Source organism: Halobacillus sp. GSS1 (assembly GCF_017307035.1).
Taxonomy (GTDB): domain Bacteria; phylum Bacillota; class Bacilli; order Bacillales; family Halobacillaceae; genus Halobacillus; species Halobacillus litoralis.
The window spans coordinates 343,456-401,126 of sequence record NZ_JAFLHE010000002.1; the positions used below are offsets into that span (position 1 = coordinate 343,456).

Sequence of the window (57,671 nt, forward strand, 5' to 3'; positions counted from 1 at the left end):
AAGGAGGACGGGACCATGACTGAATGTCCTCATTGCCAGCATAAGATGGATGACGGTGCCCGTTTTTGTTCTCAATGTGGAAAGAACTTAATACGAACACCTGAACAGAATAGCACGGCTAAACGATCGTGGTTGCCAATCATTACGCCTATCATCATGCTTGTCGTAATGGGGGTAGCCCTTTATTTTGTTTATGACTATCAAAAAGATGTGAATTCCGAAGTGGTTGCGATGAAAAAAGAAGCCGAGCAGGAAGCTCTTGCCGGGGAATACAGGAAAGCTGAGAAACTGCTCGTCGGAGCGATTGACCGCCGGCCGGAGATCGAGGCTCTCAAGCAGGAACTCGGCTCTGTTCAGGAAGCGTTGACTTGGGATAAGGAACTGGAGACAGTCGGTCAGTGGATTGAAGAAGGTTCTTTGAAAAAGGCGAATGAGAAGCTTACGGCCATTCAAGAGGCTTTGCGTCAGGAAGACAGCCGTCTGCTTGTCACTCTTGTTCCCAAAATGAATGAAATGGATTCCAGGCTGACGTTAAAAGAAATCAATCAGGAACTATCAAAGTTGACAAACGTGGATGAACTGGCAGGGAAATTGAATACATTATCCGGCCTTAACCTGGAGGAAGCCTCCAAAGTCCGGGATAAAATTTTTGAAAAAATCGTGAACCAGTCAACGAAAAAAGCGGAAGCAGCAGCGGGTGAAAAACGCTATGCAGAAGCGATTGCCACCATCGATCAAGGGTTGCAATATGTGTCCAATGATAAAAAGCTGATTCAGTTGAAGGAACGGATCCAGCAGGAGAAGTCAGCCTTTGAACAAGCGGAACAGCAGAGGCTTGAAAGTGCCATGCAACAGGCAGCGCAGGATGAATTGCGCAACCAGACACAGGCACTGGAAGTTGCCGATCTCTCGATAACGAAAGATGAGTTCGGTGATTATAAAGTGAAGGGATCACTGAAAAGTGTGGCTACCCAGATCATCAGCACGGTGACCGTAAAATATGACATCCTCGATAAAGATGGAAAGGTCGTCCGTTCAGAATCTGTGAAAGTGTTCCCGAACTATATGAACCCTGGCGATCAGGGGACTTTTGAAAAAGTACATTATGAATTAGAAGAAGGAGAATACTCCGTTGAAATGACAGAAATGGAGTGGCTCGTAGAATAGGGGGATGGAAGATGAAACGCTCTTGGATCATCAGCCTTCTCGCCACTCTTTTGATTCTTGGTGGCGGGATTGCGGGCGTTTTCTACGTGATGGATACCATTCAAAAAGACGTCACGGTTTCGGCTGTTTTAAATGAACCACCCGCTGAGGATGACGAAGAGGGAGAAGTACCTAAGGAAACACAGGAGATCATTTTTGAATCGCAGAAGCTTGTCGTGCAGTTAGAGCTCGAAGATGGTTCGGTCGGTTCCGGCTTTTTATACAATGATCAGGGAGATATCATAACGAATGCACACGTGGTTGCAAATACAGAGAAGGTTAACATCATTACATCGGATGGGAAAAAAATGCCCGGTGATGTGATCGGCGTCAGCCGTGACATTGATGTAGCTGTCGTTCGGGTACCAGGTTTGAAAGGAAAAGACCCGCTGCCGATTAGAGAAGAGAATGCAGCAGAACTTCTTGATGAAGTCCTGGCGCTGGGAAGTCCACTTGGGCTGCAAAACACCGTTACGCGCGGGGAAATCAGCGGCCTTGAGCGGACGCTGGATATCGAGCCTTTCCATTACAAAAACTTATACCAGATTTCCGCACCCATTTCTCCGGGGAATAGCGGTGGACCCCTTCTTGACAGGGAAACCGGTGAAGTCATCGGGATCAACACCGCCAAAATGAATGACGAAACGATCGGCTTCAGCATTCCGGTTTCCGATGTGCTTCCTATGGTGAAGCGCTGGAGTGAATCGCCGATGCGTTCTCTTCCGGAATTTCCTGAGCTGACGGGTGAAGTGTATTCTCCCGTGACAGGAACAGATGCTGAACAGGCGAGTTATATGGTGCAGTATTTTTATGACAGCATCAATCAAGGAGATTTCGTCACCGCGTATTCTTTACTCAGTGCCAGCTGGCAGGAAGACATTTCTTTTGAAGACTTCCGTTCCGGCTACAACAACACCCTCAGTGTGAAAGTGGATAACCTCGTTGTCGATCCGAATGGTGACCACATGGAGGTGACTGCTTTCCTTACAGCTGAAGAAACGGTGGATGGGGAAGTGCAGATGAAGAAATACAAAGTCGTGTATCCGGTCAAAAAAGAGAACCAGTCCGTTAAAATTTGGAGCGGCTCCGGCGAAGAGCTGAGTGCCGAACAAAAAGAAGCTTCCTAAGAATGAAAACCCCTTTCCATTATTGAGTAATGGAAAGGGGTTTTTTTGGTTTTTTTATGTGAAATGGTGTGGTGCACAGTAAGTCTGGCACCTGGGAGGCAATTTGTGGTGCCAGGCACCCCATCAGACAGTAACGGTGCCAGGAACATCACAACCAGCCCCACACATTCACCGTTCATTCATTTCTTTCGCAGCACGGATGCCGGATTCGATGGCGCCTTCAATCCAGCCATGGTAGGAGGACGTTTGTTCACCAGCAAAGTGGATCCGGCCTTCGGGGAGCGGCATCACTTCTTCCAAATCACGGCTCTGTCCAGGGGTGAACAAGGTGAAGCATCCGGCGGAGAATGGATTTCGGCTCCAATTGTAAACGACACTCTGCATGTACTCTTCATACACGACGTTTCCGTAGATACGAGCAAGATTTTCAAGTACTTCTTTGGTCGCTTCTTCCTGACTGAGACTGTTGAAGAGAAGGGCGTTCTGTCCCCACGTGTAACTGGCTAGTAGCATCCCGGGTCCTGACATGCCCTGGTGGTGACTGGGTTGGTATGCAAAACGGATCGGTAAGTCAGAAATGAGATTTCCGATCGGATACCTTTCCCAGAAACGGGTCTTGAATTCGATACCGATCTTAACGGCAGGTACGTTAATGACCTCTCGAATCGCCTGCCACTTCTTCTGAGATAAGCAGCCGAAGGGGAGAACATCTATGAACTGAAAAGCGCTGAAAGGAATAGTCGTCAGTAATAGGTCACCCTTCCAGCATGATGGTTTGGCAAAACGCTGGTCTTCTGTATGGACAGAGACATGGTCATGGTTGTGGATGATTTTCGTCACTTTTTGTTCAAAATAGATATTATCAATCAATTCGGGTAAAAAAGCATGGGGGAGACGGTCATTCCCACCCTGAATTTCAACGAATTCCGTTTGACCATTGAATATGGGAAACGTAATGTCGATTAAGATATCAAGAAAGGAAAACTCAGGAAACCCTTCAATCCCAAGCACCACTTTGATCATACGTACAGCATTCCTGGACATCGAGGGACCATAAGGGTTGTTTCTCAAATATTCCCCCATGGAAAAATTAGAAAATTGATCTTCCAATTTCTTTTTCTCCTCATCAGAACTATTCTGATATAGGTCTAGAAACGGCTGGACAGCGTCCAGAAACAATTGCCGGGCTGTCTTACCTCGTTCTTGCGGGAGGAGATGGAACTGTAAGAGGTCAGGGTTTTCTTCATATTGCGAACGGTACACCCTTTGACCATTGATCATAAAAAGGTCGTTGGGTTTAGAGTTTATGAAGGAGTTGGTCGAGAGGCCGAACTGATCGATATAGGTTTGGACGTATTGGTGATTCTTTGGGATTCTCATGGCGCCGGCATCGATGTAGTTTCCATTTGAAAAAGGTTCGCGAATGGTATGGACCCTTCCACCGACCCGGTCATTTCCTTCTAAAATAACGACATCATGTCCGGCTCTTTTCAAAAGGGATCCGGCAACAAGACCAGACATACCCGCCCCTAAAATAAGAATCCGCTTCCTTCGTCCGTACATGGGTAAACCCTCGAGAATATAAGATTTAAATTCTTCCACGCTTTCTTCATATACACGATGCATCGACACCACCCCCTTTTACTATGTATTCAAAAAATGGAAATAAAAGTATGGGGAAAAATCCTTATCTCGAGAAAGGACATAATCCTTCGTTCTTCTTCATTAAATGTAAAAGGGGGAGATGCGAGATGTATTATCCTGGTATGAGGCAGATAGGAAGAGAAGGAGAGGGAAGACTTCTCAAGGTCAATGGGGTCGGAAAAGTGCAGGTGCGTCCGGATGTGGCGAATGTAAATATTGGCGTCGTGACACAGGATGAAAACTTGGAAAAAGCACAGCAGGATAATGCCCGGGTGATGGAAAGTGTACGCACGCAATTGGTTGCTGCCGGCATACCGGAAGAAAACATTCAAACCGCGGACTACTTTATTTTTCCTGAGTATGATTATGTCGATGGCAAGCAGGAGTTCCGTGGCTATCAGGTGACCCACACGCTGAAAGTCACCATCAACGATGTGAGTCAGACCGGTTACGTCATTGATACAGCGGTAACGGCCGGGGCGAACCGGATATCCAGTATTGCGTTTACAGTGAGTGACCCCTATCAGAATTATCAAGAGGCGTTAAGAATCGCTCTCGGAAATGCACTTGCCAATGCGCAGACCATCGCAAATACGATGGGGTTGAACTTGGATCAGACCCCTGTCAAGATCATGGAATTAGGAACGGCGCCTGTTGCACCTGTCCAAAGTTTTCAAAAAGCAGAAGCTCTTGGAGCAGCCACCACTCCGATCGAACCGGGTACACTTGAAACGGTCGCTAGGGTGGAAGCACATTTTCAATATTTCCCGTAATCCGCCACTTTCCAATCCGGAAGGTGGTTTTTTTATGGGCAAAAAAGGATAGATTATGCACGGGAGGCTCTAAATATGAATATAAAAGTTGAGAATAATGTGTAGCACTTATTTTATGGGCTCATAAAATATAACTGAAACTAAAAAAGTTGCTCTAAGGAAAAACCTTCGTTACAATATGCTTAGAGAAAATGGTCGAATTGAAGGAGAGGTACCATGGAAAACTTGTTATTGGCTTTCGGGCTAACCTTGCTTGCGGGATTAGCCACAGGTGTAGGAAGTTTGATCGCTTTTTTCGCAAAGACGACGAACACGAAGTTCCTTTCCCTTGCGCTCGGTTTTTCGGCGGGGGTTATGATCTATGTATCGATGGTGGAAATCTTTTTTAAAGCTCAGGATTCACTCGTCGATGCGATGGGGAACGAGGCAGGGCGGTGGACGACGGTCGGCGCCTTCTTCGGAGGTATGCTTGTCATCGCACTGATCGATAAATTCATTCCTAAATCAGGGAACCCTCACGAAGTGAAAAAAGTGGAAGATATGACGAAACGGGACACAGCCGTGAAAGATCCTGATTTATTGAAGATGGGAACGTTCACAGCTTTGGCGATTGCGATTCACAACTTTCCGGAAGGAATCGCGACGTTTACTGCAGCCTTGAATGACCCGGCGCTGGGATTAGCCATTGCTGCTGCGATTGCCATTCATAACATCCCAGAGGGTATTGCTGTATCTGTGCCCGTCTACTATGCGACAGGAGATAAGAAAAAAGCATTCAAACTTTCTTTCCTGAGTGGTTTGTCTGAACCGGTCGGTGCCATTCTCGCCTATCTTCTACTGATGCCGTTCTTGAACGACATGATGTTCGGTATTTTATTCGCAGGGGTGGCAGGGATCATGGTATTCATTTCCCTTGATGAACTGCTTCCTGCATCAAGAAGGTATGGGGAAGCGCATTTATCGATTTATGGAGTCGTTGCAGGTATGGCCGTTATGGCTTTGAGTCTCCTCTTATTCATATAAAAAAATGCCCAGCAGGTCGATGGCCTGCTGGGCATTTTTTGTTAACACGTTTTTTCCTGGATGAGATCTTCGATGGTCTGCTGAATCTTTTGTTTGGATCTCTGGATCAGTCGCCAGTTAAGATGGATGTGGTCCGTTTCTTTCCTTCCAAGCTTCAAATGGTCTTCGTCCACCTTTATATCCCACTCGGAAAGTGTCGGGAATTTTTCACCTGCTTTACGGAAAAGCCAATGGTTCACTTCTGCTCGGAGTTGTTCGTTCGCTTCTTCTTCCGTCCAATTTTCAGGATAAGCGAAATGGAAGGTGCCTTTTTGAAAAGCAAAACGGGCCTCCTCCTGATGGTCGGTCCTTAGACGATAGGAGCGGCCAAGGTAAGAAATCTTAACGTTATCGGAAGCAGTTAGGGCATCGATTGCGTATAGATCGTCGTGCGTCTTCTGCCATTTTTCCAAAATCCAGTCCGCTTTCTTTTCAACAAAAGCCTGAATTTTTGCCTCTTCTTTATGAGGGGAGACGGTCACTTTTACTCCATTCAAATCATCGAGGTAGATTTTAATAAAAGAGACGTCCTGCTTTTCTACTGTATAAGCAATGGTTTGTTCTGCGTAAGTAACGATAGGCATTGATGTCTCCTTTCTGACTTACAACGTAATGTTCGTTTTCCGTTTTTGGAAGTCGACACTTTCATAATACGTGTTCTTCACCAGCACATTCGGACCGAGGCATTTCACGGCCGGACAATGGCAGTTCAAGCTCTTCGCTGTATTCGTAGAAAGCCAGTTCTCATAGGCATCGGAAAGATTGGTGTCTTGAATGTTCCCAAGCCCTGGCTCGTCACCGAAGTCTGTCACGATAATATCCCCTGAGAAAATGTTCACGTTCAAGCGGGAACGTCCGTCTGGATCGTTTCTTACCGTCACATTCTTTTCGCTGTAAAGACGCTTCAGCATATCGAGGTCGTCTTGGGAAGAACTGCATGGATAGTAGGGCAGCGTGCCGAATAACATCCACATATCGTCATTACGATGATCAAGAAGACGATTGATGCCTTCGCGCATTTGTTCAAGACTTAATGTCTCTAAACTGCTGGCGAAATCCACGGGATACATCGGGTGAATCTCGTGGCGGGCACACTTCATTTCTTTGACATGATCGTGAATGGACTCAAGATATGGGAACGTACGGCGATTCAGCATCGTTTCAGCTGAAACCATGACCCCTTCTTCAGAAAGCCGCTGCGAATTTTCCACCATCCGGTCAAAAAATTTCTTTCGGTTTTCTTCCGATGGTTTTCTTTCCATCCGGGCGAATCCGGTATGAATGAATTCTTCGATCGTTCCCCAGTTGTGGGAAATATGTAAAACGTCCAAATAAGGAATGATCGGGATGTAACGCTCATAAGGAAGCGTCAAGTTGGAATTGATTTGCGTTCGCACGCCGCGCTCATGGGCGTATTTCAAGAGGGGCACCACATAATTTTCCACCGATTTCTTCGACATCATCGGCTCTCCGCCCGTAATGCTCAGTGTACGCAGGTGAGGGATTTCATCAAGCCGCTTCCGGAGCAAGTCCATCGGCAAAGCTTCCGGATCCTTCGCACCTAACGTATATCCGACCGCGCAGTGCTCACAACGCATGTTGCAAAGCGTCGTCGTCGTAAATTCAATGTTCGATAAGGTCATTTTTCCGTGTTCTTCCACGTCCATATACGCTTCCCATGGATCGTAAGAAGGGGTAAGCGCCTGAAGCTTCATGTTCGTACTCATAAATTATGAAACTTCCTTTCTATTCAAATTTATTTCGGTCGATAACCTTTACCATTCTATCATTAATATGCCTAAAACCATACAATATGTATCGGAATTGTTACGGGATCTACTCCTATGCACCTGTGCATGTTTTATGGAAAGAGGAGAATAAGGGTGTGACATCGAATGATATGGGGTAACGACTAGCACAAGGGGGAGTCAGATCATGAAACAAACCGTACTCATTACAGGAGCATCCAGTGGATTCGGTTTCCATACAGCTGTGAAATGTGCAGAAAAAGGCTTTCGTGTCATCGCCACGATGAGAAATATAGAAAAAGCCGTAGCGTACGAAACATTGGACGAGGAGGTCCGTGACCGCATTGAAGTGTGGTCATTGGATGTGACGGATGAACAATCGATCGCGCGATTTTCAGAAAAAGTGAATACGCTGTATCGCTTGGACGTGCTTGTGAATAACGCCGGTTATGCGGTAGGTGGATTTCTTGAACAGGTGCCGCTTGAAACGTACCGTAAACAATTTGATACCAATGTTTTTGGTGTGATTGCCGTTACGAAAGCAGTTCTGCCCCTGATGCGTGCCCAGGGTAGTGGGAAGATTTTGAATGTCAGCAGTGTGAGCGGGTTGATCGGTTTTCCAGGCTTATCCGCTTATGTCTCATCCAAACACGCCTTGGAAGGCTTATCTGAAAGTCTCCGTTTCGAAGTGAAACCATTCGGAATTGATGTCGCTCTGATTGAGCCGGGCTCTTATCAGACCAATATTTGGTCGTCCGGTCTTGTTATGCCGGAAGCCGCCCAGGACCCTGAGTCTCCTTATGCCGAATACATAAAAGGATTGTGGAATGCTTTGAACAGTGAATCCCATGGCAATCCTCAGGATGTATCAGATCTGATGACGGGATTGATGGAAAAAGAAACCCTGGTGAAACTCCGCTATCCCATCGGTGCCGGTGTGAGAGCGAATGTGTGGTTCAAGCGCTTGCTGCCTTGGAAGTGGTTGGAAAATACCGTGCTACAAAAAATACTTGGAAAAGAGAAAGCCAAAGGAGTGGGATTGAATGGAAAACGTGATGCATGGAGCAGAGGAGATGCGCTTCGAGGGTAATGAAGTCGGTATCCTCATCTCTCATGGATTTACAGGAACGACCCAAAGTATGCAGCCTTTAGCTGAAGCCTATGCCAGAGCTGGTTACACCGTTTATTGTCCGAGATTAAAGGGTCATGGAACAAGTCCTGAGGATATGGAATCTACCTCACATATGGATTGGGTGCAATCCGTGGAAGAAGCTTATTCCTGGTTAAAAGACAGATGTTCAAAAATATTTGTCGTCGGTTTATCGATGGGTGGGACGCTTGCGTTGTATATGGCGAGTCAGTATCGGGACATTGAGGGAGTCATTCCAATCAATGCGGCTATCGATATCCCTGCACTGGAAAGTAGCCAGGGGACGGATGAACGCTTTTTAGATGCGATCGGTTCCGATATTAAAGATCCGGAGACGGTCGAACTTGCGTATGACCGCACGCCGGTGAAATCGATCGGAGAGCTGGTTGGATTGATGGGCATGGTCAAGGATAGACTGGATGAAATCCACTGCCCGATCATGATTTTCGTATCGGATGAGGATCACGTTGTACCTCCGCATAACTCAGAAGTCATTTTCGAATCGGTGTTTTCTGAACACAAGGAGATTATCCATCTGGAAAATAGTTATCATGTGGCGACTCTTGATCATGACAAGGATATGATCATTGAACGCACCTTGGAATTTTTCCAAATGTACACGAATACGAAGTGATTGCCCGGGAAATATAAAAGGTTTTGTAATCTAGTAAAAAGTTTATTATAATAGAGACAAATCAAGAAAAGTAAACGGTATAAAGCCTTCAAGGGGAGCCTCCGGCTGAGAGTGAACATTTCGTTCTGACCCTTCGAACCTGTCAGTTAGCACTGGCGTAGGGATGGCGGCTTTTTTGATGGTGCAATGCAGAATTGGGACTCCTCCATCAGGAAGCTTCCCTATTTGGCGTTGCTTTTTTTGTGTCTTTTTTTAGGAGGAATGTTGAAATGAGAAATCGTCGCGTTTTATTTCTCGTAGAAGTTGCGATTTTTTCAGCACTCGCATTATTGTTGGATATCATCCCGTTTTTATCATTTAAACTGTGGGCGCAGGGAGGTTCGGTTTCCTTTGCCATGGTCCCCGTATTCATCATGGCCTTCCGCTGGGGCTTGAAAGGTGGCGTCACCACCGGTCTTCTGTTAGGAATCTATCAAATCATGACCGGCGCCTATATTATGACACTACTTCAGGCGTTTTTCGACTATATCGTCGCCTTTGCAGTAATCGGAGCGGCTGGCATAGTAGCGAAACCGCTATGGAAGGCGATCCAATCGAAAGAGTCCCGTCGATTGATCGGATGGATTATTGTCGGCTGCCTGATTGGAAGCGTGCTCCGCTTTTTCGGACACTTTTTTGCAGGGATCGTTTTTTACGGCGAGTTCGCCCCTGAGGGACAGCCTGTCTGGTTGTATTCCCTCATCTATAATGGTGGGTACATGCTCCCGGCGTTTATCTTAAGCAGTATCGTCGTCAGTCTCCTATTTGTAAAACGACCAAAATTATTAAGCCATTAAACAAAATCCCCCGTGCGATGTTCTGACATCGAATGGGGGATTTTTAATAGTTCTTCCTTCTATGAATTTCCACAAACGCCGCCTTTTCTTGAGAATTCAGTTTCGAGATGTCTCCAGGGTTCGTTGCCTGGTTAAGCGTTAGGGGTGGCTGGGAAGCCACTCGCTTTCCTGTGGGGGAGCGCCGAGCTTCCTCGGACTGCGTCCTACGGGATCTTGTCTATCTCCTTCTCCCACGGGAGTCTCGCAGCTTCCAAGCCACCCCATTTCATATAAGAGGAGAAACGAACCCCTATACAGAGATGGAGTGTCTACCACTCTTCCATCTAGAGTGGGTATCAAACTTCTGTATCAAGCTTTCACTTTCTGAATGCCCACTGGGCAGAATTAATATTATCCTCTTCCCAATACCATACAAACTCATTTTAGAGTAGTGGTTTCGAGAATCTTCCAAGAGAAAGGGGCGGAGGGGAATGGCGAGACTCCTAACATAAGTGTGCAGGCGCCTTGATAAGCGGCGTATGGACTGGACTGAACTGGCGGAGATAAAGGAAACACGAAGAACGGAGTGATTCGATGTTGACTTATCGTACAGAAGCGAGGGAAGTCTCACTAGCCGCTAGGCGCCAGAACCGGATAACTAGGAGGAAAAAAGTGCAGGGTGAGACCCCGCAAGGCGTCAGCCTGAGGAGGCTCGTCGCGCTCCCGCGGAAAGCGAGCTATTCCCCGTAGCCCCTATCCACTCAAAAAACATCTCGAAACGGAGTCTTCCACAATCCTGCCATATCGTTCAATAAACTATGTTTTTTTTATTTTTTCTTCTATTGAGGTTTGAGACAGGACATTATAGTGAAAATAAAATAAGCACTCAAGTTGAGGAGGCTACATAATGGACCGTTTGAAGCGGATTGGAAAGAGTAAGTGGTTTTGGATCATTGTCGCTATTATCGCTATTTTAAGTGTCACCATTGCTTATCATACTTCATGGAAAGCTCTTCCTGAGGGGATCTCTTATGAAGGAGAGAAGCATCAGATGGAAAATATCGAGTTTTTCCGTGATTTAACATACGAAGACGAAGCAGGGAAGACGGTGCATGATCTTCAGGTTTTTGAAGAGATCAACCGGACAATAGGGGAGGCTGAAGACTTCATTGTGGCCGATATGTTTCTATTCAATGGGTACACAAATGGTAAGAACGAGTTTCCTGACATCTCCAGCAACCTGGTTGACGCCATTTTAAAACGAAAAGAGGAAGTCCCTGATTTGAAGGTGGTTTTCATAACCGATCAGATCAACACCGTGTACGGATCGTATCAGTCTGAGACGATCCAGCGCCTGGAAGATGGCGGTGTGGATGTTGTTTTGACAAACTTGAATAAATTGAGAGACTCGAATCCTTTATACTCAAGCGTCTGGCGGCTGTTGTTTTCCTGGATGGGCACCGGAGAAAATGGCTGGATCAGTAATCCGATGGCCAAAGAAGCTCCGGATGTGACCCTGAGGTCCTACATGAAATTGCTGAACATCAAGGCAAATCACAGAAAAATCCTTGTTACGGAGAAATCTGCGATCGTCTCGACAGCCAATCCTCATGATGCGAGTGGATATCATGAAAACGTGGCGTTCAAGATGACAGGTCCGATCATCAAAGATATATTAGAAGCGGAAGAGGCGGTCGTTAACTATTCTGGAGAAGCTGATTTTCCTGACTATGAAGATCGCACGTGGGAGGAGCAGGAAGGTCCTCTGACGACACAGTTTGTAACCGAAGGGAAAATTTACAGATCCATTCTTGATGAATTGTCGGCTGCTGGTGAAGGGGACACCGTCTGGCTCGGAATGTACTACTTGGCTGATAAAAAAATTACGAGCTCGCTTGATGATGCAGCCAACCGTGGGGCTACGGTGAACATTGTGATGGACCCTAACAAAAAGGCATTTGGTCACGAGAAGACAGGTATTCCTAATTTACCGGTTGCTGCTGAATTAAAACGCCTGGGGAACGAAAACATCCATCTGCGATGGTATGATGTCAATATCGAGCAGTATCATACGAAGATGCTGTATATTGACCATCCTGAGGAGGACGTCATCATTGCGGGGTCAGCGAACTACACGCGCCGTAACCTCTCAAACTTAAACTTGGAAGCCGATGTTGTCATTAAAGGAAATGGGGAAGAACAGGTATTTACGGAAGTGAATGACTACTTCACTCGGATTTGGAACAATGAAGAGGGGCACTACACGGCGGACTACAAAGAGTATCAGGATAACTTGACTTTCATTCGCTATGCCACCTATTATCTGCAAAAATGGACATGGTTCACAACCTATTGATATAAGAAAGGAGCGCACGGAATGTGCGCTCCTTTTGTATTCTTCTTTTTATAATAAGGTTTCTGCTTTGGAAGGGTTCGTAACAATCAGGAGAACTTTCCCTTCATCCAAATCTTCTTCGTATTCTTCTGCTTCCTGTTCAGAAAATCCAATCTCCTGCAGTTTTGTACGTAGTTCATCGCCCTGTTTACTGAAGAGATTGCTGATCACATGTTTGATGTCCTGCTCGGAAAGGCCGATGGTATTGGCATTGACGTTCTTGGCGATACGATCTGTTCGGTCGTCATCGTGCGACAGGATGTAAATGTCTTTGTTGTCGATGCCTTCATCCTTTAAACGCTTCACATCTTCCATCAGTCTTTCATCATTTGTGTATTCTCTTACCGTTGGTTTCATATTGGATCGCTCCTTTTTTTATAGCTGCTACGGTATGGAATATACCCGGGTGGAAGTGAATGAAACCTGTGAATGGGCAGGGGACTCTTTATCCGACCGCACAAGATATCAACTGAAAACGTAAGAATATCAATTAAAGTTTTCCTATATCAATTAAATCATCAATATATCAATTAAAATCAAGAGATATCAATTAAGCTTCTCATCGCTCAACCGCAGACCGAAATATTGCAGGATTTTGTCCAACCATCTCGAATTACATACAAGATTGGAGGGGAAAAAATGAAATCAAAAATCATTGCTACGTTTTCTATTTGTGCACACGATCCTGAAACGGGAGAGTGGGGAGTGGCTGTTCAGTCGAAGTTTTTAGGCGTCGGGTCGATTGTCCCTTGGGCGAAAGCCGGTGTAGGGGCGATTGCAACCCAGGCCTTTGGTAACCCGCAGTATGGACCGGACGGGCTGGAGCTGCTTGAACAAGGGCTCTCAGCTGAAGAAGTGATCGAGCGCCTTACTTCCGACGATCCTCAAAAGGAAGACCGCCAAGTTGGAGTGGTAGATGCGAAAGGCAACGGGGCTACATTTACAGGAAAAGAGTGCTACGAGTGGGCGGGTGGTAAAGTCGGCAGACACTATGCTGCTCAAGGGAACATCCTTATGAATGAAGAAACGGTGACAGATATGGGGGAAGCTTTTGAACAGGCGGAAGGGTCTCTTGCGGATCGTTTGATGATTGCGATCAAAGCCGCTCAGCGTGCAGGGGGAGACAGCCGTGGCAAGCAATCGGCAGCTATCCTCGTCGTCAAAGATAAAGCAGGTTATGGAGAACTCAGTGACGTTGCCGTCGATCTCCGTGTGGATGACCACCCGGAACCAATTGAAGAACTGGACCGCATTTATCAGCTTCACCAGCTCTATTTCGGAGCATCGAAGCCGGAGGAAGTGGTGGAAGTGGAAGGGGACGTGAAGAAAGAGGTCGAACATCATTTGCAGCGTCTCGATTACCTACCCAAAGAGAATGTGCCTCCTGATGGTTTTTACGAAGCGCTGACGACCTACTTGCACACGGAGAACTTTGAGAGCCGTGAGCAAAAGCGCGGGAAAATCGACTTGAAAGTTCTGGATTACATGAAAAATCAATAATGGAGATAAGCCGTACATCCCAGATGTGCGGCTTTTTGATTGAAAGATTTTCTGAAGGGGAAAGAGGCAGGATAGGAGGTTGATGATATGACACAGTTGAAAGCGATCGTTCTGAATGCATCCTTGAAAAAGACGAAGGCAGAGGAACCTTCCCATACAGAAGGCCTGAGCCGTGAAGTTCTGGATATCCTTAAAAAAGAAGGGGTCGAAACAGAAATCGTCCGTCTGGCGGATTATCATATTCCTTATGGCATCAGTGGAGATCTTGGAGGCGGGGACATGTGGCCGCAGATCTTTGAAAAAGTGAAAGAAGCCGACATCGTCCTGTTCGGAACGCCTCTGTGGCTTGGAGAGAAAAGCAGCCTGGCTACGGTAACGATGGAGCGCTTATACGGCAGCAGTGGGGAAACGAACGAAAAAGGACAGTCGGTCTTTTACAATAAAGTCGGTGGTGTCATCATTACAGGAAACGAAGATGGTGCCAAACATGCCGCATCCTCTGTGCTGTATGGAATGTCACACATCGGGTTTACCGTTCCGCCGAACGTCGATGCGTACTGGGTGGGCGAAGCGGGACCAGGTCCCTCCTATTTAGAGGGCGATGGTCAAAATAATGAATTTACTAAAAAACACGTGAAAATGCTCGCTTATAACACGCTCCATTTTGCACGCATGTTAAGAGAACATCCGATTCCTGCTGAAGGAAACCGGATGGAGTGAAATTTCCTCTGAAGCCGAAAGACCAGGCCTTAAAAAGGCCTGGTCTTTTTTTATGAAATTTATAAAAGCGATTGCAAAAACGACCTTCCAGGTATAAAATGTAATTAAAGCAGGTCATCTGATGACCTTACTTTTATACATGTTATGAAAGCGTTGACAAATTGTGTGTTGGAGGAGGATTCTTATGATTTTGCTTGTGGCTTTAAGTGCTATACTTGCTCCTTTTATTTTTCTGGTCCTTTTACGGATGCCGGCGAAGAAAGGCATGTTGTACAGCGCATTGATTGTCATTGGTTTTGCTTACTTCGTCTGGGGTGTAGGGGAAAGGGTGATTGCCGCTTCTATAATGGAGGGGGCGCATAAAACATTAACGATTCTGTTTATTTTATTCGGAGCGATTGTGCTGTTAAACACGTTAAGAAACACCGGCGCGGTGGACCGCATCAACCAAGGGTTCCGGAGTATCTCCAAGGACATGAGGGTGCAGATCGTCATTGTGGCCTTCCTGTTTGGTGCCTTGATTGAAGGGGCTGCAGGGTTCGGGACACCGGCGGCAGTGACTGGGCCGTTGATGGTGGCTTTAGGATTTTCACCGCTCGCTGCTGCATCCATTGCGTTGATAGCGGATAGTTCAGCCGTCTCTTATGGAGCAGTGGGCACACCGATTCAGGTCGGATTGAGTAATATTCCAGGTGCTGATCTCTCTTTTTACAAAGAAATCGGGGTGCAGGTCGCTTTTTTTGATCTGTTTGCAGGAAGTTTCATTCCACTGATTCTTGTGATCATTCTTACCGTCTTCTTTGGGAAGCAGCGGAAGCTCTCAGATATAAAGGTGATGATTCCCTGGACACTCTTGATTGGTTTTACCTATACCTTGTCCGCTTATCTTTATGCCAATCTGTTCGGTCACGAGTTCGTGGCGATCTTAGCTTCTTTGACCGGCCTGCTTGTGGCTACGCTGACGGCGAAGAAAGGTTTTCTACTTCCTGAAGAACCTTGGCAGGAAGCGCTTCAAGAGGAAAAAGGAGCCGATAAACCTGTTTCCATGAGTTTATGGGCAGCCTGGGCTCCTTATGTGATCATTGTCCTGCTCCTCCTTGTCACTAGGATCGTTCCAGCGGTCAAAGATTTCACATTGACCTGGGTTGATCTTTCCTGGGCGGATATTTTAGGTGTGGAAGGCATTACGTCTTCCTGGCAGGTGCTCTATTCTCCAGGATCTGTTTTAGTCTTTGCTGCCATCATGGCTGTCGTTGTGCAGAGAAAGTCTTTTGACCGGTTTACGAAAGCGGCGAAAGAATCTGTGCTCTCCATGAAGGATGCGGCTTTAGCTTTAGTCGCGACACTTGCGCTTGTCCAGGTGTTTACGAATTCAGGAATGAACGCGCAGGAACTGGTGAGCATGCCTCAATACATCGCTCAGACTCTTGCTGCGGGGTTTGGTTCTATGTGGGTCATGGTTGCGCCTTTCCTTGGGCAGCTCGGAGCGTTCATTACCGGAAGCGCCACGGTTTCCACCCTGACCTTTTCACCTGTTCAGTACAGCATTGCACAGGAAACAGCCCTCGCTAAAGATACGGTGTTGTCTTTGCAGGTCCTTGGGTCAGCGGCAGGCAATATGATTTGTGTGCATAACGTCGTAGCTGCGGGTGCGGTCGTAGGACTTGCTGGAAAAGAGGGGGATATCATAAGAAAAACGATTGGCCCCGCTTTGTTGTATGGGCTGCTTGTCGGGACCGCTGCTGTTGTTTATCTCTTCTTTACTTAAAAATCGCTTTCTCTTTTAAAGGCTATGGTTTTGGATTAGAATAGATGGAAGAGAAGAGCGAAACTTTGGAGGAAAACAGCGTGAATTATAAACCGATCCGTACAAAAAAAATATACGAACAAGTCGCCGATTCGCTTTTGGAGTCATTGAAAAAAGGGGAATTGAAGCCAGGAGACAAGCTGGACAGTGTCGAGAGTCTTGCAGGCAGTTTCAGTGTTGGAAGATCGGCGATCCGTGAGGCGTTAAGCGCACTGAGAGCTATGGGTATTCTTGAAATGAGGCAGGGAGAAGGAACGTATGTGAAAGCTTTCGATCCTTCCCGTTTTTCATTACCTGTTTCCGTCGCCTTTTTGATGAAAAAAGACGACATGAAAGATTTGATGGAAGTGAGACACATTTTGGAGGTCGGTGCCGCTGGAACAGCTGCACGGACGAGACGTGAAGAGGATCTCCGCGCGATGGAGAAGGCCTTGGCGGATATGGAAAAAGCGAAAGGGAACGGGGAGCTTGGTGAACAGGCGGATCTCGAATTTCATATCGCTCTGGTACTTGCCACGCAAAATCAGATTTTGATCAATCTGATGAACAGCGTGTCAGAAATTATGATGCAGGCCATGAGGGAAACCCGCAAACTTCTGCATACGCCTGAAGGAACGAATCGTCTGCTGAAGCAGCATAAACAAATTCTGGAGGCTGTCAAAGCTCAGGATGAAGCCTTGGCTCAAGAAGCGATGGTCCGTCACTTGCAAAGTGTGGAAGAACATTTAGCTGAATATTTATCATAAAAAGGATTCTGTTGTCAGTATCCTTTCTCAAAAATTAGGTCATCTGATGACCTTATGACCAATAGGGAGGACATAACCTTGAAAGTATCATTATTTATTACCTGTCTGTGCGACACGTTCACCCCGGACGTCGGGAAAGACACGGTCCAACTTCTTGAACGTTTCGGCTGTGAGGTGGATTTTCCAGAGAATCAGACGTGCTGCGGGCAACCGGCATTCAACAGTGGGTATAAACAGGAGTCGATGCAAGCGATGAAGCAGATGATCACAGCCTTTGAAGCATCCGAATGCGTGGTCGGTCCATCTGGTTCCTGCGTGCAGATGATCAAGGAGTATCCTCATGCATTGAAAGATGATCCTGAGTGGAGCGAACGTGCTCAGGCTGTCGCGGAAAAAACGTATGAACTGACGCAGTTTTTAGTGGAAGTGCTGCAAGTGGAGGATGTGAAGTCGACGTTCCAGGGGACAGCGACGTACCACCCGTCCTGTCATATGACTCGTCTCTTAGGAGTGAGTGATGCGCCAAGAATTTTACTGGAAAACGTGGAAGGTTTGAACTTGATCGAACTGCCTATGAAGGAAGACTGCTGTGGGTTCGGGGGAACGTTCGCGGTTAAAAATGCGGCCGTGTCAGGGCAGATGGTGGAAGAAAAAGCCCAGCATATCGAGGAGACCGGAGCGGAATATCTCATTGGTGGAGATATGGGCTGCCTGATGAACATGGGGGGCTGCATGCGACGCAACAAACAGGATGTGAAAGTGCTGCACATTGCCCAAGTGTTGAACAGCCAATAAGAAAGGAGAGGTCACATGGGAATAAGAATTGGGGACAAGCCGTACGCCGAACGGATTCAGGCCGGGATTGAGAACAGCTTCATGAGGCAGGCCGTATCTTCGGCGCAGGGGCGCTTCCGAACCGGACGCCTGAAAGCGGCGGAAGAACTCGGCGATTGGGAAGACTGGCGGACGCTTGGCGAAGAAATCCGTCACCATACGATGGAAAACCTGGACTACTACCTGCAGCAGCTCAGTGAGCAGGTGGAAAAACGGGGCGGAACGGTGTTTTTTGCTGAAACCGCTGAGGAAGCGAACGCGTATGTCCAGGAAGTCGCAAAGAAAAAGCAGGCACGCAAAGTGGTGAAATCAAAGTCGATGGTCACAGAAGAAATCGGTTTGAACGAAGCGCTGGAACAAAGCGGCTGTGAAGTGGTGGAATCAGACTTGGGGGAGTGGATCCTGCAGCTCGATGAAGATCCGCCATCCCACATCGTCACGCCTGCTCTTCACAAAAATAAAGAGCAGATCCGCGAAACGTTTGCCAATAAGAAAGGGTACACGAAAACCGATCAGCCCGAGGAATTGGCTGCTTTTGCACGCGAACAGCTCCGAAAAGATTTTCTGGAAGCGGATTTAGGTGTGACGGGCTGTAATTTTGCTGTTGCGGAATCCGGCTCGGTCACGCTTGTCACGAATGAAGGAAATGCCCGTATGGTAACATCTCTTCCTGATACCCACATTGCCGTTATGGGCATGGAACGCGTCGTTCCTACTTGGGAAGAGCTTGAAGTCGTCGTCAGCTTACTTACGAGAGCAGCCGTCGGTCAAAAACTGACGAGCTACATTACAGCACTCACGGGTACGCGTTTAGAAGACGAAATGGACGGGCCGGAGGATTTCCATTTGGTCATCGTAGATAATGGCCGTTCGAAAATTTTAGGGACGGAATTCCAGTCGGCGCTGCATTGTATCCGCTGTGCAGCCTGTATCAACGCCTGTCCGGTGTACCGGCATGTGGGCGGCCACTCTTACGGGTCGATTTATCCAGGTCCGATCGGTGCGGTCCTGACGCCGCTACTTGACGGGTACGAAGACCATAAAGACCTGCCTTATGCGTCCACGTTGTGTGCCGCCTGTACAGAGGCGTGTCCTGTTAAAATTCCACTCCATGAACATTTGATCCGCCACCGTGAAATCATCGTCGAGCGGGAACAGATGGGAGCGAAGTCAGAGGATTGGATGATGAAAGGATTCGCCAAATGGGCCTCCACGCCTGCTGCCTATAAATTAAGTACGAAAATGGCGAGGACAGCCATGAAGCCATGGACGAAAGACGAACAGATTGAAAATGGACCTGGACCGCTGAAAGGATGGACACAGAGCAGGGATTTTCCTGCACCCGCGAAGAAGAACTTCCGCGAATGGTATAAACAACGAGAAAAAAGGAGGGGGGAAGCATGACGGTTCATAACCGGACATCGTTTCTGGATCGTGTCGCCGAGAATCTTGGAAGAAAGCGGCGGACAGAAGTGAAACCTCCTGTGTATTCTGTCAAACCGCAGGACCGTGTTTTCCAGGGAGCCACCCAGGACGAACTGATCGAAAAGCTGGAAGCCCAATGCCGCGTCATTCATACTTCCTTCGACCTGACAGCACAATCAGGTCTTGCTGACTCCTTAAAGAAGGTGCTCGCTTCGTTTGAGGGTTCGAAAAAAGTCATCAGCGCAGGAGGTCCGAGGTTGGATGAATTCGGCGTGCGGGAGATTTATGAAGAGCTTACGGAAGAAGGCTTCGACCTTCGTATCTGGAATGACAAGGAAGGTGACGTTGCTTTCGCCGAACAGGCAGGCATCGGCATTGTCTTTAGTGATATCACCCTTGCCGAATCCGGAACGGTGACTCTTTTTAATGATTCGTATAATGGCAGATCGATCAGTCTGCTCCCTGAAACGTTCATCGCGATCATTCCGAAAAGTACACTCGTACCGAGAATGACGCAGGCAGCGAGAGTGATTCATGAACAGGAACAGAAAGGGAATCCCGTCTCGTCGTGTGTCAGTTTCATTACTGGACCGAGCAACAGTGCGGATATTGAAATGAACTTGATTGTCGGGGTGCACGGCCCTGTGAAAGCGACTTATATTCTGGTTGATGATTTATAAGGATGCCCCTAATGAAAAAGCACCCGGTACGGGTGCTTTTTTTAGTGTCTGCTCAATGAAAAAAGAACGGTCTTCAGCTTCGCTCCATTACCCCATGATCAGAGATATATAGTTGATGAACGTAAACCAGCCAAGTGAGGCTAAACTGAGGGATAAGACGGTCACGCTTAATAGAGCGTACTTTTGGGAGCGTAAGAGATGGATGCTGGAATAGAGAAGGCTCGTGATGAATAAAAAACCGAAAAGAACGTTCCATGCCAGGGACATCTTCAGTCCAAAATCAAAAAGGGCATGCGCGATATAAAAGACGTTCACGAATAATAGAAACAGGAAAAACAGCTTTTTCATAATATTCCCCTCTCCTGCACAGATGAACGATATCTTTATTTATGAAAAATCAAGCTTGGCTCCATTATTTCAGAACTAGAAAAATTATACAAATCATTAAGAGAGGAATCTCTCATCCCATGGCGCTGGGATCAGAAATCATGATTGACAGTTTCATCTAATTAGATTATTGTTTAATTAGATATATATTTAATTAGTGGGGTGGAAAGATGCAATTAGAGAAAATGGTCGCGTTTCATAAAGCGGTGGGAGATCCGACGAGACTGCGGATCATCGCGCTTCTCCGGAAGGGTCCGCTGCACGGGCAGGCGATTGCCGGAAAGTTAGGCCTGCGTCCCCCGACGATTACCCACCATTTGAAGAAGTTGAAAGATACAGGGGCGGTTTACTCGAGAAGGGATAAAAATACGATTTATTTTTATTTGAATGAACAGAATTTGGAATTCATGACGACCGCGATCTTAAGGATTGGAGATGATGAACGAGTGGTAGCCGAAGAATTGAAAGTCGATGCCAAAGATCAGGCGAAAATCATAAAAAATTTCGTCACAGTCGAAGGGACATTGAAACAGATGCCGAGCCAGCTGAAGAAGAAAAACGTTATTCTTTCTTACTTTGTCCAATGGTTTGACCATGGAAAAACGTATGACGAGAAAGAGGTCAATGAATATATCAAGACATTCTTCGATGATTTTGCGACTGTCAGACGGGAATGGATCATGCAGCAGTTCATGTACAGGGAAAACAATCAGTATGAGCTGAACCCCGTAGAAATGTGGCCGGTCGTCGTCCAAAGGTGACGACATGGCTTCTTTTTTTGACCACCTAATTAGATGTATATCTAACTGGTTGTGGATGATATGATCCGCCATCATTCATACCGCTATTTGTTTTATTCAGGGATTGTCAATGGAATCGGTGACCGGTTCAGCCAAGTGGCTGTCCTGACGCTCCTTTTACAACTGACCGGTTCGGGAGTGGCGGTAGGAGCGGCCCTTGGATTAAGAGTCATTCCATACTTACTGCTATCTCCGCTGGGAGGAAGGCTTGCTGATTGTTTGAACAAAAAGTGGCTACTCGTGCTGACCGACGTGTTCAGGCTTCCGTTTGCTCTCAGTTTTTTGCTTGTCGATACGAAGGAAATGGTGTGGATCGTATTTACTGCGATGTTCATCCTTGCTTGCGGAGAAGCTGTTTATCAACCTGTCCGTAAAAGTTTTATTGCTTCAATTGTTGAGAAAGAGAATTTGGTGAAGGTGAATGGATGGGAGCAGCTGCTGCAAGGAGTGGTTTTGATCGCAGGATCCATTACGGGTGGCGTAGTGGCTTATGTCTTCGGCACTTCCTTTGCCTTCTGGCTGAACGGTCTTTCCTTTATCACAGCGGCTGTACTGCTTCTTGCTTTGAAGGGGGACACATATAATAGCCCTCTTGAAAAAGAACACAGGAGAAGACGCATCGAATGGAAAGGGTGGATGATGTTTATTCTTGCCATCCAGTTGGTTGGTGCCACGATGGATGGGGCGTTTAATGTCTTGATTAGTGTTTATGGTGCTGAAACATTTCCACTTGGCGAACTTGGCGTCGGTTTCTTATATGGGGCTCTCGGCACAGGGTTGGTGGCCAGTTTCTTTTTTTCCAGCAAAATCAAAAGCTATGGAATGCCCTTATGCCTCGCTCTCCTCATCCTCGAAGGAGGGCTCCATCTGCTCGCAAGCCGCATGACCATTTTTCCGGGACTGTGGTTCACTTTTGTAACGATCGCCTTGACCGGTGGCATAATGGGGACTTTGCTTGATGCTTTTCTTATGAAACATACGAAAGCTGAAGAACAGGGGCGGGTTTTCGGCTGGATGGAATCATGGACCAACGTCCAGCTCGGACTCATGATGTTGTCCTCTGGTTGGTTTCTGGATGTTTATAGTGCCCGGACCCTTGGTTTGTGGGGAGGGGGGATTGGGATCGCTGGAGGTGTCTTGCTGCTAGGGTTCTATTTCCTATTTAAGAAAAAGGTAGAGGCAGAATCCTCATTGGACAAGGGTAGTCTGGAAACTGGACGTCACCCACAACAGAAAGATGTGAAAGAGGGTTTTTAGAAGACACACTGACGTCTATGCTATTGATCTAATGATTGAAAGGTTTGTTTCAGTTAATGCTAAAAGTTAACGCCTGAAAATAAAGGGAAACGGATAGAAAAAGAGAAGAATATAAATAGAGAACATCCTCAACGAGACACCTGTCCAACTTTCATAAGGGCAGGTGTTTGTTTTGTCGAAAGAACGGGAATAAGTTAGGGAACGATTGGTAAGGGGGTAAAAAATTGGGGACGAGGTCGTGGCAGATTCATAGATTCCGAGAGAGAGAATGGACCTCAGAAGAAGATGAAGTCGCTATCGAGTATCCGCTCACGGTGACCGTCAACGGGGAAGAATTCGCAACGATGGTCTGCACTCCGACGGACAAAGAGGAAATGGTCATCGGATTCCTTGCATCCGAGGGTTTGATTCGGAGTGTGAAGGAGATCGAGAAGATGACCATTGATGAAGACCGCGGGTTCGCTTATGTGGAAACGGTGAGTAGCCTTCCTCAGGTGCAAGGCGGGCAGAAAAGGTGGCTCGGGTCCTGCTGTGGGAAGAGCCGTGCGTTTTATTTTCAAAGCGATGCGGCGACGGCCCGGACGGCTATGGATGAGAGTACCTTTGATCCGGATGTGTGCTTTCGGTTGATGGAAGAGTTCCAGTCCCAGGCGGGTCTATTCCAGCGGACGGGCGGGGTGCACCAGGCAGCCATCGCTACGGCAGATGGGATTGTGAAAGCGTATGCGGATATCGGCCGTCATAACGCGCTGGACAAATTGTATGGGTTTTTATTAAAAGAAAAGGTAAGCAGAAAAGGGAAGATCATTTTATTTACAGGCAGGATTTCTTCCGAAGTCCTTTTGAAAATATCGAAAATGGGGTTCGGTGTCCTGCTGTCCAAATCGGCACCGACAGATTTAGCCCTTCAGCTTGCGGACGATTTGAACATAACGGCTGTCGGATTTTTACGGGGGGAGCGGATGAATGTGTACACTCATCCGAGGCGTATTGCTGCAGCCCATGGAGGAGGAGTAACGTTTGAATGAACACACAGTAGTGACGATCAATGGAAAAGAATTTCTGGCGGAACCGGGTCAGAACCTGCTGCAACTGATGAATCAGGCGGAAGAACAGGTGCCGCAAATCTGCTACAACGAGTCGCTTGGACCGATCCAGACGTGTGATACGTGTATCGTCCAAGTGGATGGTGAATTGACGCGGGCGTGTGGCACGAGTGTGACCGCGGGTATGAAGGTCCAAACGAAACTACCTCATGTACATAAGGCACAAAAGGAGTCGTTGGACCGTATTCTTGAAAAACACGAGTTGTACTGCACCGTTTGTGATTACAACAACGGCTCTTGTGAGATTCACAATACAATGGCGGAGTTCGGACTGGAGCATCAGTCGCGTCCGTTCCAGCCGACCAGTTATGATAAGGATGATTCCGGCTCATTTTACCGCTATGACCCCGATCAATGTATCCTTTGCGGGCGATGTGTGGAGGTCTGTCAGGATGTCCAGGTAAACGAGACGCTGACAATTGACTGGGACCGCATGGAACCACGTGTCATCTGGGACAATGATGTGCCGATTGATGAATCGTCCTGTGTCAACTGCGGGCAGTGTTCCACGGTTTGCCCTTGTAACGCGATGATGGAAAAAGGGATGGAAGGCGATGCCGGATTTTTGACCGACACCGAGCCCGGCCTTTTGAAGTCGATGATCAATCTAACGAAGAAAGTGGAAACAGGTTATGGTCCGCTTTTCGCTGTATCGGATACGGAAGCAGCGATGCGCGAAGAAGTCATCCAAAAGGAAAAAACGGTCTGCACCTACTGTGGTGTCGGCTGTTCCTTCGATGTATGGACAAAAGGACGGGAAATCCTCAAAGTCGAACCGAGTGCCGAATCTCCCGCGAACGGCATATCTACATGCGTAAAAGGAAAGTTCGGCTGGGATTATGTCAATAGTGAAGAGCGTCTGCAGAAGCCGCTCATCCGTCGCGGGGACCATTTTGAAGAAGTGGAATGGGATGAAGCCATCGCTCACGTTGCGGATCGTATGACGGAAATCAAGGAAGAGAAAGGGGCCGACCACCTGGCTTTCATTTCTTCTTCGAAAGCGACCAACGAAGAATCTTACGTGATGCAGAAATTGGCCCGTCAGGTCATTGGTACGAACAATGTGGACAACTGCTCCCGTTACTGCCAGGCCCCGGCCACAAAAGGTTTGTTCCGGACCGTAGGATATGGAGGCGACTCCGGATCCATCGATGATATCGCAGCAAGTAAACTGGTGTTGACGATCGGGTCGAATACGGCGGAATCCCACCCTGTACTCGCATCCCGGATCAAGCGTTCTCAAAAGCTGTTCGGGCAGAAGCTCTTCGTCTTTGATTTGAGAAAACATGAAATGGCGAAGCGCGCCGACCGCTTTTATCAGCCCAAGACAGGCACAGACCTCGTCTGGCTATCCGCTGTTGCGAAGTACATTCTTGATCAAGGCTGGGAAGATAAGAACTTCCTTGAAGAATGGGTCAATGATTTTGATGAATACCGCGAAAGTCTGGAGCCGTTCACGATGGACTATGCTTCGAACCTGACCGGGATCCCTGAGCAGGAACTGAAGGATGTCGCGAAGGAAATCGCCCATTCGGAATCCGTAGCCGTCTGTTGGGCGATGGGTGTCACACAGCATATGCTCGGAAGTGATACGAGTACAGCCATCAGTAACCTGCTTCTTATCACAGGGAACTACGGCAAGCCGGGTACAGGTGCTTATCCACTCCGCGGCCACAACAACGTGCAGGGATGCAGTGACTTCGGAAGCATGCCGAACTTCTTCCCTGGTTATGAAAAGACAGCTGACGATGAGGTGCGTGCCCGTTATGAAAAAGCGTGGGATGCCACGATACCGAAAGAACCTGGCATGGATAACCACGAAATGATCGAAGCGATTCATAATGGTGAGCTTTCCATGATGTACGTCATGGGTGAGGACACAGGAATCGTCGATGCCAACATCAACTATGTCACAGACGCATTTGAAAAATTAGACCTGTTCATCGTTCAGGACCTTTTCCTAACGAAGACGGCTGAATACGCAGATGTTGTGCTGCCGGCATCGCCAAGCCTTGAAAAAGAAGGAACGTTCACAAACACCGAACGCCGCATTCAGCGTTTGTATCAGAGCTTTGAGCCGCTTGAAGGAACGAAGCCGGACTGGCAGATCATTCAACTGATCGCCAAAGAACTCGGCCGTGACTGGAATTACCAGCACCCTTCTGAAATCATGCACGAAGCGGCAGGGCTTGCGCCGTTGTTCGCAGGCGTTCATTATGATCGCCTTGAAGGATATAACTCCCTGCAATGGCCGGTCGCAGAAGATGGATCCGATCAGCCGCTGTTATTTACGGAAGGCTTCCCTTTTGAAGATAAGAAAGCGAAGCTGTATCCACTGACATATGAGATGAAGTACGATACAAATGAAGAATACGACCTGCATGTGAATAACGGTCGTCTGCTCGAACACTTCCACGAAGGGAACATGACGTATAAGTCGGAAGGTATTCGCCGTAAAACGCCGAACGCTTTTATCGAAGTATCGAAAGAGCTTGCGAAAGAGCGCGGCATTGAAGAGGGCGCCGAAGTGAAGCTGATCTCAGAATCAGGAGAAGCAACCGGCGTGGTTACCGTTACCGACCGTGTACGCGGCAAGGAGATTTTCCTTCCCCTCAACGACAACGGAAAGTCAGCGATCAACTTCCTGACCGATAATCGTGTCGATAAAGATACGAACACGCCGGCGTACAAAGAAATCGCGGTGAAGATGAAAGTGTTGAAAAAGAAAGGTAAATCACCGATTCCGCACAACAACCATCGCCGAGGGAATCCGGTTCCGCAAAAAGGTGTCAAAGTACAGGAAAAATGGAAGCGTCAGGATTATATATTCCCAGGCAAGGGGGGACGATGATGGCCAAAGCCATTACAAAAATCAAAAGGTATGAAGTATCCCGGGAAGATCAGGTGGAGCAGGATGTCCGCGAAGTGAAAGAAGCGGTCGCTGACAATAAGGATTCCATCTTAAAAGGGATCGATTTGTTGAAGGCACTCGACAACGGGGGAACATTGGACTCTGTCACCGCATTTGTGAAAGCGAAGGATGAGGCACTCGCGAACGTTGTGAAAGAAATTGATAAGGACCAATATGAACCTTTGCTGCGCAACCTGCCTGAACTCGTCTTCCTCTTGGGAGAGATTAATGTGACAGGTATACGTGACTTGAGTTCACGACTCAACCACGGTCTTGAAGCGATGGAAGGGGAAGGGACGACAGATAAGACGTCCTTCCTCGATCTTGCCAAAGCGCTTAAAGATCCGGAAATCAATCGCAGCATCACGATGCTCCTTCACTTCTTGAAGGGCATGGGAAGGTAACAATCATAGAGGATGAAGCCATTATGGCTTCATCCTCTTTTATGTGTCCTATCCCTTCTCTTTGTTTCAGAAAAGCTCCCTTTAGTTGTAGACTCAGTTTCGAGACTTTTGTTGGGTGGATGGGGCTGCGGGGAATAGCTCGCTTTCCGCGGGAGCGCGGTGAGCCTCCTCGGACTGCGTCCTGCGGGGTCTCACCAAGCACTTTTATCCCGCAGGAGTCTCGCCATTCCCCTCCGCCCCCTTGCCAAGGAAGATTCTTGAAACCACTACCAAAAGGTCAGCTCATATAATTATGGGAAGTGGGTTATAGAACACCTCCATAACACTTAAAAGCTTAATCCACAGCGGTTTATACCTCTAACAGTTGGATAGTGAAAGACCCTCCAACTTGGTACATGGGTTCGTTTCTCCCTTACACTGAAAGGGGTGGTTGGGAAGCTGCGAGACTCCCGCGGGAATGGATTGGCTGGCGAGACCCCGCAGTGCGTAGCACGAGGAGGCTTGCCGTCATCCCCGCAGGAAAGCGAGTAGCTTCCCAGCCACCCCTGGCGCCCAATCCAGGTAACGAACCCTGGAAAGTCTCGAAACTGAGTCTTCAAGAAACCTGCCATATACTTCAATAATAAAAAGCTGCTAAAAAGCAGAAAAAGAATTGACATTTTTCTGAAAACTTATTATGATTTAGTTACAGTCAGCGAGTGAAAACTGTGCTCATAAGAGCTTATATAACTCCAAAGGGGAGTAGCTTACAGTTATGTCGTCATTACGTGGCCCATCCGGCCTCCGGCATACCTGGCAACGTAACGTTGTTCGCGAGACCTTTGCCATGATGGTAAAGGGATAGTATGAAAACTCTCAAAAACCTTTACCATCTGTTGGTAAAGGTTTTTTTATATTCATAGGAGGGATTTTCATTGTTAACCAAATGGATGAATGGATTAAGAATCGGTAAGCCGAAGGTGGATCTTGTTCTTGATCCTAAAGGAAAGGATCCTCATGTCCTGTCAGGAGTCTTTCAACTATCCGGGAGTTGGAGAAAACAGAACATCAAGCGTCTGGAATGCGATTTGGTCGTCATAGAGCGAGGGAAGAAGCCCATATTGGTCCAACCGGTCACCACTGTCCTCATGACACGGACAATGGAAGCCGGTGGATATGATGAATATCCTTTCCGTTATGAATTACCCCGAAGCCTTCCTCCATTATCTGAGGGAAGGTCTTATAAACTGCAGACACGCCTAGTCTATGAGAACAATGCTAAAAGTTTTGATCATGATGAGCTCATCGTAAACTAAAAAACTTAAAAATAGGGAGAAAAGTAAATGGACTTCGGTTTAGTTATGGAATACAGCTGGGTGTTGTTGATTTTGATCGGTCTTGAAGGGATACTTGCTGCGGATAATGCTCTTGTTATCGCGACGATGGTTAAACACCTTCCTGAGGAGAAGAGAAAGAAAGCCTTGTTTTACGGTTTGGCAGGGGCCTTTTTGTTCCGCTTCGGTTCTTTGTTCCTCATTTCCTATCTCGTCAACATTTGGCAGGTCCAGGCAATCGGCGCGATTTACCTGATCGGTATTGCTGCTTACCATTTGTTAAAAAAGCATGTGCTGAAGCCAAAAGTGAACGCGAAGATATCGCCAGTTGAAAAGGGCTCAGGTTTCTGGGCTACGGTCATAAAAGTGGAGCTTGCTGATATTGCTTTTGCTGTCGATTCTATTCTAGCTGCGGTTGCTCTAGCCGTAACCTTACCACTCACCAGTCTCCCGCAAGTCGGCGGTTTGGATGGTGGCCACTTTGCTGTCATCCTCGCAGGAGGTATCATCGGGCTAGTCATCATGAGGTTTGCTGCCAGATATTTTGTCGTCTTGCTGGATCGCCGTCCTGGTCTTGAAACAGCCGCTTACTTGATCGTCGGCTGGGTAGGAGTTAAGCTTGCCGTCTATACGATGGCTCATCCGGAGATCGCGATCTTATCCGAAGGTTTTGCAAAAAGCGCTCCTTGGAAAATCACGTTCTGGTCGATTCTATTGTTGATTGCTGTCGGCGGATGGTTTTTATCCAAAGAAAAGAACCTTGAGAAGAAGTCTGCTGTTACTGAAGGTCTTTGATTAGGTAGATAGGGAAATGAACGAATTACAAAAAAATCTCAGAGCCATAAACTCTGAGATTTTTTCTATCCTGTTTAAATGTCAAAGAAAAACCAGATGATGAGAATCGCCTGGATGATGATTTTAGCAACTGTCCCGCTGAGAAAACCGAAAAGAGAGCCGATGGCTGCTTTGAACGCCTCTTCCGATGATCGTTTCTGGATAAGTTCCACAATGATGACCAGCACAAAAGGAATGACGATGATGCCGAACGGCGGGATAATGAACGATCCGATGATGACACCGATTGCCGCAGAACGCTCGCCCCATTTGCTTCCGCCGTACTTTTTCACGAAGTAGCTGTTGGCGATGATGTCAGAGACGATGAGCAGTATGGTCAAGACGACGGCTCCGATCCAGAAGAAGACCGATAGTCCGCTGCCGTTGATGAAGAACGCATAAGCCAGGAATCCGATCCACAGCACGAGCGGCGCCGGTATGATTGGAAAAATGACGCTTGCAAAACTTGCGATGAAACAGGCGATGATGATCACCCAAATAAGTATATCCATAAACGCGTACCTCCTGAGTTTCTGATTCTTTCTTTTATACGATTGACGAGAATAAAAGTTTCTAAACTTTTATTGGTTTCTAGTGCCTGGATCGCTCAATCTTTTTCATGTTCTTTAACTGGGTTCGAATTTCCTCCTACGTAAAAAAGGACCCTCATATGAGAGGGTCCGTCCATCAGTTATTTTAATCCTAATTCCTGACGGTCAGGGGGAGCCATAAACTCCGGTCCCACTGGATCATTGACGTGTTTCAGCAGAATCTCATCAATGTCGTGACGTGTTTCTTCATCGATGGTGAAGCTGTCGACACCTTCAATCGGATTGAGTTGATCCGGGCGGCGCCCTCCCATGAGAGCGATGCCGGATCCCGGCTGGTCAAGCACCCAGCGGATGGCGAGCTGCAGGACGCTCTTGCCGAAACGGTTTTCGGCGAGCTGTTCGAGTTCGCTCACGGCATTCAAGTACTGCTTGAATCGCGGTTGTTGGAATTTGGGATCATTGTTTCTTAAGTCGTCGCCTTCAAACTCACGGTTGGAGGACATTTTTCCTGACAACAGGCCTCGGCATAACGATCCGTAAGAGATGGTCGTGATGTTATGGTCCTGAACGTAAGGCAGCGTCTTCGACTCGATGTCCCGTTCGAACATGTTGTACGGAGGCTGCAACGTGTGCAGCGGCGCTGCTTCGCGGAAGGTGTCCATTTGTTCTGGTGAAAAGTTGCTGACACCGATGGCGCGGATCTTTCCTTGTTTGTACAGGTACGATAGAGCTTCAGCCGTCTCGTGAATCGGTGTCATCGGATCCGGCCAGTGGACCTGGTAAATATCAATGTAATCAGTTTTTAAGCGTTTCAACGAATCTTCGACTTCTTTATGGATGCGCTCTTTGCTGGCATTACGGAAAACGGAGTCTTCGTTCCAATCGATGCCCGCTTTCGTAGCAAGCAGAAGGTCTTCACGCCGTCCATATTGTTCTACAGCTTTTCCGATGATTTCTTCTGAGCGTCCGAACCCATAAGCAGGTGCGGTATCGATCAAGTTGATGCCCTGATCAAGCGCGGAGTGGATGGTTTTTACGGATTGTTCTTCATCCGTGCCTCCCCACATCCAGCCGCCAATCGCCCATGTGCCAAGGCCGATGCGGCTCGCTTCCATGGATGTATCACTAATTTTGATTTTTTCCATTATTACACCTCCAAAGTCAAGCACACTCGTTCCATACCCGTTTCGGAAATTCTTTAATCTATTTTCTCGAAAATGAGATATAATGAAGGAAAGTTCAGGAGGTGGGGGAATGGAGACAGCTAGACAGATCGAACCACAGAAAAAGAAAAGACCACGCTGGAAAAAGGCGACCTGGCTGACGCTCGGAATCGTCATGATCTTGCTGGTTAGTGTTGTCGTTTTTGTAAACGCTTACACTTTGAGGAGCCTGCCGGAGACGGACGGGGAGGCATCCCTCTCTGGACTGGAAGCGTCCGTGACCGTGACGAGAGATGAACAGGGGGTGCCTCATATTCAGGCCGAAAATGAACTCGACGTCTTTCGCGCCCAGGGCTATGTCCAGGCGCAGGACCGGCTCTTTCAAATGGAGCTTGCACGCAGGCAGGCATCCGGCCGGTTGAGTGAAGTGGTCGGGGAGGCCACGGTTGATCAGGACCGTTATTTCCGGACCCTCGGTCTTAGACGGGCGGCAGAAAAGTCTCTGGCTGTTTATTCAGACGAAGCGACCGAACGGCTGGAGGCGTTTGCGGAGGGAGTTAATGCCTTCATGGAAAACGAACCGCTGCCCCCGGAGTTTGCGATGATGAACATCGATCCCGAACCGTGGACACCGCTCGATTCATTAACGATAGGAAAATACATGGCGTTCGACCTTGGCGGCCACTGGGAGCGGCAGGCGTTCAACTACTACTTGCTGCAGAATTTTTCTGAAGAGGAGGCGTACGAACTTTTCCCGGCATACCCTGAAGATGCCCCGACGGTCCTTGCCGAAGCAGACGCTGTTGATATCGAGAAAAGTTTTGCCAATGTCATCATTCCGAACGAATTTAACGGGAGCAACAACTGGGTTGTGAGTGGAGAGCGTACGGCTTCTGGATCACCGATGCTCGCTGATGATCCGCATTTAGGGATGGCGACACCGTCCATCTGGTATCAAATGCACTTGGAAGCGCCAGGTTACAACGTTTCAGGGGTTATTTTCGCAGGTATTCCCGGCATCATTCTTGGACATAACGACAACATCGCCTGGGGTGTGACGAACGTTGGACCTGATGTGCAGCAACTGTACTTAGAAAAAAGGAATCCTGAGAATCCGCACGAATTTTTATACGAAGATGAATGGGAAGAAGCGGATGTGTTCACAGAAACGATTGATGTGAAAGACGGAGAAGCTGTGGAACTTGAGGTTGTAGAGACCCGCCACGGGCCGGTGATCAGCGATTATGCAGGGGAGTCTGGGAAAGATACGCTGCTCTCGTTACGATGGACTGCCCTTGATGCGACGACGGAACTGGAAGCGGTGCTTGAGATGAACCGTGCCGATGATTGGGAGTCTTTCGAGAAAGGGTTGGAGAAGTTCCTGGCCCCGGCGCAGAATTTCGTTTTTGCAAGCAAAGACGGAACGATCGCCTACAAGGCGAATGGCCAGGTGCCGATCTACAATGAACCGGAGGATGCCTTGCTTCCGATGCGCGGATGGGAGTCTGAGGATGAGTGGCAGGGGTTCATCCCATTTGATGAATTGCCGAGAGTGGTAAACTCGGAGGAAGGATTCATTGCAACGGCGAACAATAAAATTACGACGGAGGACTATCCTTACCATATCAGTCACAATTGGGCACAGCTTTATCGTTACGCAAGGATCAGCGAAATGCTCGAGGGAGAAAACGAACTGACACCGGAGCAATTCCAAGCGATGCAGATGGATGTGAAAAACCTTCAGGCGGAAGAGTTCTTACCCCTTCTTTTGGAGCAGGTTGAGGCTGTAACGGCCCTTGAAAAAGAAACGATGGCTCTGATGGAAGAGTGGAACAGGGAGGATGATCGTACACTTGCGCAGCCGTTAATTTTCCACCGTTGGATGGCGAACATCGAGGATCAACTTTACAATGTGGATCTGTCAGGAGACATTCAACAATTTTTCAAAGGGTCCGGACAGACAACGGATGAGTTGCTGCGGATGGGCGATGAGTCCCGATGGATGCAAAAAGCTGGAGGTATGGAAGCAGTGATCTCCGAGGCATTTCAAGCGACGCTGAATGAGGTGAAGGAAGAGTTTGGAGAGGATCCTTCAGAATGGAAGTGGGGAGAAGCGCATGCGGTTGAATTCACCCATCCTCTTTCAAGTATCGGGTTTCTAGAGAGGTTCCTGAATCCAGGCGATCCTCATCCGGTCAGTGGCAGTCGAGTAACTGTCCGAGCCGCTGGTTTCAATAGTGAAGGCCTCGTCAATCACGGAGCATCGTGGCGCTTTGTCATCGACATGGAAGACCCGACCGAAGCATACCATGTCGTCGGCCCGGGACAATCCGGTCATTTCAGAAGCGACTGGTATCACGATCAACTGGAAGATTGGGTGGAAGGGGAGTATCACCTGACCTCCACGGATGAAGTGGAGGGGGAAGTGCTGACTCTTCATCCGTGATAATTTAAGACTCAGAGTTCACCTCTGAGTCTTTTTCGTTTTCCGCCATCTTCTTCAGTTCAAGGGCACGAAGTTTGATAAAGCTTTCCATATATTTCTCCAAAAAAAGACGGTCGGCCATAAGACCAAGGGGCCCGAGTGGAGATTGATAGGCGAACGTATCCACCATCATCGTGCCTCCTGCTTCTTCAAAAAACTCATGGGTGTGGGTGAAGGAATGAAAGGCTCCTTTTACCATCACATCGACGAAGCGGTGTGGCCAATCCATTTCTGTGATCCGGGCCGTCAGTCGTTGGCGGATGCCGAAGTGTGTCGCTTCCCATGTCACTTCGTCACCTTCTTCCATCCAGCCTTCCGTCACGCCAGCCACCGCTTTTTCGTCTGTCTTGCTCGTGGTTCGTGTATGGACATCTACATTTCTCGCGAGGTCAAAACAAATATGAACGGGTGCTTTTATAAATATACGATGATTAATCAAAGGCACCATTCACCACTCCTTCCCCTTAACTTGCCTATCATTATACCGCACCTCAGATCTTCTAGATAAGCTTCCTATTCTTGAAGACTCAGTTACGAGAATTTTCTTGAGTGGGTGGGGTCTGCGGGGAATAGCTCGCTTTCCGCGGGAGCGGGGTGAGCCTCCTCGGACTGCGTCCTGTGGGGTCTCACCCTGCAATTTTCCCCTCCTAGATATCCGGTTCCGGCGCCTAGCGACTGGTGACGCCTGCACATTTAAAATAGGAGTCTCGCATTTCCCTTCGCCCCTTTACCATGGAAGGTTCTCGAAACCACTACGATAAGGTCAGCTCGTTTGATTATGAGAAATGGATGATAGAACACCTCCCCCAGCACGGAAAAGCTTGATCCAGAGCGCTTTACACCCCTAACAGTTGGATAGTAGAAGACCTTCCAACTTGGCAAAGAGGTTCGTTTCACTCATACATTGAATGGGGTGGTTGGGAAGCTGTGAGACTCCCACGGGAATGGATTGGCAGGCATAACCCCACAGTGCGCAGCACGAGGAGGCTTGCCGTCATCCCCGCAGGAAAGCGAGTAGCTCCCCGTCACCCCTGAAGCTCTCTAAAGGCAACGAACCCCAGCAACATCTCGAAACGGAATCTTCCACAATCCTGCCAGATACTTGAACAGTTTATATGGAAAATGGAATACGAGAGGAGGAATCGTGCCACCCTAGAGAAAAGGAGTGTGCGCTCATGAGGGAAGAACAAATGAAAGACGTTTTTGAAACATACGGATATGGAGACGTCTACAGCCGTTTTCAAACCCCTTTGTATGTAACAGGGCTTTTGGATGAAGTGGAGGAAGAGGATCTTGAGGATTTCTTTGACAACATCGAATTGACAAAGGAAGTCTTCTTTGATGAATTCCGGTTTTGGTTTCAATATTTCTCAACAGCTCAACGATATAAGTGAGGTGACAGGTTATGAGTCAGGATGGTCGTATTGTTCCGTTAACTTCAGGAGAAATTGGGGTGTTATGGGCCGGATACATAGGGGAGACGATGCTTGATGTGGTTATGGAAAGTTTTCAGCATCATGTGGTGGACCGGGATGCCAAACAATTGTTGGAAGATAACGCAAAATTGATCAAGGAGAGGGTTTCAGCCTATCAGGAAATCTTCTCTCAGGAAGGGATGAAAGTTCCCCATGGTTTTGGGGAGACGGATGTTTTTCTTGATGCTCCAAGGATGTTCTCAGACAAGTTCTATTTGTTTTATCTGAAAGAGATGAGCCGGACGTCCATCATCAATTATTCCAATGCCCTGTTCGCTTCCCACAGGCGAGACATTCGTATGTTTCTGAAGAAGAACATGGAGGAGTATGTGAAAGTCTTCAACGATGCTGTTGAAGCGCTGCTTGAGAAAGGGATTGTCATTCGTACACCGAGCATCCCGATTCCGACAGAGGTTTCTTTTGTGGAAAATACGTCATTCTTAGGTAAGTTAAGAGGAAAAAATCGGGCAATTTCGGCGCAGGAAATTAAAGAGCTATATGTCAATTTAGATACGAACATGCTCGGAAAGTCTTTAATGATCGCTTTCAGTCAGTCAGCAAAATCGGAGGATTTGAGAGAATATCTGAATAGGGGCAAGAAGATCTCACACAAACACATTGACATTTTCATTAATCAACTCACGGATGAGGATCTGCCGGCACCACAATTGTGGGATCCCGAAGTGACGGAATCAAAAATACCGCCGTTCTCTGATCGTTTGATGCACTACCATACAGGTATGGCTTCAGCGAGCGGGTTGGCCAACTATGGATTCGCTTTATCACAATTGGCAAGAAAAGATTTGTCCCTTTCTTTTGCTCGTCTCGCTTGGGAAACCGCCAAGTTTGCATCGGACGGAGCGGTCCTTAGTATTAAAAAAGGATGGCTGGAACAACCGCCGCTTGCCCCTGACCGTAGTCAACTTTCTTAGAAGCTTTCTTTGTTGCAAAGAAGGCTTCTTTTATTTGTTCTACCTTGACGAAAAATAAAATTGCGTATACGATTAATTGAGAATGATTATTACTATCTACATTGAACGGATATCATTTTTGCAAATAAAAGGTGAGGTGCTCAACAATGGTGAGAATGTCCATGCAGGACTTAGGCATAGCCTATGGTGAAGTGAAAATTGTCGAAGATTTGAACCTGCATATCCCTGAAGGAGAAATCACGACGATCATCGGTCCGAACGGCTGTGGGAAATCGACGATTTTGAAAACGATGTCGCGCCTGCTTGAACCGAAGTCCGGTATCGTCTATTTAGATGGCAAAGCGATACATAAAGAATCGACGAAGCAAATCGCAAAGAAAATGGCTGTTCTTCCCCAGACCCCTCAGGCCCCAAGTGGATTGACGGTTTATGAGCTCGTTTCTTATGGACGTTTTCCCCATCAGCGCGGATTCGGTAAATTGACGAAGGAAGACCGGGACATCATCGAATGGGCTCTTGAGGTAACAGGCGTTCAGCAATTTTCTGAACGTGAAATCGATGCTTTGTCCGGCGGTCAGCGTCAAAAAGTGTGGATCGCGATGGCCTTAGCGCAGGGGACGGATTTGCTGCTGTTGGATGAACCGACGACTTATCTTGATCTTGCTCACCAGCTTGAAGTACTCACCCTTTTGGAAAAGTTGAACAAAGAAGAAGGTCGAACGATTGTCATGGTGCTTCACGACTTGAACCATGCAGCTCGCTTCGCAGACCATTTAGTCGCTTTGAATGGCGGGAAGATCGTCAAGGAAGGGACGACACATGAAGTGATGACTTCGGCAGTCCTGAGGCGGGTGTTCAACATAGATGCCGCCATTGTAACGGACCCTCGCACCCATCGCCCGGCATTGATCACGTATGATTTGATTGGGCAGGAAGTCGGTAATGAAACTCAAAAACCAGTCAGTATCTATGGATAAGCGTTTAGCCTGGAGGATGATTCCTCCAGGCTTTTTTCTTTAGGGAAAAGTACGGACAATCGTCCTCTCCTTCCCGTATCTATTTGCAGATAAGAAGAGGTATGTTATGTTTTTTATGGTTATTATTGCCATCATGGATGTAGGTCAGTTTGAAAAACGCTTGCATGAAGCAGCTTTATTCTTTTTCATCAAGGATGACCAGCATATAGGAGCCGTTAAAGTTAAAAAAAGTATCTTTGGCTGGAAGGCAGGACTGGTGTCCGTCAACCCCTGGGAAAGGGAGAGAACAGGTGAAAAGTTGAATCGTATGTTCGTTCATGGTGACGACCTCCTTTATGGGGTGGTCCGCAGAGCAGACGAGCGAACCGTGAAGGTGGGGAATGAAAGAGCTGCGATGCTGGATGTAACAGCCGTGCTTCCTGAAAATAAGTCGGTAGAGCACCAATGGAAGGGTTTGTACATCTGGTACATTGAAAAAAACTTGCAATCACATCATGAAATTGAACTTATACATAATGGAGATAGAGAAGTGATCGATTCGAAGGTCCTGAAAAGATAGGAGAAATAGATGAAGGTGGAAACGGATGAAAATACAAAGATTGGCTGAACGATTCATTGATTTCGCAAAGGAAGAATGTGAAGGTTCCAGTGACCTTTACAAACGGTTGTCGCTGCAAATCCCTGATGACACGTATGTATTGCAGCTGTGTCTAAAGGCAAAAGAAGGGCAGCCTGTACCTAACCTGCTCTTCGCTGCTGTCCACGATTTGCTGTTGCGAGGGACTGACCATGACCTTGGGATTTTCTACGAGAGTATAACGGACAAACCTGAAAGAGAGCGCAATCCTTTTCCTGTCTTTAAAGCCTTTTGTATAGAAAATGAAGACGCTATCATTCATCGTCTGCAGACGAAACGTGTCCAGACGAACGAGGTCCGCCGGTGTGCGTATCTTTATCCTGTATTCTGTTCCATTCATCAACAAACAGAAAAGCCTTTATCGCTTATTGAAATTGGTACAAGTGCCGGGCTGCAACTACTTTGGGATCAGTACAGCTATTCTTATGGAGACGATGGATCCTATGGAAAACCGGATTCTTTTGTTCATCTCACATCAAAGGTGAGAAAAGGTGAGCTTCCTTTACATGTTCTTAAACAGATCCCACCGGTGAAAGAACGAATAGGGATCGACTTACATGTCAGTGATTTAACTAAAGAAGAGGATGTTCATTGGCTGAAGGCGCTCATATGGCCGGAGCATGAGGAGCGGAGAAAGAATTTTGAAACAGCCGTTCAACAACTGAGACTCCACCCTCCCGTTTTAAAAGAAGGGGATGGTGTAACCATGCTTCCTGAAATTGCTGATGGAATTCCAGAGGATACGACTCTATGTATCTTCCATACCCATGTCGCCAACCAGATGCCGGAAAGCGTAAAAGATGATTTTCTTCGTCAAGTGGCGACTATTGGAAAGAAAAGAGACGTTTATCATATCTACAACAATATAAATGATCGAATGCTTCACGTGGATTCTGTTGTCAGTGGCCGTTTTAAGACGGAGACAATCGGTGATACGGATGGTCATGGGCGGTGGTTTGATTGGGAATTGGGGTCACATTGAGGTCGTGAAGTTTTAGATACGGTTGTGTTTATACAACTGAAACTTGAGAATTATACTAATAAGCCTATAAATTGTGTGAGGAGACGATCTATGCAACTGAACATTAGAAACGAAAAACCACAAGATTACAGAAGAGTGGAAGAATTAGCGCGAGAAGCCTTTTGGAATTTATATTTCCCTGGATGTCATGAACACTTCGTCATCCACAAAATGAGGGACCACGCAGACTTTATTAAGGACCTCTCCTTTGTGATCGAGGCTGATGGTGAGATCGTCGGTGGGATTTTCTATACCCATTCAAAAATAGTGGCCGAAGATCAGACAGAATATCAAACGATCAGTTTTGGTCCGGTTTTCATCTCTCCTGACTATCATAGACAAGGGCTCGGAAGAAAGTTGATCACGCATTCCATTCAAGCAGCTGAAGAAAAGGGATACCGTGCCATCCTGACTCTGGGCTTTCCTCATCATTATGAACCATATGGCTTCCTGGGCGGGAAGAAATACAACATCTCCATGCCTGATGGAAAGTTCTATAAAGGCTTGTTTGTCCTGCCGCTTTACGAAGGGGCGCTTGAGGATCTATCCGGTTATGTCGTTTTTTCTAATGCGCTGGAGGTTGATGAAGAGGAAGTCGATAAGTTTGATCAATCGTTTCCTCCAAAGGAAAAGAAGGTCCAGGAGAGCCAGCGTGAATTTGAAAAAGCTGCATCAATGCTTGATGAATAAGTGTCTGTAAAGGATTATGAGGGCTGACTGCCCACTTCCCTGATGGTATATAGTGGGAGTCAGGCATGGTCATCAAATTAGGAGAACACTCTTTTCGAAAGCATTTTTTCTAAAGGAGGATAAGCCTCTGTATGATTGGTATGAGCAGCGACTGCTTTTAAATTTCTTAAAATGTAATAACAATCTTCTTGATAGAGCGTGTACTGTTGGTACCCTTTAATCGTATGCTCGGCAAACTGCCAAATATCTTTATGGACGTTATCATCCATAGATTCTGCTAAAAGACTGAGCATTTCCATAATCGTTATGATGACGGTGGAATTTTGACCTGCATATTCCCGAATGTACCCATAACTCTTATAGAGAAAGTAATCAAAACCATCATATTTCAGCTTTAATCTTACATGATTTTCGTCATCCACCAGAATAGGCGAGAAACTTGTAGCATTGCCTATTTCTTTTAACAAGTCCGTAATCTGGTAAAGTGTGTTGTTAACAGTCAGTGGATCATTATTTCCTAATCCCTTCGCCGCAACTTCCACGAGTTTCTCCAGCCCGAACTCCAAATCTTGAATTTCGGTTTTTTTCGTATCGACACGGACGAGCCTTCTATATTTTTCTTCATCGAACGTTTTTTTACCTTGCCAGTAATCAAAGAGTGGAGTCCCTTCCAGTATAAATTGCCCTATAGATACTCTTAATTCGATGACGATTTCATCTTTCTTCGCTTCCTCAATTAATTTTTGGAAATTTGCGGACTGTAAATGCCCTGATTTACTAGCGTAGATGGTTTTTGTTTCTTTCCTGGAAGAAATTTCGTCTCTATATTCTTCTCCTGCCGTTCTGTAAGGACCAATGTCCTCCAATAAAGAACTCCTAATCGTATTTCTTGTTGTCTTTTTCATGTTTGATGTAATGTTATGAACTTGCAGCCATGTGGAGGTATGGTTGACGAAATAGATAAAGGTGATTGCAGCAATAAAAGTAACCATGACAGAAAGCACCGGAATAACAAAATAGGCTTCGTTGGAGCTATTGCTCAGGAAAAGGATATTTAATAAGACATAAATAAAGCTTCCGTTGAAAATCCCAAGAACATGTTGGGTTGGAGCTTCACTGATGAAATTCAAAACCATCCGTGAAGAAAATTGTCCGCTAAGAGTAGTCAAGGCTACCAACAAGGAGTTGATTGTAAATGCACTCAGTGTAAGAACGCCGCCTATTAGTGTTGTAATTAACAACCTGGCCGTAGGACCGTTGAATACCATAACATCAGGCAAATGCTTTGGTATGTCTAAATAAGTATCAAGGAATGCACTGATTAAGGATAGTAAAAGAGCCACCCCTATGTAACGAAGGGGCATCAACCATAACGTTTGGTTTAGTTCATTTCGTCTTTCCCGTTTGGTCATAAAAAAATAACGCTGAATATCCGGTTTTTTCATTTTTCCACTCCTGTCCTTGTAGTAGGATGACGTTCCTTTAATCATCCATCTTACAGTTCTTCCACAACCCTCTATCTTTTAACCTTTTTTGATGGAAGCCATTTATAATGAGTAGTGTTTTGGATAATAGATAAGGATATGTCGTAGTGATGTCAGAAGATGTATGATCTCGCACTATAATATAGATGGGCAGCCCATTTCCGGATTATGTAAAGGAGAGACACCGTTTAGTAGTGTCTTTCCTACATAATTCTTCCTCCTTATCTTCCGTTCAGAGTAGTAACATACCATAGGCTTTCATCATACGTTGTTGTGAACGTCGTGCTTTGTGCTTTCTGTGCACAAAGAATGGAACAATGGAGGGGAAAACAAGTTGAATGAATTTCAAAATCAAATTCAGAACTTAGATGTCGGTGAATTTCATGCTCAACAATTAGTCCCGAGTCAGCAGGGAGAAGTTTATTCAAATGATGCTCGGTTGTGTGTAGGACTTGGCTTGGGCGGGTTTGGAATCGGTGGCTGTTTCGGATGTTTCAGCTGCTTCGGCTGTGGTGGATGTGGCGGCTGCGCGCGTTGTGGCGGTTGTGGTGGTTGTGCCCGGTGTGCAGGATGCGGAGGCTGTGCTCGTTGCGCCGGCTGTGCCCGTTGCGGTGGTTGTGGGCGCTGCGGACGGTGCGGCGGCCGTTGATCCATCGATCAAGGCATACAATATGAACCAAAAAAATCCCCCCTGTTGGATATTCCGACAGGGGTCTTATATGTTGTCCACGCATAACACGGGTGTTCGAATACATAAAATCGGTTAGGAAGTCACCTTAGAGGGCAAGGAGGAATGTTATGACAAAGGTCAAACCTTCCATGTGTCTCAAAGTCAAAAAGGGTACGTTTTTTATGCCGGAAACCGATCGTGTTTATTTCAGAAACAATGCGGGATCTTTCCGAATGGAAGGTCCGATGATTCAACAATGGATTGAGAAGCTCATCCCCATGCTGAATGGAAGTCATTCACTGGAAAGCCTGACGGATGGCTTGCCGAATCCTTATCGCAAGCGGCTTTATGAAATTACTGAAACCCTTTATCAGAATGGGTTCCTTGTAGATGTCAGCCAGCAACGGCCTCATCAGTTGGACCCTCATGTAGTGGAAGCATTCTCTTCTCAAATCGAATACTTAGAAAGTTTCGTAGAATCCCCTTCCTGGCATTTCCAACAGTTTCGGACGAAAAAAGTGTTGGCGATTGGCGAGGGGACCATGTTGACCGGACTTGTATCCGCTATGTTTCAATCTGGATTGGCGAATGTTTCTGTCTTCCTAACAGATTTGAAGAAGACAAACATCCACAGGCTGTCGGAATTAGAAACAGCAGCCAGAAAAATAGACGATAACGCATCGGTGGACATTTATTTTGAAAAGGAGCCCTTTTCCTGGTCCGAGATCATCGATCCTTATGATGCGGTCCTATACGTATCCCCGGAAGAGAAGGGGGAAGAACTTCAGAGCATCATGAACGACTGCGTGGAAAAGAAAAAAGACTTCTTTCCGGGCGCTCTGATGGGAACTTATGGAATCGCAGGGCCTTATATAGATGAGGCTCCAAGTAACGATTGGGAATCGGCATGGCGCAGCCTGCCTGAGCCTATGAAAAGCGGATCGCCATCCTTCCTAGCGTCAAGCCCCGCTCAAGCGATGTTCGCAACGGTTATGACATTTGAACTGTTCAAGAAAATGACAGGAGTACCGGAGTCCCACCGGAGCAATCATGTCTATTTGATGAACTTGGAAACCCTGGAGGGAGGGTGGCATCCTTTTAAACGCCATCCCCTCGCTGCAAAGAAATTTTCAACAGAAAGGATAAACCCTGGCGGTGAACTTCCGCACGACAAAAAAGACGATAAGGATTGGCTCTATTATTTTGGTGAGTTAACGGCGAGCCCTCTCGGCATTTTTTATCAATGGGAAGAAGGTGACCTGGAACAACTGCCCCTTTCCCAATGTAGCGTACAAGTGGTTCATGTGAAGTCCCAGGAAGTGAACCCAGCGATCATTGCCGGAGGGAGAACCCATGAAGAGGCAAGACGGGAAGCGGGCTTTATGGGTGTGGAGTCGTATGTGAAGCCGCTTAAAAGTGACATCTTACAAAGTCTTGATTCTCATAAGGTGTCTGATGACGCCTTCTTCATCGGTGCCGGTGAGAGTCAAACCGAAGCCTGCTCAAGAGCTCTGCAAAAAGCGGTCGAAAACCAATGGACGATTCAGGACCATCACAAGGCAAGAAAGATCACTTTAAACAAGATCGAAGATGAATATTGCCGTTATTATTGGCAGGTTCTCAAAACAATGGATACGAATCCGGAGCTTGCTCTATCAGATGATGGGTTCGGTTTTCCTGTGGTGTGGGTGAAAACACGGAACAGCAAATGGAGGGGAGTGGTGGCGCTGCATGAAACACTGGCTGTCCGTAAGGCGTTATTTCTTCTCCTTTTGGAGCAGCAAAATAAACACCTTCCTTCCGCCTATTCATTCCTTTCTTGTTCCCGGCTTTATTTTGAAAAAGAGTCTGTGGACTCTTTTGACCTTCCTTCTCTGGAAGCAACAGACGATAAAGAGGTCCTTCTTCTTGCCATTACCCAGTTGGAAAAACGACAGCACAAAGCTTCCTTTGTCCGTATCTCCATGGATCCTTTCGATGACGACGGAGCGATCGACCTTTGCGGGGTATGGGTGGAGAGGGAGGATAATGGATGAGTATTTTCATAACAGCTGTAGGTGAGGGCGTTCTGTTTGATTGTGTGGTCAAGGAACTGAAGCCTTATTATGAAGTGACCTGCCTACGAAGTTTTGAAAAGCCGGTTCCGGAAAAGACGGATCTGCTTCTCGTGTTGGAGGACGGGTGGAATCCGGCCTCCTCGATCAGGGGAGAAAAGATCGCACGGGAATATGGGATCGGTTGGCTGAGAGGTTTTGTTGCTTTTGGTGAAGGCGTCATCGGGCCGTTCGTCACCCCGGGTGGCGTGGGATGTTCGCAGTGTGCGGATTTGAGAAGAGTCATGACAGGAAGCGATCGCGAGGACCTTTGGAACATTCAACACACACTGCTGGAAGGTGCACAGGCAAGACAGGATGAGTGGGTTTCTCGAAACGGAATCCAGCAGATGGCGTATGTCATCAGTCACGAGGTCAAACTTTGGAGCGAAGGGAAACGTGTCCGGACAGATCAGGCGGTCCACCTTGTCAACATGAGGACATTGGAAAACTCCCGGCATCTTTTTTTGCCAGATTCCCAATGTCCGGTGTGCAGCAGTCTCGTAAACGATTCGTCTCTTCTTGCTGAGATGCCTCTGAAGACGAGTATGAAAATCAGTGAAGAAAGTTTCCGTTCAAGGTCAATGGAAGAGTTAAGTACATTCCTGACGAAAGATTACCTCGATCCTCGTACAGGGCTCCTCAATCATAAAATGATTGATTTTGAAACTCCGTTCGCGGATGTGATCGTGAATCTTCCGCTCATGAATGGTAATGAAGGCTCGGCAGGACGTACGAATTCCTATGCTGTCAGTGAAAAAACCGCCATCCTGGAAGGTCTGGAACGATTTTGCGGCATGGACCCAAAAGGAAAAAGGACGAATGTGTATGACTGTTACAGCAACCTCGGTTCAGCTCTTAACCCTCTGGATGTCGGCGTTCATTCTGCTGAACAGTATGAGAAAAAAGGTTTTCCTTTCACCCCTTATCATCCCGATAAGAAAATGAACTGGGTGTGGGGGTACTCGTTATTGAAAAATACTCCGATCTTAGTACCGGAGAGGCTTGCCTACTACAGCATGGGCTGTGGAGGCGGGTACATTTTTGAAACCTCCAACGGATGTGCCATTGGAGGGAGCAGGGAAGAAGCGATTTTCCACGGGATGCTGGAAGTCCTGGAACGTGATTCTTTTCTTATGTCCTGGTATGCAGAACTTCCACTACCTCGTATAGACCCTTGTTCTTCCGGCGATCAAGAACTGAATATCATGATCGACCGGATGAAAGAGATCGCAGGCTACGACCTTTATTTATACAATGCGACGATGGAACATGGCATCCCTTGTATCCTGACTATCATCAAGAAGAGCAAGGCGGATACTGGAGATTTGAATATGATTTGTGCAGCAGGGGCTCACCTGGATCCTGTCAAAGCTGTGAAAAGTGCGGTGTTTGAAAGTGTCGGCATGATCGAACCGTTAAACAAGGAGTTCAAAAAGAACAAAGAGACCTATGTGAAGATGCTGAGCGATTCTTCCCTCGTGAAAAAAATGGATGATCATGGGATGGTGTACGGACTTCCGGAGGCCGAGGAACGCCTTGGCTTCCTGTTGAATCAGGACCGTCCTCTGCAAACGTTCGAAGAAGCTTTTCAAACGAAGCGAACCCATTCCGATCTCACAGAGGATGTAAAAGGTCTTTTGGAAGTTTTTCGGGAATTGAATATGGATGTCATCGCTGTAGACCAGACATCCAGCGAGTTGGCAAGGAATGGACTGCACTGCGTCAAAGTGTTGATCCCGGGGATGCTGCCTATGACTTTCGGACATCACCTCAGACGTCTCGAGGGGCTGAACAGAGTCCTGGAAGTTCCTAAGAAGCTCGGGTACACAAATCGTTACCTTACCCTCGGTGAACTCAACCCTTATCCGCATCCATTCCCTTGATGGCTGAAGGAGGCGTGTGATGGATCTTGACCGTTTTTTATTCCACTTGCAATTTCAAAGTGAACGGGTCATTCCGGCGGATTGGAAAGTCGCATGGGAGGACGCTCCACTTCCTTATAAACTCTACCAATCTCTACAGGAGATCCCGCTCGACTGTGAAATTCCGCATTCGTTAAACGAAGAGACGACCACTGGACTTAAAAAGCTCAGTCATTTACTCTGGTATGTTTACGGGCAGACAGGATACAGTGAAACAACCATGCCGCAGCCAGACGGGGCTGGTGAAGAAACCATCCATGCGTTCCGCCGCTATGTCCCTTCAGGTGGAGGTTTGTATCCGAGTGAATTGTATATCTATTTAAAAATGGAGGGTTTTCCAGAAGGGATCTACCATTATGATGCGGCTCACCATCGTCTGCTTCTAATTCGGGAGGGGAATTTCGATTCTTTCCTAACTGGAGCACTTGGAAATCGCTGCGATGTGTCTGAAGCGCAGGGAGTCCTTTTCGTGACGACGATGTTTTGGAAAAACTTTTTCAAATACAATCAATTCGCCTATCGTCTTCAAGGTCTGGATGCCGGAGCACTTCTTGGGCAATGGCAGCAAGTAAGTTCACGTGCTTCACTTTATACAAGGGTATATTTTCAATTCCTAGATCGCCACATCAATCAATTGCTCGGACTGAATGAGGAGGAGGAGAGTATTTACGCTGTTGTGCCATTTGCAGAAAGAAAGCTTTCTTTTCTGCAAGATCAAATAGAAAACCTGCCTGCCGCAGCATGGAGCAAAGACATTCTGGAAGTCAAAACCAGCCACTATCAACGTTCCATAAACGTTCTCGATTTCCCGTACATTAAAAAAATCAATCATCAGGCCATGTTTGACTCTCCCGAGCAGTTCGGGGCGATCAAACAGAAAGGGGCCCATGTAAAAATGGGGACGGCCCACCCGCTGCCGGAAGTTGAACCATTGGTCTATGATCTTGCTGAGGCGTGCCGGAAGAGGCACTCACCAGAATTGAATTTTATAAACCGTCCCATTCCTTTAAAGCAGCTCGCTTTGCTTTTGAAAGAGACGATGCAACCGTCTGATTCAGACCTCTATGCAGAAGACGGTCGGTCCGCTCTTACGATTTATGGATGTTTTCATGGTGTTGAAGGATTGCCTGACGGCGCCTACCGCTATGATGCTCTCTCTCATTCATTAATTGAGATCCACCAAGGGGACTTCCGTCTCCCGTTACAGAAGGCGATGAAGGTCGATAATGTCAATCTCCATCAAGTGCCAATCTGTCTTCATATCATCGGTGAACGGGCGCACTATAAAAAAGAGCTCGGGTACAGGGGGTACCGGATTCAGCAGATGGAAGCGGGCATGCTTCTGCAAAGGTTGTTGTTGACAGCCAGTGCACTCGGGATGAACGGTCATCCGTTGCTTGGGTATGACGGGAAGACATGTGATGATCTTTATCAGTTGGAAAAAACGGGAGAAACGACGCTTATTCAAGTACCTGTTGGCTGTTATCAACCGAAGAGTTCGCTTGTTGCAAATCTGCACACCTAACCTATAGTCCAGGCCACTTTTAACGGAAAATGAAATCTCCTGTGAGATGCAGGAGATTTCATTTTTAGTCTTTTAAAAGAGCGTGAGTCAAGGGTATGCTCCAAGAAGAAAATGGTCCAGGCAACGAGCAGTATAGTTGTGAACAAATATAGAGAAAGCTAGAATATTAGAGAAGAAGGGAGAGATTCATATGAACGAAGAACAACTGTTTAAACAGATCAGTCTTGTAAGACAAGCCACATTAAAACAACTGGAAGGTGTCACAGAATCCCAGGCAGACGAGCAGCCGGAAGGGTTCAAAAACACAATCCGCTGGAATATCGGCCACATTTACGTTGTGCAAAACTCACTACTTGCGAAATTCGGAGGCAAATCGGTCGAAACTCCATCCCGTTACATAGAGTTGTTCGCACCAGGAACAAAGCCGGCCGATTGGGAGGGGGACATCCCGTCGCTTGATGAGCTGAAGCAAGAGCTTGACGAGCAGCCGGTCAAACTGAAGGAAGTACTGAGCGGTCAGCTCGATGACGAAGCGGCTCAACCTTTCCTATCTCTGCCAACAGTTGGTGAAATTCTTAACTTCACAATCTATCATGAAGGTGTGCATACCGGTACAGTGAAAGCCTTGAAAGAAAAGGTCACCAAGTGAATGAACGCAGAAAGCTGACTAGAGGGACTAGTCAGCTTTCTTTGGTTATCCGTTTTTTCTGACGGCACACCAATGATGAGCATGGAATTTATCCTTCTTAAGGGGAAATTCAAGTAGAATGATGAGATACGGCTACCTGAGAGAGGGGAACGTAGACAATAGCGGGAATATCCCCTTATTGTGTCAATAAAAAATCTAATATTGGAGTGACCTGATGATTGCCGAGCGCATTAATGGAATCAGAGACAGCAAATATCAGAAAAAAGTGAATTCCCGAACATTTTCTATATGCATTGACCTCAACCGTTTCGATTGTTATGATTCTCCCTATCATTTCATACAAATACAGCACCTTGTATAAGTTCAGGAATATGGCCTGGACGTTTCTACCAGCTACCGGAAATGGCTCGTCTACAAGGGAGGGAACGTCTATGTTCCTTTCCTTAGGTATAAGCACCGGTAGATGACCGGTGCTTTTTTCGTTTTATAGGAGGGAACATCATGAGAAACTTTTTTCAATTCAAAGAACGTGAAACGAACTTTCAAAAAGAAACGCTCGCAGGAGTGACGACGTTTCTTTCCATGGCTTATATACTAGTCGTCAATCCGATCATTTTAAGTCAGGCAGGGATGGATAAAGGGGCATTATTCACAGCGACCGCTTTATCCGCGATCGTCGGCTCGCTGTTGATTGGACTACTTGCTAACTTCCCTGTAGGGATTGCGCCGAGTATGGGGTTGAATTCTTTCTTCACCTTTTCTGTCGTGATTGGTATGGGGATTGAGTGGCAGGTCGCTTTAACCGGTGTCTTTATTGCAGGGATTATCTTTATGATTCTAAGTCTTCTGAAGATCCGGGAAAAAATCATCAATGTGATTCCGAAAGATTTGAAACATGCGATAGCGGGAGGTATCGGCTTTTTCATCGCGTTCATTGGCTTGAAAAACGCCGGCATCGTCGTAGGGAACGAAGAGACATTCGTATCCATCGGACAACTGACTTCTCCAACGACGGCTCTTGCTGCGTTCGGCTTTATCGTTACGCTGATGATGCTTGTCCGTGGGATCCGCGGGGGCATTTTTTACGGAATTGTCATCACCAGCATCATCGGTATGATTGTTGGCTTGGTGGATGTACCTCAATCGGTTGTCGGTGAAATTCCAAGCCTTGAGCCAACTTTCGGCGTCGTTTTTCAGCATCTGGGGGATATCTTCAGACCGGAAGTCTTAGCCGTTATTTTCACCTTCTTATTTGTTGCGTTCTTTGATACGGCAGGAGCTCTGATTGCGGTTGCCAGTCAGGCAGGAATTATGAAAGACAACAAAATTCCAAACGCTGGCCGTGCGCTATTGGCTGACTCTACGTCCGGAGTGGCAGGAGCGATCTTCGGGACGTCCACGACGGCTTCATTCGTTGAATCGTCCGCGGGAGTTGCAGTCGGAGGCCGCACAGGGTTTACGAGTGTGGTCATTTCCATCTGTTTCTTCATTGCGTTGTTCTTTTCACCTATCCTCGGTGTCATCACACCCGAAGTGACAGCACCTGCGCTCATTATCGTCGGTGCTCTCATGGCGACAGAAGTGAAAGAAATTGACTGGAGCCGATTTGAAATCGTTGTGCCGGCGTTCGTTACGATCATCATGATGCCGCTCACGTTCAGTGTCGCTACAGGTATTGCGCTTGGTTTTATTCTTTATCCATTCGCTATGATTGCGAAACGGGACTGGAAACAGGTACACCCGATTATGTACACGCTTGGCGGACTCTTTATTATGTACTTTGTATTTTTATAATTCTCCTATCTATGAAAAAAGATCTGTCTCGGGCTTTGATCAAGCGCGAGGCAGATCTTTTTTGTTTCATTCCTCTATTAGGAGTTCAGGTCCTTTTTACAGAAGTACCAGTCGACACAGTCATAGTCAGGGTTATCCATCCGTGCTTTGGCGTCTTCCGTCGTTTTTGGAGGAGAGGCAATGACTTTTTCTCCTTTTTTCCAATCAGCCGGGGTGGATACGCCGTGTTCATCCGTCGTTTTCAGTGCTTCTACAAGGCGTACGATCTCTCCCATGTTCCGTCCTGTTGTGAGTGGATAATAGATGACGGAACGGACGGTCCCTTTATCATCGATGACAAAGACAGCTCTTGAGGTTTCTGTTCCGTTGCTTTCCGGCATAATCATCCCGAACTTTGTCGCGACCTGCTTATCCAAATCAGCAATGACGGGGAATTCAATGGTCGTTTGGAAATTTTCTTCAATATTCCTGATCCAGGCAATGTGTGAGGTCACACTGTCGACACTCAAGCCGATCAATTCCGTATCCAGCTCGCGCAGTTGATCATAAACTCCCTGGAAGCCTACGAACTCAGTCGTACAGACTGGTGTGAAATCAGAAGGATGGGAGAAGAGAACCACCCATTTTCCTTCATAGTCGTTCAATGAAATTTCTCCATGGGTCGTCTGGGCTGTGAATTCTGGTGCTTTTTCACCGATTCTAGGTAAGCTGTAAGTTTGTTTCTGTACCTGGTTTTCTTGTTCCATACCAACACTCCTTGTAGCGATTTTTAAGTACACAGTAGTTTCATAACCGATTTCTCATATACCAAAACGGGTATGTCGGGTAAAATATGTAAATTCAGTGAATGGCACGTTTGATGGTATGGATTTCAAAGCTGGGAAGATTGCTTCCTCAGGGATTCTTCGAAGTATAACATGAAGGAAGAACCGATTGTTATTTTATTGTAATATAGAAGATACATACAATATCTGATTGAAACATAAGGGAGGAACGATCATGACAAAGGAAACGGGGACTAGGAATAAAAAGGTGTTATCACTTGAAGAGAAGGAAGCGTTGCTCAACGTTTTAAAAGCACGCTTTGAAAAGAATAAGGGACGCCATGAGGAGCTTGAATGGGCGGAAGTCGTGGCCAAACTTGAGGGGAACCCTGGGAAACTTTGGTCCCTTAACGAAATGGAAAGAACCGGCGGCGAACCGGATGTTGTCGATTACGATCAAGAAAAAGACGCTTACATTTTTTATGATTGTTCCAAGGAAAGTCCTAAAGGCCGGAGAAGTGTGTGTTACGATCGTGCCGCCTTGGAATCCCGCAAGAAGTATAAACCTGAAACCAGCGCGATGGAGCTGGCCACGTCGATGGGAATCGATCTATTGACCGAAGAACAGTACCGGATGCTGCAGGAATTAGGGGAATTCGATTTAAAGACCTCGAGCTGGGTCTCCACCCCTGAGAAGGTCAGAGAACTTGGCGGAGCGCTTTTCTGCGATCGTCGCTACAATCATGTCTTTTTGTACCACAACGGAGCAGAGTCCTACTATAAGGCGAGAGGCTTCCGAGGTTCATTGCTTGTCTAATTGTTTTTTGAAAAAAAGCCAGCCTCTCCGCTGATTTAAAGGAGGGGGTGGCTTTTTCGATAGGCGTTTCCGTTATTGATACATCTCTTCCGGAAGCTGTTTGCTCGCATCAGGGACATCATTCGGTTCAATATTGATTACATCAGAAGAATACACTTTGACAATCATCTGTCCTCCATACACTTTCGACCGGATCAATATAGGCTGATTATAAGGGTTTTTAAATGTGAAATCCGGACCATACCAGCTTACCGTCGCATCTCGTCCTTCCGGAACATAAGGCACGCGCTTGCTGTGTGAATAGCGTTCCATGATCTTCACGCCGGCTTTGTCCACGGAGTTGAACAGGGTGGAAGATAACTGACAGATGCCTCCTCCGATGCCTTCCGACACTTCTCCTTTGACGATGACCGGGGCTTTCTTATATCCCTTTTCCATCGTCCTTTTTCCTACAACTTTATTGAAAGAAAAGACCTCGCCGGGAAAGACGACATGACTGTCCAGGGCCTCTGCAGCCAGTCGGATATTGTGGGAGCGTTCTTGATTATTTTTATTGAAATAGGTCACATACTGGCCGATTTGTTTTGTGCGTATTGTTGCGAGCAGTTCACTATCGACTCTTGGATGAGCAGGTAGTGTAGGTACCTGGATCGAAGATGGCCCGGTTGCGTGGAGGTAGCGGTACAGCTCTTCGGTAAATGTACGCACATCCACTTTGGATCCCGGTTTGCCCGGGATGATTTCATCCGCTTTTCCGATTTTCGCAGCAACGGGCTCACGGTTGATTTTATCTTCCAATTGTTCGATCAACTGCGCGGTTTTCTCCTGATCGACAAAAGGCTTTCCCAACATCTCATCCTGGAATTTTTTTCGATTTATAGTCATCAATTCTTTCCCGTCGTCCGTGATGGTTAGATGCTCTTCCTGAATGAAGGGTGCAGTGATTAATAAGCAAAGGGATAAGATGGCAATTTTCATTCCTGATTCCTCCTGAAGTTAGTATGAGTAGGAGGGAGAAGAAACATGTGAAAATTGTATCTTTGGGTGTGTGTATGAAACGATTATTCCTTTGAATCGTATGGAAAGGAAGGAAAGAAAGAAAGGAGGGATGACCTTGAGTGAAGAGTTACTAAATAAAGTCAGACGAATTCTCCTATACCTTGCGTTTTTGATGGCCGCCTTTTTCTTTTCCTATATTCTCGCTTATCCGCTCGGGTATTCTCCGCTCGGTTATGAAGTCGTGAAAAAGCAGGAGAACACGGTCGTGCTACAGTCTTTGAATACGTGGGGCATTGCAGAAGAGAGGATCACCTATCAAGCGCCTGAAGAGGATGAATGGAAAGCGAAAGCACTGGTCGATCGCATTGAGAGACAAGCTATGGAGTACCATCTCTTTTTCACTTCGATCATGGTAGCGGTTTTCTGGCTCGGGATGGAGGTCTGGAAAGGTCAATCATTGAAGAAAGTGCTTGTGCTCAGTGGTTTTTATGTTTTTGTATCAGGATTATCACTGATCCGCCACTTGGGCGACATTCAAGAAATTTTGGAGGGTACCCTCTATTAGTCATCGTCAGACGAAAGTGGTCCACCAATACTTCCACATTTACATAGCCGCCCCCGTTCATCAGGAAATGGGCAGGAAGTTGAAACCTTTCGAGCTCCTTGAACGTAAAAAAGTCGATGAATACTTGGGGGAGGGAGAAAATATGGGGATTGGCTCGTGGGTGATTTTGTTCTTTATCATTTTCATAGCTATCGGTGGATTTAAAAAGATGAAAAAATAAGCAAAGGAACATCCAGGGAGCATTCCTTCACGGACTTGGCCCTCATCGTGCTTTCCAATCAGAGGGGCTTTTCTGAAGTTTCTCTTTAAATTTTCCAGTAGTGATTTGTTACGAAGAATTGGAGAGCAGCCCATGGGCTTCATCTCAGCGGATGAAAGAAGGGAGGAATCTTTTCTTGATCGACGAACGTTTGCGCAAAGCATTGCTCATCGTGCTTCCGATTTTGACGGTGGTGACACTAATTGGTGTTGGATTGGCAGGGGTATATTTCAAAGATGATGTAGAAGTAGGGAACATCATTCTATTGATTAGCTTGATAGGAGCGGCTCTTTTAACTTTTTTATCCTTGCTCTTCAGGATAAAAGCAAAAGGGGTGACAGGAATCGTGCTGGCTTTTGTTCTTGCGGCTCCTGTTTTATTTTATTTTGTAAACAAGCCGAAGACGACATCATTTGGTGCAGCGCTTCCGGATGAAATAACCTCAGCACAAGTCATTTCGGAAATGAAGATCTATAGGGAAAGGGGGCGGCCGTTCAAATCCGTCACGTTGGAAAAACCAGATGAGATGATGAGAATTTTAGAAAGGTCCTCCAATATGACGTTAGTGACCTCGGATGAAGGGCTCTCCCAACATTTCTATTCCATATGGATTCAGGGTGCCTCTTATGGAGACGAGGTTCAGATCATTGTCGGACAAGAGGCTATTCGTATTTTGGGGAGTATAGACGGTGAGGATGTGGGCGGTGAATATGAAATAGAAGGCCGGAATAGGCTTTTGCAAGTGATTGAAAATGGAGAGTTAGACTGGAAGGAAGGTTGAAGTGAAGTGCTTTCAGCAAAGAGCATATTCTATAAGCAAAGAAACGCTCCACTTGATGGTGGAGCGTTTTCATGTGGCGGTTGTTATTCCTGATATTCTTCCATCGCTTCCTGGATGGCTTCAACATAGGCTTTAAAATCTTCCGTCTCATTAGAAGTTTCTTTCCTTGAGGAGTAACTGATGTCTCCGTCCTTATAAAACGCCTTCCTTTGCGCACGCGTAATCTCAAGCTGTACGCCTTTCTCTGTCCTCGTCTTGTTGACGTAGTTGTCAGGGTGGTCACCGTCCAGGTGTTCAGGAGCTTCTTCGACGGAAAATCCCTTTTCCTCTAAATGCTGCTCTACGATTTTCATAAACTTTTGATCCCGGCCACCGATGAGAGTCATTGGCTCATCACCACCTGCCCCATGAATGGAAATGTGATAATCGGCCTTCCCCACCATTTCCAGTGCCTGGGGTTCATCAAAGTTTGTGGAGGTAATATGTAAGTTTCTGAAATTATTAGACGCTAACCTTCCTTTAAATGCGTAATAGGGATAATCATCTCCTGCAATCGCCTCGGCAAGGGAGGAGGTCGTTTCTTCAATCCCGCCACCGTGGATGGCGCTGACCAGCCATTGCTGATTGCCCTTTGAACTCGTGGCAATAACCCAGTCTTCCCCTTCTTTATAGACTTCCTTCAACTCCTCAAATGAACAGAAACGATCCCCGGAACAGTCGTCTTCTGTCATTTTTGATTTCTCTTCTTTTCCATCATTTAAAAACCATAGCACGGCTGCAATCGAAACAGCCACGGTCAGGACAAGTTTCAGCTTCATCTCTACACCTCTTCCTTCTAAAGGTACTCTATCAATGATGAAGGCATATGGATAACAATATGCTTGATGAAGAAAGGAAATGAAGGGGAATTGGGTGGATAAGTAAGACATACAGGTTATGGGGCAAGTAAGGACTTGCAACCTCCGCTTGTTTTGGAAAGCATCATAATCGCATGGAACATGTGGCACGATAGAAGAGGAGAGAAAGTTACAAAATCTGACTGCTCTGCTACTATGAATGTAGTCAAGATTTTTAGGAGGCCTGTACATAAAGATGTCTACATCAAAGAGAATGCAGCTGGTCATTCCTTTTCTTACCGTTCTTATGATGTTGTTTTTCAATTCAGCGGAACAGGAAAGGGAGGTCTCGGAAGGGGAGACGGCATTGAAAGAAAAAATCGATCATGTGTTAGAGAATGAAGTTCTTCATGGAGCGGTGGCAGGAGTAAGCATTCGCCATGCCGAGTCAGGCGAGGTGGTTTATGAGAAAAACGCTCATTTGCGTCTGACGCCCGCATCGAATACAAAATTGTTTACAGGAGCTGCCGCCTTGGAAACGCTTGGGCCTGAGTACACGTTTACTACAGAAATGTGGACGGATGGGGAAATCGAGGATGGCAGGTTGAAAGGAAACTTGTATTTGAAAGGAAAAGGGGATCCGACCCTAATGGAGAAAGACTTGAGGGCTATGGTTTCTTTTTTACGGGAAAAGGGAGTCCGGGAAATTACAGGAGACGTCCTGGTGGATGATACGTGGTATGACAATATCCGTTTATCTCATGGAATTCAATGGTCAGAGGAAAGTGAATACTACGCGGCTCAAGTGTCTGCTCTGACTTTATCCCCGGATGATGATTATGATGCAGGGACCGTGCTGATTACTGTCTCTCCTGCAAATAAAGAAGGGAAGCCGGCGACTGTCAAAGTCACCCCTGATAATGAATATGTCAAGATCGTGAATAGGACAAAAACCGGAAATACAAAGAAAGAAGAGGAATTAAAGGTTGAGAGGGAGCACGGGACCAACACCATCATCATTGAGGGAGCAATGGAGATCGATGATCCTGTTTCGAAGTCTTGGATTGCCGTTTTTGAACCAACAGGGCTCGTGCATGAACTTTTTCATAACTCGTTAGTGAAAGAAGGCATACGGGTAAAGGGTTCATCCACTAAAATTGCAGAAACCCCTGAACACGCCACACGCTTGTATGAGCATGCGTCCATGCCTCTGAAAGAGTTGTTTCTTCCCTTTATGAAATTGAGTAACAACGGTCATGCGGAAGCATTAGTAAAGGAAATGGGCAGGGTCGTCCATGATGAAGGGAGTTGGGAGAAGGGAATGGATGTGGTTGAAGCGGAAATGCGTCGTTTAGGGGTGAACATGGATACTGTACAGCTGAATGATGGGTCAGGAATGTCTGCGACCAATTTCATTCCCGCGCATGAAATCTCCCAGCTGCTCTTCCAGGTTCAACAAAGAGAATGGTTCCCTGCATTCCGACAATCGCTGCCTGTCGCTGGGAATGAAGAGAGATTTGTAGGGGGCACGTTGCGTGAGAGAATGCAGGATACCGGGGCGGAAGGGAATGTCCGTGCGAAAACAGGGACGTTGACAGGTGTTTCTTCGCTTTCCGGGTATGTCACTACAAAAGATGGGGAGCCCCTGATTTTTGCGATGGTGTTCAATCATTTCTTGTCGGAAGATGTGGACGAGATCGAAGACCAATTAGCAGTCATCCTTTCAGAGCATGTGCTGTCAGTGAAAGAATAACAGAAGCGCCGGCATTCCTTACGCCCGTTTTTTATGGGTAAGGGCCGGCCAAGAAGGGAAAGACTAACTGTAGCTCATTTCTTACCGGGAGGGTTCTCATGCACGGATTTCATGATGTTTTTATTCAAATTCTACTGTTACTCGCCATCTCTGTCACCGTTATCGCTATCGCCAAGCTTTTGAAAGAACCGGACTCGATCGCTCTTGTTCTGGTTGGTCTGGTTCTCGGGTTGACTCAGCTCCCGTTCATTGAGGAAGCGGAAAGCTATATTACACAATCGGAAGTGTTCCAAGCGACCGTCATTTCGCTGTTTCTTCCGATCCTGTTAGGGGATGCGACATTGAAGCTTCCTTTTCACCATCTATTTTCACAAAAGAAAACAGTCATGGGGCTCGCCTTTTTGGGGACGTTCATATCCTCGCTCACTATTGGGGCCGGGGCTTATTTCTTATTGGACTTGCCGCTTGCGGTCGCCTTTACATTTGCTGCGCTGATGAGTGCGACCGATCCGATCAGTGTGCTTTCCATTTTCAAGTCTCTTGGAGTGAAACAAAAAATGTCGACGATTATGGAAGGAGAGTCACTATTCAATGACGGCATAGCCGTCGTACTCTTCAAAATCGCCAGCATCTACCTGCTCACCTACATTGAAATGGGCTGGGCCGGGCTCGGCAGCGGGGTATTCATGTTCTTGAAATTCGCGGTCGGTGGTGCTTTTATCGGCCTGATCTTAGGTTATGTGTTCTCTCAAGTCATCCGTGTCTATGACGATTATCCGCTGGAAGTTGCCTTCAGTGCCCTGCTGTTTTTCGGAAGTTACTTCATAGCTGAGCACTTCCATACATCAGGGGTCATCGCTGTGGTCGTCGGTGGATTCGTTTTCGGCGATTATGGAGCGAAGATCGGAATGTCAGAAGAAACGAAGACCAACCTCAATACTTTCTGGGATAGTGTCACCTTGCTTGCGAATGCTCTGATCTTCCTGATGGTCGGCCTTGAGATACGGAACATCGATCTTGCCGGCAACTGGGGATATATCGTAGGGGCGATCGCCATTGTACTGGTGGGACGTACCATAGCCGTGTACATCGGGACAGGATGGGTCAAAGGCTTGTCTTCGAAAGAAAGAATCCTCATCAACTGGGGTGGTTTGAGAGGGAGTCTCTCCATCGCTCTCGCTTTAAGTCTACCCATGGAATTTGACGGACGCGAACAAGTGCTGCTGCTCACCTTTTCCGTCGTCCTTTTCTCATTGATCGTCCAGGGACTGACCCTGAAACCCGTCATCAAAAAACTTGGTCTTGCTTAGTTACCATAATTTGGTGTACCAGGTCATACAGATAATGGAAAAAGCCTCCTTTGACGAATCATCGAAGGAGGCTTTTTTATTACATCTTTTCTTTGATTTTCGATAGGGCTTCTGATAAATCTTCATGCAGGACATAGTCAAAAAGACGGTCCTTCTCTGTTGGTTCATTGTTGATGAGAACGGTTGTCGTGTTTTCCTGTTCATAGGCAAGATACGGCAGCAGGTTGAATGGAGTCAC

General features: G+C 46.9%; 53 protein-coding genes and 2 riboswitches (1 of these 55 running past the window's edge). Of the genes, 40 read left to right on the forward strand and 13 right to left on the reverse strand.

Features of this window, described 5'->3' with window-relative positions; translation table 11 throughout:
- Positions 1–15 precede the first annotated feature (15 nt).
- Positions 16–1,167, forward strand: coding sequence for a zinc-ribbon domain-containing protein (locus tag J0K78_RS08210; RefSeq protein WP_206946227.1), 1,152 nt, complete (start codon positions 16–18; stop codon positions 1,165–1,167).
- A gap of 11 nt (positions 1,168–1,178) precedes the next feature.
- Positions 1,179–2,333, forward strand: coding sequence for a S1C family serine protease (locus J0K78_RS08215; protein WP_206946228.1), 1,155 nt, complete (start codon positions 1,179–1,181; stop codon positions 2,331–2,333).
- A gap of 168 nt (positions 2,334–2,501) precedes the next feature.
- Here the strand turns inward: J0K78_RS08215 and J0K78_RS08220 are convergent, their stop codons facing one another.
- The gene (locus tag J0K78_RS08220; RefSeq protein WP_206946229.1) at positions 2,502–3,959 is read right to left on the reverse strand and encodes a flavin monoamine oxidase family protein; all 1,458 of its coding nucleotides are present in this window, start codon (positions 3,957–3,959) and stop codon (positions 2,502–2,504) included.
- Between the two features lie 125 nt (positions 3,960–4,084).
- On the opposite strand from J0K78_RS08220, the gene J0K78_RS08225 reads away from it, so the two are divergent.
- Together J0K78_RS08225 and zupT are read left to right on the forward strand one after the other, a co-directional pair.
- Positions 4,085–4,750 carry an SIMPL domain-containing protein gene (locus tag J0K78_RS08225; protein WP_206946230.1) on the forward strand — a complete coding sequence of 222 codons (666 nt, stop codon included), beginning with the start codon at positions 4,085–4,087 and terminating at the stop codon, positions 4,748–4,750.
- A gap of 216 nt (positions 4,751–4,966) precedes the next feature.
- Positions 4,967–5,773, forward strand: coding sequence for a zinc transporter ZupT (gene zupT, locus J0K78_RS08230; protein WP_206946231.1), 807 nt, complete (start codon positions 4,967–4,969; stop codon positions 5,771–5,773).
- Positions 5,774–5,814: 41 nt separating this feature from the next.
- On the opposite strand, the gene J0K78_RS08235 is transcribed toward zupT, so the two are convergent.
- Both J0K78_RS08235 and yfkAB read right to left on the reverse strand, forming a co-directional pair.
- On the reverse strand, positions 5,815–6,396 hold the full coding sequence (locus J0K78_RS08235; RefSeq protein ID WP_206946232.1) for a YgjP-like metallopeptidase domain-containing protein: 582 nt from the start codon (positions 6,394–6,396) through the stop codon (positions 5,815–5,817).
- Between the two features lie 18 nt (positions 6,397–6,414).
- Positions 6,415–7,539, reverse strand: coding sequence for a radical SAM/CxCxxxxC motif protein YfkAB (yfkAB, locus tag J0K78_RS08240; protein ID WP_206946233.1), 1,125 nt, complete (start codon positions 7,537–7,539; stop codon positions 6,415–6,417).
- Positions 7,540–7,744: 205 nt separating this feature from the next.
- On the opposite strand from yfkAB, the gene J0K78_RS08245 reads away from it, so the two are divergent.
- The 4 genes from J0K78_RS08245 (at position 7,745) to J0K78_RS08260 (ending at position 12,515) form a co-directional block, all read left to right on the forward strand.
- Positions 7,745–8,650 (forward strand): SDR family oxidoreductase, encoded by a 906-nt coding sequence (locus J0K78_RS08245; protein WP_206946306.1) that lies wholly within the window; start codon positions 7,745–7,747, stop codon positions 8,648–8,650.
- Positions 8,604–9,344 (forward strand): alpha/beta hydrolase, encoded by a 741-nt coding sequence (locus J0K78_RS08250; protein WP_206946234.1) that lies wholly within the window; start codon positions 8,604–8,606, stop codon positions 9,342–9,344. Before J0K78_RS08245 ends, J0K78_RS08250 begins: the two co-directional genes overlap by 47 nt.
- 81 nt (positions 9,345–9,425) lie before the next feature.
- Positions 9,426–9,525, forward strand: a riboswitch (TPP riboswitch).
- Positions 9,526–9,613: 88 nt separating this feature from the next.
- Complete coding sequence (gene thiT, locus J0K78_RS08255) at positions 9,614–10,180, forward strand: energy-coupled thiamine transporter ThiT (RefSeq protein ID WP_206946235.1); 567 nt, start codon at positions 9,614–9,616, stop codon at positions 10,178–10,180.
- Positions 10,181–11,066: 886 nt separating this feature from the next.
- Positions 11,067–12,515, forward strand: coding sequence for a phospholipase D family protein (locus J0K78_RS08260; protein ID WP_206946236.1), 1,449 nt, complete (start codon positions 11,067–11,069; stop codon positions 12,513–12,515).
- A 48-nt stretch (positions 12,516–12,563) separates the two neighbouring features.
- Here J0K78_RS08260 and J0K78_RS08265 read toward each other — a convergent pair whose 3' ends face one another.
- Complete coding sequence (locus J0K78_RS08265) at positions 12,564–12,911, reverse strand: YflT domain-containing protein (protein WP_160912663.1); 348 nt, start codon at positions 12,909–12,911, stop codon at positions 12,564–12,566.
- Between the two features lie 282 nt (positions 12,912–13,193).
- Here J0K78_RS08265 and J0K78_RS08270 point away from each other — a divergent pair, with 282 nt between their 5' ends.
- The 7 genes from J0K78_RS08270 to J0K78_RS08300 all read left to right on the forward strand — a co-directional run bounded on the left by J0K78_RS08270 (position 13,194) and on the right by J0K78_RS08300 (position 20,266).
- A complete protein-coding gene (locus J0K78_RS08270; protein ID WP_206946237.1) occupies positions 13,194–14,054 on the forward strand; it encodes a DUF1028 domain-containing protein in 861 nt (286 codons plus the stop codon).
- Positions 14,055–14,141: 87 nt separating this feature from the next.
- Complete coding sequence (locus J0K78_RS08275; RefSeq protein ID WP_305037803.1) at positions 14,142–14,774, forward strand: flavodoxin family protein; 633 nt, start codon at positions 14,142–14,144, stop codon at positions 14,772–14,774.
- Between the two features lie 184 nt (positions 14,775–14,958).
- On the forward strand, positions 14,959–16,542 hold the full coding sequence (locus J0K78_RS08280) for an L-lactate permease (protein ID WP_206946238.1): 1,584 nt from the start codon (positions 14,959–14,961) through the stop codon (positions 16,540–16,542).
- Positions 16,543–16,622: 80 nt separating this feature from the next.
- Entirely contained in the window at positions 16,623–17,327 is a 705-nt protein-coding gene (locus tag J0K78_RS08285) for a FadR/GntR family transcriptional regulator (protein WP_370551095.1), read from the forward strand.
- Between the two features lie 78 nt (positions 17,328–17,405).
- Complete coding sequence (locus J0K78_RS08290; RefSeq protein WP_206946240.1) at positions 17,406–18,122, forward strand: (Fe-S)-binding protein; 717 nt, start codon at positions 17,406–17,408, stop codon at positions 18,120–18,122.
- 15 nt (positions 18,123–18,137) lie between these two features.
- Complete coding sequence (locus tag J0K78_RS08295; RefSeq protein ID WP_206946241.1) at positions 18,138–19,565, forward strand: LutB/LldF family L-lactate oxidation iron-sulfur protein; 1,428 nt, start codon at positions 18,138–18,140, stop codon at positions 19,563–19,565.
- Positions 19,562–20,266, forward strand: coding sequence for a LutC/YkgG family protein (locus J0K78_RS08300; RefSeq protein ID WP_206946242.1), 705 nt, complete (start codon positions 19,562–19,564; stop codon positions 20,264–20,266). Before J0K78_RS08295 ends, J0K78_RS08300 begins: the two co-directional genes overlap by 4 nt.
- 87 nt (positions 20,267–20,353) lie before the next feature.
- On the opposite strand, the gene J0K78_RS08305 is transcribed toward J0K78_RS08300, so the two are convergent.
- Complete coding sequence (locus J0K78_RS08305) at positions 20,354–20,614, reverse strand: hypothetical protein (RefSeq protein ID WP_206946243.1); 261 nt, start codon at positions 20,612–20,614, stop codon at positions 20,354–20,356.
- A 209-nt stretch (positions 20,615–20,823) separates the two neighbouring features.
- On the opposite strand from J0K78_RS08305, the gene J0K78_RS08310 reads away from it, so the two are divergent.
- From J0K78_RS08310 to J0K78_RS08340, 7 genes are all read left to right on the forward strand, one after another.
- Positions 20,824–21,414 (forward strand): DUF2087 domain-containing protein, encoded by a 591-nt coding sequence (locus J0K78_RS08310; RefSeq protein ID WP_206946244.1) that lies wholly within the window; start codon positions 20,824–20,826, stop codon positions 21,412–21,414.
- Between the two features lie 60 nt (positions 21,415–21,474).
- Entirely contained in the window at positions 21,475–22,710 is a 1,236-nt protein-coding gene (locus tag J0K78_RS08315; protein ID WP_206946245.1) for an MFS transporter, read from the forward strand.
- Between the two features lie 224 nt (positions 22,711–22,934).
- Positions 22,935–23,738, forward strand: coding sequence for a formate dehydrogenase accessory sulfurtransferase FdhD (fdhD, locus tag J0K78_RS08320; RefSeq protein WP_206946246.1), 804 nt, complete (start codon positions 22,935–22,937; stop codon positions 23,736–23,738).
- Positions 23,731–26,667, forward strand: coding sequence for a formate dehydrogenase subunit alpha (fdhF, locus tag J0K78_RS08325; protein WP_206946247.1), 2,937 nt, complete (start codon positions 23,731–23,733; stop codon positions 26,665–26,667). The genes fdhD and fdhF overlap by 8 nt, the downstream gene beginning before the upstream one ends.
- Entirely contained in the window at positions 26,667–27,131 is a 465-nt protein-coding gene (locus J0K78_RS08330; protein ID WP_206946248.1) for a helical membrane plugin domain-containing protein, read from the forward strand. Before fdhF ends, J0K78_RS08330 begins: the two co-directional genes overlap by 1 nt.
- Positions 27,132–28,045: 914 nt before the next feature.
- Positions 28,046–28,426 carry a sporulation protein gene (locus J0K78_RS08335; RefSeq protein WP_206946249.1) on the forward strand — a complete coding sequence of 127 codons (381 nt, stop codon included), beginning with the start codon at positions 28,046–28,048 and terminating at the stop codon, positions 28,424–28,426.
- A 27-nt stretch (positions 28,427–28,453) separates the two neighbouring features.
- Positions 28,454–29,239, forward strand: coding sequence for a TerC family protein (locus J0K78_RS08340; protein ID WP_206946250.1), 786 nt, complete (start codon positions 28,454–28,456; stop codon positions 29,237–29,239).
- Positions 29,240–29,313: 74 nt separating this feature from the next.
- Here J0K78_RS08340 and J0K78_RS08345 read toward each other — a convergent pair whose 3' ends face one another.
- Positions 29,314–29,790, reverse strand: a complete 477-nt coding sequence (locus J0K78_RS08345; protein WP_206946251.1) for a DUF456 domain-containing protein — start codon at positions 29,788–29,790, stop codon at positions 29,314–29,316.
- 179 nt (positions 29,791–29,969) lie between these two features.
- Positions 29,970–30,974, reverse strand: a complete 1,005-nt coding sequence (locus tag J0K78_RS08350) for an aldo/keto reductase (protein WP_160912699.1) — start codon at positions 30,972–30,974, stop codon at positions 29,970–29,972.
- Positions 30,975–31,083: 109 nt separating this feature from the next.
- Here J0K78_RS08350 and J0K78_RS08355 point away from each other — a divergent pair, with 109 nt between their 5' ends.
- A complete protein-coding gene (locus J0K78_RS08355; protein ID WP_206946252.1) occupies positions 31,084–33,438 on the forward strand; it encodes a penicillin acylase family protein in 2,355 nt (784 codons plus the stop codon).
- A 4-nt stretch (positions 33,439–33,442) separates the two neighbouring features.
- Here the strand turns inward: J0K78_RS08355 and J0K78_RS08360 are convergent, their stop codons facing one another.
- A complete protein-coding gene (locus J0K78_RS08360; protein ID WP_206946308.1) occupies positions 33,443–33,922 on the reverse strand; it encodes an SRPBCC family protein in 480 nt (159 codons plus the stop codon).
- Between the two features lie 730 nt (positions 33,923–34,652).
- Between J0K78_RS08360 and J0K78_RS08365 the strand changes: the two genes are divergently transcribed.
- The 6 genes from J0K78_RS08365 to J0K78_RS08390 all read left to right on the forward strand — a co-directional run bounded on the left by J0K78_RS08365 (position 34,653) and on the right by J0K78_RS08390 (position 39,209).
- A complete protein-coding gene (locus J0K78_RS08365; RefSeq protein ID WP_206946253.1) occupies positions 34,653–34,871 on the forward strand; it encodes a hypothetical protein in 219 nt (72 codons plus the stop codon).
- Positions 34,872–34,882: 11 nt separating this feature from the next.
- The gene (locus J0K78_RS08370; RefSeq protein ID WP_206946254.1) at positions 34,883–35,884 is read left to right on the forward strand and encodes a DUF3231 family protein; all 1,002 of its coding nucleotides are present in this window, start codon (positions 34,883–34,885) and stop codon (positions 35,882–35,884) included.
- A 146-nt stretch (positions 35,885–36,030) separates the two neighbouring features.
- Complete coding sequence (locus J0K78_RS08375; RefSeq protein WP_206946255.1) at positions 36,031–36,861, forward strand: ABC transporter ATP-binding protein; 831 nt, start codon at positions 36,031–36,033, stop codon at positions 36,859–36,861.
- 106 nt (positions 36,862–36,967) lie between these two features.
- Positions 36,968–37,420, forward strand: coding sequence for a hypothetical protein (locus J0K78_RS08380; RefSeq protein WP_206946256.1), 453 nt, complete (start codon positions 36,968–36,970; stop codon positions 37,418–37,420).
- A 25-nt stretch (positions 37,421–37,445) separates the two neighbouring features.
- Complete coding sequence (locus J0K78_RS08385; RefSeq protein ID WP_206946257.1) at positions 37,446–38,480, forward strand: DUF2332 domain-containing protein; 1,035 nt, start codon at positions 37,446–37,448, stop codon at positions 38,478–38,480.
- Positions 38,481–38,570: 90 nt separating this feature from the next.
- Positions 38,571–39,209: a GNAT family N-acetyltransferase gene (locus tag J0K78_RS08390; RefSeq protein WP_206946258.1), complete on the forward strand. Its 639-nt coding sequence runs from the start codon at positions 38,571–38,573 to the stop codon at positions 39,207–39,209.
- A gap of 77 nt (positions 39,210–39,286) precedes the next feature.
- Here J0K78_RS08390 and J0K78_RS08395 read toward each other — a convergent pair whose 3' ends face one another.
- Positions 39,287–40,654 (reverse strand): DUF2254 domain-containing protein, encoded by a 1,368-nt coding sequence (locus tag J0K78_RS08395; RefSeq protein WP_206946259.1) that lies wholly within the window; start codon positions 40,652–40,654, stop codon positions 39,287–39,289.
- A 373-nt stretch (positions 40,655–41,027) separates the two neighbouring features.
- Between J0K78_RS08395 and J0K78_RS08400 the strand changes: the two genes are divergently transcribed.
- From J0K78_RS08400 to J0K78_RS08425, 6 genes are all read left to right on the forward strand, one after another.
- The gene (locus J0K78_RS08400; RefSeq protein ID WP_202412409.1) at positions 41,028–41,342 is read left to right on the forward strand and encodes a heterocycloanthracin/sonorensin family bacteriocin; all 315 of its coding nucleotides are present in this window, start codon (positions 41,028–41,030) and stop codon (positions 41,340–41,342) included.
- Between the two features lie 149 nt (positions 41,343–41,491).
- Complete coding sequence (locus J0K78_RS08405) at positions 41,492–43,399, forward strand: bacteriocin maturation protein (protein ID WP_206946260.1); 1,908 nt, start codon at positions 41,492–41,494, stop codon at positions 43,397–43,399.
- Positions 43,396–45,342: a TOMM precursor leader peptide-binding protein gene (locus tag J0K78_RS08410; protein WP_206946261.1), complete on the forward strand. Its 1,947-nt coding sequence runs from the start codon at positions 43,396–43,398 to the stop codon at positions 45,340–45,342. The genes J0K78_RS08405 and J0K78_RS08410 overlap by 4 nt, the downstream gene beginning before the upstream one ends.
- 19 nt (positions 45,343–45,361) lie before the next feature.
- On the forward strand, positions 45,362–46,906 hold the full coding sequence (locus J0K78_RS08415) for a SagB/ThcOx family dehydrogenase (RefSeq protein ID WP_206946262.1): 1,545 nt from the start codon (positions 45,362–45,364) through the stop codon (positions 46,904–46,906).
- Positions 46,907–47,096: 190 nt separating this feature from the next.
- Positions 47,097–47,555: a DinB family protein gene (locus J0K78_RS08420; protein WP_206946263.1), complete on the forward strand. Its 459-nt coding sequence runs from the start codon at positions 47,097–47,099 to the stop codon at positions 47,553–47,555.
- A gap of 333 nt (positions 47,556–47,888) precedes the next feature.
- Positions 47,889–47,989: riboswitch (purine riboswitch) on the forward strand.
- A gap of 67 nt (positions 47,990–48,056) precedes the next feature.
- The gene (locus tag J0K78_RS08425; protein WP_206946264.1) at positions 48,057–49,349 is read left to right on the forward strand and encodes an NCS2 family permease; all 1,293 of its coding nucleotides are present in this window, start codon (positions 48,057–48,059) and stop codon (positions 49,347–49,349) included.
- A gap of 77 nt (positions 49,350–49,426) precedes the next feature.
- Here J0K78_RS08425 and J0K78_RS08430 read toward each other — a convergent pair whose 3' ends face one another.
- Positions 49,427–50,095: a peroxiredoxin gene (locus J0K78_RS08430; RefSeq protein ID WP_206946265.1), complete on the reverse strand. Its 669-nt coding sequence runs from the start codon at positions 50,093–50,095 to the stop codon at positions 49,427–49,429.
- A gap of 253 nt (positions 50,096–50,348) precedes the next feature.
- Here J0K78_RS08430 and J0K78_RS08435 point away from each other — a divergent pair, with 253 nt between their 5' ends.
- A complete protein-coding gene (locus J0K78_RS08435; protein WP_206946266.1) occupies positions 50,349–50,930 on the forward strand; it encodes a DUF4256 domain-containing protein in 582 nt (193 codons plus the stop codon).
- Positions 50,931–51,002: 72 nt separating this feature from the next.
- Here the strand turns inward: J0K78_RS08435 and J0K78_RS08440 are convergent, their stop codons facing one another.
- Positions 51,003–51,908 carry a VanW family protein gene (locus J0K78_RS08440; RefSeq protein ID WP_206946267.1) on the reverse strand — a complete coding sequence of 302 codons (906 nt, stop codon included), beginning with the start codon at positions 51,906–51,908 and terminating at the stop codon, positions 51,003–51,005.
- 136 nt (positions 51,909–52,044) lie between these two features.
- Here J0K78_RS08440 and J0K78_RS08445 point away from each other — a divergent pair, with 136 nt between their 5' ends.
- Together J0K78_RS08445 and J0K78_RS08450 are read left to right on the forward strand one after the other, a co-directional pair.
- The gene (locus J0K78_RS08445) at positions 52,045–52,494 is read left to right on the forward strand and encodes a hypothetical protein (protein ID WP_206946268.1); all 450 of its coding nucleotides are present in this window, start codon (positions 52,045–52,047) and stop codon (positions 52,492–52,494) included.
- Positions 52,495–52,889: 395 nt separating this feature from the next.
- Entirely contained in the window at positions 52,890–53,534 is a 645-nt protein-coding gene (locus J0K78_RS08450) for a hypothetical protein (RefSeq protein ID WP_206946269.1), read from the forward strand.
- An 83-nt stretch (positions 53,535–53,617) separates the two neighbouring features.
- Here J0K78_RS08450 and J0K78_RS08455 read toward each other — a convergent pair whose 3' ends face one another.
- Positions 53,618–54,352 carry a poly-gamma-glutamate hydrolase family protein gene (locus J0K78_RS08455; protein WP_206946270.1) on the reverse strand — a complete coding sequence of 245 codons (735 nt, stop codon included), beginning with the start codon at positions 54,350–54,352 and terminating at the stop codon, positions 53,618–53,620.
- Positions 54,353–54,626: 274 nt separating this feature from the next.
- Between J0K78_RS08455 and dacB the strand changes: the two genes are divergently transcribed.
- Together dacB and J0K78_RS08465 are read left to right on the forward strand one after the other, a co-directional pair.
- A complete protein-coding gene (dacB, locus tag J0K78_RS08460) occupies positions 54,627–56,123 on the forward strand; it encodes a D-alanyl-D-alanine carboxypeptidase/D-alanyl-D-alanine endopeptidase (RefSeq protein WP_242517773.1) in 1,497 nt (498 codons plus the stop codon).
- Positions 56,124–56,221: 98 nt separating this feature from the next.
- The gene (locus tag J0K78_RS08465; RefSeq protein ID WP_206946271.1) at positions 56,222–57,433 is read left to right on the forward strand and encodes a cation:proton antiporter; all 1,212 of its coding nucleotides are present in this window, start codon (positions 56,222–56,224) and stop codon (positions 57,431–57,433) included.
- A gap of 79 nt (positions 57,434–57,512) precedes the next feature.
- Here J0K78_RS08465 and J0K78_RS08470 read toward each other — a convergent pair whose 3' ends face one another.
- On the reverse strand, positions 57,513–57,671 hold the 3' end of the coding sequence (locus J0K78_RS08470) for an NAD-dependent protein deacylase (RefSeq protein ID WP_206946272.1). It continues 567 nt past the right edge of the window; 159 of the gene's 726 nt are visible here — the last part of the coding sequence; its start codon lies off the right edge, out of view; it ends in the stop codon at positions 57,513–57,515.

Bases quoted from the DNA above. Each gene is read 5' to 3' on its own strand.
- J0K78_RS08210 (WP_206946227.1), top strand. From the start codon at position 16: ATGACTGAATGTCCTCATTGCCAGCATAAGATGGATGACGGTGCCCGT.
- J0K78_RS08215 (WP_206946228.1), top strand. From the start codon at position 1,179: ATGAAACGCTCTTGGATCATCAGCCTTCTCGCCACTCTTTTGATTCTT.
- J0K78_RS08220 (WP_206946229.1), bottom strand. From the start codon at position 3,959: ATGCATCGTGTATATGAAGAAAGCGTGGAAGAATTTAAATCTTATATT.
- J0K78_RS08225 (WP_206946230.1), top strand. From the start codon at position 4,085: ATGTATTATCCTGGTATGAGGCAGATAGGAAGAGAAGGAGAGGGAAGA.
- zupT (WP_206946231.1), top strand. From the start codon at position 4,967: ATGGAAAACTTGTTATTGGCTTTCGGGCTAACCTTGCTTGCGGGATTA.
- J0K78_RS08235 (WP_206946232.1), bottom strand. From the start codon at position 6,396: ATGCCTATCGTTACTTACGCAGAACAAACCATTGCTTATACAGTAGAA.
- yfkAB (WP_206946233.1), bottom strand. From the start codon at position 7,539: ATGAGTACGAACATGAAGCTTCAGGCGCTTACCCCTTCTTACGATCCA.
- J0K78_RS08250 (WP_206946234.1), top strand. From the start codon at position 8,604: ATGGAAAACGTGATGCATGGAGCAGAGGAGATGCGCTTCGAGGGTAAT.
- thiT (WP_206946235.1), top strand. From the start codon at position 9,614: ATGAGAAATCGTCGCGTTTTATTTCTCGTAGAAGTTGCGATTTTTTCA.
- J0K78_RS08260 (WP_206946236.1), top strand. From the start codon at position 11,067: ATGGACCGTTTGAAGCGGATTGGAAAGAGTAAGTGGTTTTGGATCATT.
- J0K78_RS08265 (WP_160912663.1), bottom strand. From the start codon at position 12,911: ATGAAACCAACGGTAAGAGAATACACAAATGATGAAAGACTGATGGAA.
- J0K78_RS08270 (WP_206946237.1), top strand. From the start codon at position 13,194: ATGAAATCAAAAATCATTGCTACGTTTTCTATTTGTGCACACGATCCT.
- J0K78_RS08275 (WP_305037803.1), top strand. From the start codon at position 14,142: ATGACACAGTTGAAAGCGATCGTTCTGAATGCATCCTTGAAAAAGACG.
- J0K78_RS08280 (WP_206946238.1), top strand. From the start codon at position 14,959: ATGATTTTGCTTGTGGCTTTAAGTGCTATACTTGCTCCTTTTATTTTT.
- J0K78_RS08295 (WP_206946241.1), top strand. From the start codon at position 18,138: ATGGGAATAAGAATTGGGGACAAGCCGTACGCCGAACGGATTCAGGCC.
- J0K78_RS08300 (WP_206946242.1), top strand. From the start codon at position 19,562: ATGACGGTTCATAACCGGACATCGTTTCTGGATCGTGTCGCCGAGAAT.
- J0K78_RS08305 (WP_206946243.1), bottom strand. From the start codon at position 20,614: ATGAAAAAGCTGTTTTTCCTGTTTCTATTATTCGTGAACGTCTTTTAT.
- J0K78_RS08310 (WP_206946244.1), top strand. From the start codon at position 20,824: ATGCAATTAGAGAAAATGGTCGCGTTTCATAAAGCGGTGGGAGATCCG.
- J0K78_RS08315 (WP_206946245.1), top strand. From the start codon at position 21,475: ATGATCCGCCATCATTCATACCGCTATTTGTTTTATTCAGGGATTGTC.
- J0K78_RS08330 (WP_206946248.1), top strand. From the start codon at position 26,667: ATGGCCAAAGCCATTACAAAAATCAAAAGGTATGAAGTATCCCGGGAA.
- J0K78_RS08340 (WP_206946250.1), top strand. From the start codon at position 28,454: ATGGACTTCGGTTTAGTTATGGAATACAGCTGGGTGTTGTTGATTTTG.
- J0K78_RS08345 (WP_206946251.1), bottom strand. From the start codon at position 29,790: ATGGATATACTTATTTGGGTGATCATCATCGCCTGTTTCATCGCAAGT.
- J0K78_RS08350 (WP_160912699.1), bottom strand. From the start codon at position 30,974: ATGGAAAAAATCAAAATTAGTGATACATCCATGGAAGCGAGCCGCATC.
- J0K78_RS08355 (WP_206946252.1), top strand. From the start codon at position 31,084: ATGGAGACAGCTAGACAGATCGAACCACAGAAAAAGAAAAGACCACGC.
- J0K78_RS08365 (WP_206946253.1), top strand. From the start codon at position 34,653: ATGAGGGAAGAACAAATGAAAGACGTTTTTGAAACATACGGATATGGA.
- J0K78_RS08370 (WP_206946254.1), top strand. From the start codon at position 34,883: ATGAGTCAGGATGGTCGTATTGTTCCGTTAACTTCAGGAGAAATTGGG.
- J0K78_RS08375 (WP_206946255.1), top strand. From the start codon at position 36,031: ATGGTGAGAATGTCCATGCAGGACTTAGGCATAGCCTATGGTGAAGTG.
- J0K78_RS08380 (WP_206946256.1), top strand. From the start codon at position 36,968: ATGTTTTTTATGGTTATTATTGCCATCATGGATGTAGGTCAGTTTGAA.
- J0K78_RS08385 (WP_206946257.1), top strand. From the start codon at position 37,446: ATGAAAATACAAAGATTGGCTGAACGATTCATTGATTTCGCAAAGGAA.
- J0K78_RS08390 (WP_206946258.1), top strand. From the start codon at position 38,571: ATGCAACTGAACATTAGAAACGAAAAACCACAAGATTACAGAAGAGTG.
- J0K78_RS08395 (WP_206946259.1), bottom strand. From the start codon at position 40,654: ATGAAAAAACCGGATATTCAGCGTTATTTTTTTATGACCAAACGGGAA.
- J0K78_RS08405 (WP_206946260.1), top strand. From the start codon at position 41,492: ATGACAAAGGTCAAACCTTCCATGTGTCTCAAAGTCAAAAAGGGTACG.
- J0K78_RS08410 (WP_206946261.1), top strand. From the start codon at position 43,396: ATGAGTATTTTCATAACAGCTGTAGGTGAGGGCGTTCTGTTTGATTGT.
- J0K78_RS08415 (WP_206946262.1), top strand. From the start codon at position 45,362: ATGGATCTTGACCGTTTTTTATTCCACTTGCAATTTCAAAGTGAACGG.
- J0K78_RS08420 (WP_206946263.1), top strand. From the start codon at position 47,097: ATGAACGAAGAACAACTGTTTAAACAGATCAGTCTTGTAAGACAAGCC.
- J0K78_RS08425 (WP_206946264.1), top strand. From the start codon at position 48,057: ATGAGAAACTTTTTTCAATTCAAAGAACGTGAAACGAACTTTCAAAAA.
- J0K78_RS08430 (WP_206946265.1), bottom strand. From the start codon at position 50,095: ATGGAACAAGAAAACCAGGTACAGAAACAAACTTACAGCTTACCTAGA.
- J0K78_RS08435 (WP_206946266.1), top strand. From the start codon at position 50,349: ATGACAAAGGAAACGGGGACTAGGAATAAAAAGGTGTTATCACTTGAA.
- J0K78_RS08440 (WP_206946267.1), bottom strand. From the start codon at position 51,908: ATGAAAATTGCCATCTTATCCCTTTGCTTATTAATCACTGCACCCTTC.
- J0K78_RS08455 (WP_206946270.1), bottom strand. From the start codon at position 54,352: ATGAAGCTGAAACTTGTCCTGACCGTGGCTGTTTCGATTGCAGCCGTG.
- dacB (WP_242517773.1), top strand. From the start codon at position 54,627: ATGTCTACATCAAAGAGAATGCAGCTGGTCATTCCTTTTCTTACCGTT.
- J0K78_RS08465 (WP_206946271.1), top strand. From the start codon at position 56,222: ATGCACGGATTTCATGATGTTTTTATTCAAATTCTACTGTTACTCGCC.